The organism is Mycobacterium sp., assembly GCF_019247615.1.
Lineage (GTDB): Bacteria > Actinomycetota > Actinomycetes > Mycobacteriales > Mycobacteriaceae > Mycobacterium.
Genome location: NZ_JAFBAT010000111.1, coordinates 1 through 47182 on the forward strand (window position 1 = coordinate 1; position 47182 = coordinate 47182).

Genomic DNA, 47182 nt, shown 5'->3' on the forward strand with positions numbered 1-47182 from the left:
CAGCACGTCGCCCGTATGCCCGTTCAGGGGCTGACCCAGCGGCTTCGGGTGCGCCGAGTCGCTGAGGTTCCACAACAGCACCGTGTTATCGCCGCTGCCGGAGGCGAGCACGCGTCCATCGGGACTGAAGGCCACGCTGAGGATGGCGCTTTCATAGCCGGTCAAGGGTTGCCCTAGCTGCCGCGGCTGTGCAGGGTCGGTGAGACTCCACAACCGGATGGTGGCGTCCTCACTTCCGGAGGCCAGCGTGCGGCCGTCAGGACTGAATGCCACGGTCTCCACGCCACGGGTGTGGCTGTGCAGCGCTTGGCCCAGCTGTCGCGGGCGGGTCAAGTCGGCCAGATCCCACAACTGGATGGTGGCGTCGGCACTTCCGGAGGCCAGGGTGCGGCCGTCGGGGCTGAACGCCACGCTCTCCACCGCGCCGGTGTGGCTGCGCAACGGTTGGCCGAGCTGTCGCGGCTGCGCCGGGTCGGTGAGATCCCACAGGTGGATGGTGGCGTCGTCACTGCCGCAGGCCAGGATGTGGCCGTCGGGGCTGAACGCAAGGCTCTCCAAACTAGTCGTTTGGCTGTGCAGGGGTTGGCCGAGCTGTCGCGGGTGCGTTGGGTCGGTGAGATCCCACAGCTGGATGGTGGCGTCATCACTTCCGGAGGCCAAGGTATGCCCGTCAGGACTGAACGCCACGCTCTCTACGGCGCCGGTGTGCCCCCGGAGGGGCAGCACGGTGTCGAGGCTCCATAACCGGATGGTGCCATCGTGGCTGCCGGACGCCAGGGTGTGCCCATCGGGGCTGAACGCGACACTCCACACCGTTCCGCTGTGGCCCGTGAGGGGCTCGCCCAACGGCCCGGGGTGAACCGGGTCGGTGACGTCCCAGAGTCGCACGGTGTCATCGTGGCTGCCGGAGGCAAGCGTGTGCCCGTCGGCGCTGAACGCGACGGTTTCTACGCGGTCGGTGTGCCCCCGGAGGGTTTGGGCAGCGTGTGCCGGGTCGGTGAGATTCCATAGCCGGACGGTGCCGTCACCGCTGCCGGACGCCAGGACGTGGCCGTCTTGGCTGAACGCCAGACTTGCCACGCTGGCGCCGTGGCCCTGAAGCGGTGGGCCCAGCGGGCCGGGGCGCCCCGGGTCGGTGAGATTCCACAACCGGATGTTGCCGTCGCCGCTACCGGAGGCCAGGGTCTGACCGTCGGGGCTGAACGCCAAACTTGCCACGCCGGCGGCATGGCCCTGTAGGGATTGGCTGAGTCGGCCGGGGTGCGCCGGGTCTGCGACGTTCCACAGCCGCACGGTGTCATCGTCGCTCCCGCAGGCCAGGGTGTGTCCGTCGGGGCTGAACGCCACCGTTTGTATGCGGCCGGCGTCGCCTCGAAATGGTTCGCCCAGTGGGCCCGGGTGGGCCGGGTCGGTGAGATTCCACAATCGGATGGTGCCGTCGTCGCTGCCCGAGGCCAGGGTGCGACCGTCGGGGGCGAAGGCCACACTGGCCACACTGGCGCCGTGTCCCTGGAGGGGTTGGCCCAGTGGGCCAGGGTGGGCCGGGTCGGTGACGTTCCATAACTGGATGGTGCCGTCGGCGCTACCGGATGCCAACGTGTGGCCGTCGGGGCTCACCGCCACGGTGCCAACGGGCGCTTTGGTGGGGACGATGATGCGAGTGGTGTTCAGCGCTGCGGTGGCGGTGTAGAGAGGGCTGCGGCTGACGGCCGGGTCGGAACGCAACCGTTGCGCAGCCAGGGTCGCGGCGAGTGCGCGAATGTTGCTGTCGGCAATGGTTCCGGAAAACACCGCTGCGGCTTGGGCATCGAGTTCGGCGGCCAGTGCGGCGCGCGCCTGACGGGCAGCGCGGTTGGACATGACCACTGCCGTGACGGCAGCCACGACGGCGATGACGGCGATCACGCACGTAACGGCGAGCACGCCGCGCAGGACGCGAGACCGCTGTCGAAGTGCCGCGGCGCTTTCCTGAGCCTGCTCGCGCGCTTGAGCCTCCGCGGCGGCGAGTTTCTTGGCGGCCTCGAGTTCGGCTTCCTGGCGTTGCTTTTCGAGCTCGGCCCGCTCGTTTTCGCACTGTCGCGAGGCGAGCAGGTAGTCACGGGTGTGCTCGAGGCGCTCGCGGAATCCGGGTTTGACGGCCAGGTTCTCGGCGGCCGCCAGCCGGGGGCCCCGGAGCAGCCAGGCGTCATCACGCTGCTTTTTGTCCCACTCGGCGGCGCTGCGTTCGAGGGCGTCGGCGGCCTTGAGGTCTTCGCGCTCGTCTGCAAGCCAGCCCGCCAGCTCTTCCCATTGGCGCAGCAGGCTTTCCAATGCGACTTCGACGACGACGACTCCGTCGCGGACGTCTTTGATCAGCAACCTGCGGTCCACGAATCGCTCCAACAGCGGGCGACTGTCGTCGGGCAGATCGTCCCAGCGGGCCAGGCGGCGCATCGGCTGATCGTTGTCCGGATTGATGGTGGCCAGCCATGGGATGAACGCGGCCCGCAGTCGTTTCAGTTGCTCGGCCTGCTCGGTAGGTTTCGATGACAATAGCTCGCGGATCTCGGCTTGGACGACGCCGCCGATCCCACCCCGCTCGGCATAGGGCTTGACCGTGAGCCGCCCAGTCGACCCGTAGTCGCGGTAAAGCCATGCCAGGGTCAGTGACAGCAGCGGAAGGGTATCCGCGCCGCCGGTGGCGTCGGCCAGCAGGTCGCGCACAAGTCCCTCGTCGAAGTACAGCGGGCGCCCGCCGTCAGTCGAGCGCTGCGCCGGTCCGGTGATCACGCTGTAGAACTGGGTCGAATCCATCGGCCGAAGGTCGAACTGCTTGGTCTGCAGCCCGGCAAGCGGTCGCGCGGTCTGCATCAGCTCGTAGCGGTCGGTGCGGATGGTAGTCGCCACGATCAACGGGATCCTGTCCTGGCCGTTCGCGCCGAGCGCCAGATCCCGGATGAGCTCCAAGAACCCGGTGGCCTCCACGCCGGCGTCGCTGCTGAACAGTTCCTCGGCCTGATCCAGCGGCAAAACGATGGTTCGAGGCCCACTGTCGGTGGCCGCGTCTTGCAGTTCCCCGGTGGCCGCATCTCGGCATTCCACGAGCCAGGTCCGCAGCCTCGCGGCGTCACCGCGCGTGCATGCTTCCTTGATCTCACCCAACGGCGGCGCGGTCAGGCCGACTCGTTGCCGCGTGGTGCAAATCGCCTGTGCCAGACCGGAGGCGCCGGTGAGCGCCTTGAGGGCGGGGCGGACGATGTCCAGCACGAGATAGCTGCGTGCATCCCTCTGCAGGCGCGGCACGACGCCTGCGCGCAGGAAACACGACTTGCCGGCTCCCGACGCGCCCAGCACGACGAACAACGTCTCGTCGCCATCACGCATGCCGCGCAGGGCGTCCATCGCCCGCGCCAGTTCGGCGTCCCGACCGAAGAAGATGCCTGCGTCGATCGGCTGGAAGGGCTCCCATCCGAGGTAGGGCGGCCGGTCCGGCTGCGACGGCGGTGGCCATGGGAACGAGGCCGCCCCGATGCCGTCGCGTTGCACTCCCTCTAGTCCCGGGAGTGGGAACGTTCCCGGTGACGTCGCCACCACGATCCGTGGGGTCGATGGGGCGCCCTGGCTGTGGTCTTCGGTGCCGGCCGGCCGGCCGGGCAACGGTGTCGCCAGCGCGGCGTATGCCGCAACCGCCAGCTCACCGGCGCTCTTGTAGCGTTGGTCGGGCTCTTTCGCCATGCCGCGGGCAATCACATCGTCGAATCCGACCGGCACGGCGGATTGTTTCTCACTCGGCCGCGGCGGCGGCGCAGTAAGGTGCGCCGTCATTTGTAGTGCCACACGGTCACCGGAGAATGGCCATTCGCCGGTGAGGCATTCGTAGAGCAGACATGCCAGCGCATAGACATCGGCGCGGCCATCGACGACATCCGTCGTCAGGCGTTCGGGGGCCATGTAGGCCCACGTGCCGACGGTGCGGCTCTCAGCAGTCAACTTTGAGGCCGAGGGGTCCTGGGCGATACCGAAATCGATCAGGTAGACGAAGCCGTGATCGGTGATCAAGGCGTTGGATGGCTTGACGTCGCGGTGCACCAGGCCGTGGGCGTGGGCGGCGTCCAGGGCGGCTGCGATCTGTTCGATCACCCGGACGGCCCGCGCCGCAGCCATGGGACCGTCTCGCTTGAGCGCGGTTTCGACATCGACCCCGTTGATGACGGGCATCACCAGGTACAACTGGCCGTCGATTTCGCCCGTGTCGTGGATGGGGATGATGTGCGGTTCGTTCAACCGCGCAGTGATCAGAGCCTCCCGGCTGAATCGCTCGCGAAAACCCGGTTCGTCGACCCGATCAGCAGGCAACACTTTGATCGCCACGTCACGTCCCATCACGGTGTCGTGAGCCTTGTAGACGTGGCCCATTGAGCCCTGGCCGATCAGCTCGAACAATCGGTATCGACCGAACTCCCGCGGTTCCAAGTGGCTACGCTCCCAGCCTGTTTGCCCTGCGCACCACCGAACTCGTCTCCCCGTTGGCCGTCAATTTGTCGACAATGAAGCATCCCGCGTTTCATGCATATGTTGGGTGTGCCCCGGCTTCGTCGAGTCAGATTATTGTTTTTTGAGAAAAATTTGGTGGAGCTTGCCGAAAGCTCAAGCCATGGATTTGCGCGGTGATATCGACACGCCGGAGATCAACGGCGCGATTCGGTGATCCTCAGCCGATCAAGGGCGCTGATCGGCTAGCTGCGCGGCAGGTTCACTTGGACACCCATCCGTGTGCCCCGGCGCCGCCGTGACCGCCACCGGGACGCCGTTGAGCGCCGCTGTCCCGCAACGTTCGTCGACCAATCCGCGATCGGTGAGGTCGTTGGCGCTGACCCCCGGCGTCCTGGTGGCGACCGACAGCTGCACACCGGGGTACTGATGTCCCCACCCGTGCGGCAACGACACCACGCCGGGCATCATGTCGTCGCTTGCGACGACCTCCACGTCCACCGAGCCCGCGCGCGCACTGACCCGCACCCGGCTGCCATCCGCCAGGCCCCGCTGCGCCAGGTCGGCCGGATTCATCAACAGCTGGTGACGCGGCTTTCCTTTGACGAGTCGCTGGCTGTTGTGCATCCAGGAGTTGTTGCTCCGCAGGTGCCGACGCCCGACGAGGACGAGACCGTCGGCGCGGTTGGCAATCGCCTGTTCCAGGCGCGGCAGATCGTCGACGAGCAGCTTCGGGATCAGGTCGATCCGCTTGTTCTTGGTCGCCAACGCGCCGGGAAGCGACGGTTGAAGGGGACCGAGGTCCAGACCGTGCGGAGAACGCCTTAGCTTCTTCAACGAGATGCGGTGTCGCCCCGTTCGCAACAGGACGTCGACGAGCTGGGTCGGGGTGAGTAGCAACGAGGCCACTTTCGCGGCCGCGGCCAGACGTTTGCGTGGCGGTCCACCACCAAGGGCGGTCTTGCGGGCGTAGCGAATTCCCAGTCCGCGGAAGATCTCCCAGTCGTGCCGCGCGTCGCGCGAGCGTGGAAACACGGCAGGGTTGAACCGCGCCGTGTTGTGCACCGCGACGAAATGGAACACGAGGTCGTAATGGTCTCGCTCCAGTGCGACCGTGGGCGGCAGGATGACGTCCGCGTGCCGAGTGGTCTCGTTGATGTAAATGTCCACGGACACCATGAAGTCCAGCTTGGCGAGCGCGCGGTCCACGGTGGCCCCATCCGGGGTGGACAGGACCGGGTTGCCGGCCACCGTGACCAGGGCCCGGATCTGCCCGTCGCCCTCGGTCTCGATCTCCTCGGCCAGCACCGAGACGGGAAGTTCCCCCGCGAATTCCGGCAGTCCGCGCACGCGGCTACGCCACGCGTCGTAATGCCCGGCGCTGAGTCCTTTTGTCACGTCGGCCGCGGGCGTCGTGAACATCGCGCCGCCGGCCCGGTCCAGGTTGCCGGTGAGGATGTTGAGCAATTGAATCGCCCACTGGGCCAGGGCCCCGAACTGCTGGGTGGAGACGCCGGTGCGACCGTACGCAACGGCGGCGCGCGCGCCGGCGAATTCGCGCGCGATCCGGCGGATCGTTTCGGCCGGCACACCGGACGCCGCGGCCGCGTGTTCCGGCGTGAATTCTCCTATCAGAGAACGCAATTGATCGACGTTGTCGACGTAATCGGCGGGACGCGCGAGACCCTCGGTCAACAGCACGTTCACCATCGCCAGCAGCACGGCGGCGTCGGTGCCCGGGCGAATGAAGTGATGTTCGTCGGCGATGCGCGCTGTTTCGTTGCGGCGCGGGTCGAATAGCACGAGCTTGCCGCCGCGGGCCTGCAAGTCCTTGACGCGACCGGCGAAGCCCGGCGCCGTCATGATGCTGCCGTTGGACGCCATCGGATTGGCGCCGAACATGAGGAAGTATTGGGTGCGGTCGATGTCGGGGATGGGGAAGCGGAACTGATGGCCGAACAGTTGCCAGTTGACGAACTGGTGTGGCAGCTGGTCCACCGACGTGGCCGAGAACCGATTACGGGTATTCAGGAGGTCCGCGAAGGGTAAGGCGTGGGTGACTCCTCCCAGACTGTGCACGGTCGGGTTGCCGATGTAGACACCGACGGCGTCACGTCCGTGGCGCTTGCGAATGCCGGCCAGCCGATCCGTCACGAACTCGAAGGCCTCGTCCCACTCCATCTCCCGCCAGCCGTCGGCGGTTCGGCGCACGGGGCGGCGGAGACGGTCGGGGTCGGTGTAGATGTCTTGCAGCGCCACGGCTTTCGGGCAGATGTGGCCGTGCGAAAGCGGATCGTCGGGATCGGGCTTGATCGCAAGGACCTCGCGGTCTTGGACGGTGACCTGAATTCCGCAAAGTGCTTCACACAAAGTGCAGGCGCTTGATACGGTGCGCGCTTCCGTCATCGTCAAAGGCTATACCCGGGAGGCGCCGCAGTGAAATGGGTCACCATCGGCCCACATTGGGCAGACTTTCAATCGATCACGCGTTCCACCCAACATGCGGTACGCGAGGACGATCAACGGACACCATGGCAACCACTATGTGGAGGCCGCCGCCTTCTGGGTCCTCGCCGGCATCATCGTGGCCATGGCCTTCGGGGACTTTCTGGCCGTCTTGGCCATAGCATTCGCCGTCGCGGCGGCGATCTCATGGAGCTACCGCGCACTCGAGCGCCGTTGGGAGCGAAAAGATGCGGGGATTGCCCCTGTCCGCCGTCTTCGCCCCGCATTGGATGGGCGTGCTGACCAGGAACCCGCTCCGGCGCACGTGTCATGGCGCGGCCCGAAAGTTGCTTAAGCCCTAACGCCGACTTGTTCCTGGCTTGCCGAGTGTGCGGCCAGCCGCGCACTCACCGCCGACTGTGCAGCGGTCCGCTTGCTCGCGGGGCGAAGCACGAAGTCGCCGAAGGTCTTTCAGATATCAGCAAGGGTCGCCGTCGGGCGTGTAGTACGGCACCCCTTCGACCGTGTAGCACGGCACTTGGCCGGGCCAGTACGGGTCGGTCGCCGCCGCTATGGCGGCACCCGTCGCCACACGCCCGGCAACGTCGCTGCATCCGCCGACAGCGATGTGGCGACCGTCCGCGCCGGCGCACACATCGGCATGCGCCATCGGCGCCACGACCACCGGGCCTACCGCCATCGCCACAGCGGCCACGGCCGCTCCAATTGCTTTCTTCATCGCTCAGCCTGCCTTCCGCCACTTTGCGGTTCTCGCGCTTGTGTTCGTACGGTCAACGTAGTCCTGAGCAGTGACTGACGTGGGACTTTCGTCTGCAACCTCGGCCAGTTCCCCTTATCCATGTCGATTAGGCAAGCCTTAGTTTAATATCCACGGGTCGGGTTTGGCGAAGCGCTGTCGTCGCATGAAGGAGTTGGTCGAAGGTGACCGATACAACCGCACGCGTGGCGGACCAGTCCGAGGAGTCCCCCGAATCGGTATCACGCCGCGGCCGGTTCCTGCGGTGGGGACTGCTGGCGGTGTGGGGCCCCGGTCTGGTGGTGATGCTGGCCGACACCGACGCCGGATCGCTCATCACCGCGTCGCAGTCCGGTGCTCAGTGGGGCTATCGCATGGTCCTGCCGCAGCTGATCTTGATGCCAATCCTCTACGTCGTGCAGGAAATGACGGTTCGGCTGGGCATCGTCACCGGAAAGGGCCACGGCGCGCTGATCAGGGAGCGGTTCGGGCGTTTCTGGGCGTGGATCTCCGCATTTACGTTGTTCGCGTCGGCGATCGGCGCGTTGCTGACGGAGTTCGCTGGCGTCGCCGGGGTCGGGGAGCTCTTCGGTGTCTCGCGCTGGGTCAGCATCCCGATCGCGACCGCGGCACTGTTGGGTTTGGCGTTGACCGGAAGTTACCGGCGCGTCGAGCGCATCGGCCTGGCCGTCGGCGCGGCCGAACTGGCGTTTCTGGTGGCCATGGTGATGTCGCGCCCCGACCCGCACGCCTTCATCGACGGCCTGAAGTCGATGCCGCTGGGCAATTCGTCGTACCTGCTGCTCGTCGCGGCCAACGTCGGCGCGGTCATCATGCCCTGGATGGTGTTCTATCAGCAGGGCGCGGTGGTCGATAAGCACCTGTCGGTGGCCACGATCCGCCAGGCTCGCCACGATACCGCCACGGGCGCGGTGCTGACCCAGTTGATCATGATCGCCGTGGTCGTCACCACGGCGTCGACGGTCGGGGCGCACAACGGCGAGAAGACCTTGAACACCGTCGGCGAGATTGCCGGTGCGCTGACACCGTATCTGGGCCGCGTCGGCGGCACCGTCTTGTTTGGACTCGGGATGCTCGGGGCGGCGCTGGTCGCCGCGATCGTCGCGTCGCTCGCCGGAGCGTGGGGACTCTCCGAGGTCTTCGGGTGGCGACATACCCTCAACCAGCGGCCCAACCGCGCCACCGCCAAGTTCTACATCACCTACGGACTCGCCCACGTCATCGGCGCCGCGCTGGTCCTGCTCAGCGTCGACCTGGTGAACCTTGCCGTGGACGTCGAGGTGATGAACGCGTTGCTGCTGCCCATCGTGTTGGGCCTGCTGCTGGCGCTGGAAGCCCGGGCGCTGCCCGAGCAATGGCGCATGCGCGGACTGCGCAAACACGTCGCCCGTGTCCTGTGTCTGGTCGTCATGGGTTTCGGGCTGTACATGGTGCCGCAGGCGCTCGGGTGGACCTGAACGAACATCACCCGCGGTTGTGCGCCGGGTAGGCGTGAACCAGCGCGCTGTTGAGTCTGGGCACGGCGTGAGTGAGTTCGTGCTCCGCGTCGTGTGCAATGCGGTGGGCGTCCTCGAGGCTGGTGTCCGGGTCGATGTCGAGTTCGGCGTCGGCGTGCAGGCGATGGCCGATCCACCGCATCCGGATGCTGCGGACATTGCGGACGCCGGGCCGGGCGGCCAGCGATGCTTCGGCGGTGTCGACCAGCACGGGGTCCACGGCGTCCATCAGTCGGCGGAAGATGTCGCGCACGGCGCCGCGCAGCACCGCCAGGATCGCGACCGTGATGATCAGGCCGACGATCGGGTCGGCCAACGGGTAGCCGAGGGCGACGCCGCCCGCCCCGAAAAGCACTGCCAGCGAGGTGAATCCGTCGGTGCGCGCGTGTAGGCCGTCGGCGATCAGCGCGGCCGAACCGATGCGGCGGCCGGTCCGAATCCGGTAGATCGCGACGACCTCGTTGCCGACGAAGCCGATCAGGCCCGCGGCGGCGACCCAGCCGATGTGCTCGATGCTGACCGGGTGGATCAGCCGCCGGATGGCTTCATAGCCGGCGACGATGGCCGAAAGCGTGATCATGCCGATGACGAACAAGCCGGCGAGGTCTTCGGCGCGGCCGTAGCCGTAGGTGTACCGCCGGGTGGCCGCACGGCGGCCCAACGCGAACGCGATCCACAGCGGGACAGCGGTCAGTGCGTCTGAGAAGTTGTGGATGGTGTCGGCGGCCAAGGCAATCGATCCGGAGACGAGGGCGATGACAACCTGCACCGCTGCGGTCGCCCCCAGGCCGACGAGGCCGATTTTCACCGCGCGGATGCCGACCGCGCTGGTTTCCAGTGCGGCGTCCACGCTATCGGAAGCGTCGTGGCTGTGCGGGGTGAAAATCTGCGCGATGACACCGCGAATTCCCTTGGGGTGCTGGTGAATATGGCCATGAGCATGCCCGTGGTTGTGGTGCTGTTCGGGGTGCTGGTGGTGGGTCGTCTGGCTCATCGCTGCCCCGTCTTTGGCGGCCGGTTCCGATTGCTCGACAGCACCGGGACATCGGCGTCGGCGTGGTGAGCCGGGACGCCGGGACCGGCGTGTTCGGCGTTGCACACGGCGTCCACGACCAGTCGCTGGACATGCTCGTTTTCCAGGCTGTAGAAGATGGTGGTTCCGGCGCGGCGGGTTCGGACCAGCCGCGCCATCCGCAGCTTCGCGAGGTGCTGCGACACCGATGGTGCGGGTTTGCCGATGCGGTCGGCCAATTGGTTGACCGACAGTTCACCGTCGATGAGTGTCCATAGCAGCCGCACCCGGGTGGGGTCGGCCAGCATACGAAAGACCTCGACCACCAGCCCCACCTGATCATCGTCAATCGAGTATGCCTGCCTACCTGCATCCATACTTAGATAGTAGAAGACCGGCGCCATCCGGACCACTCCTGAGCAGGCGACCGATGATCCGAACGAGCTGCTTCCGCGGTACAGAGGTGTACTGGTGCGGTTGACGCGGCTGGCGAGCACCGATTTGACGAACCAACGAGAAAGTCAATCAAAACCAGGGACCCGGGAAATGGCCGTCCCGGTCTTGGACCATCACGATTTCCCTGCACTCGCCGTTCAACGCCGCGGCGTTCTCCCCGCGGCACACCAGCGTCCAGCCCGTGATCCGCGCGAAGGGCCGCACGGACCAGCTCGTCGAGATCGGATCGGTAGCCGGTAGGGCGAGTACGGCAAACGTCTTGCCGACGTTGGTGATGTACAGGTGGTCCTCGAAGAACGCCAATTTGGAGATCGACATCTTCGTCGCGTCGTCGCGGGACTTCAATAAATCCCACTTTTGCGTCCGAAGGTTCAACACCCCGAACCCGAACTGTGAGTTCTCCGAGTTGCGACCGTCGATGAACAGCTTGCCGTCCGAGAGGGTGGCCGAAAGACTGCCGCCGGAAATCTTGTCCGAGTCGCCGATCTTGATGACGGCCTTCGCGTTCAGGTCGTAGAACGTGGTTGACACCACGGTGGGGTTGGACGGATCCGAGCGCGTGATCTTCACCAATTTGTCGGAACCGTCGGACAATTCGGCATCGACGCTCGATATGTCGTTGTCCTGATAGATCGATTCCCCGTTCGGGCGGCGCAGCTCCGCGCCCGACGTCTTGGCGATATCCGTATTCCGTTGAAATGCAAGGACGTCCTGCCAGACGCGGGCCGGCTGCGGGTCGCTCCACATGATCGACAGATCGGAACTGGAAAGCATGACGGTCCGGGGCGCCGACGTGGGGCTACGCCCGTCGGTGAAAGCGTTGACCCATGCCACGCCCGATGTCGTTGCGGCGAGCCCCCATTCGTTCGGCGCGGTCAGCTTCAGGTCAGGGGTCGGTGGTTGCAGCTCCTTGGTCACCAGCGGCTGGCTCGTCTTGAAATCGAAAACATATCCGGCGGTCCTGGTGACTTCCGGTTGCGGCCCTTGCGCCGGTCGGACGGTTGTGACCACGTAGACGACTTTTATGTCGTCGCCACTGCCGGTCAGCGCACAGATGCCACCCGTCAGGTTTTCCCCGGCAGGGACAGCCGGGATGCCTGGCACCCCGTATTGCCCGGTTTTCGTGTCGAACACCTTGGGCCGGATGTCCTCCAGCGCGGTCTTGCGGAGTGTGAATTTGTCCGGGCAACCGAAGTAGGCGGTGCCGCCGTAGCTCTTCCAGTCCTTCTCCAAGGGGCCCGTTACCGGGAGCGGCGGGGGAGCCGAACTGGCGGTGGTCGTCGCGGTAGACGTCGAGGTGGTGGGTGTGGCCGCGGGCGGAGCAACGGTTTCCGAACAGGAGGCGACGGCCAGGCAGACGACCGACGCCATCAGGGCAGCCCTGTGCTTGGGCGCAGTTCGCTCCCGGCTCCCACCCATCGAAAATCCCCCCGTTATGTGCGCTAATCGACGAGGGTAGGGCCGCCTCGAAACGACCGCGACTTGGGCAGCTCAAGTGGTACACCAATGCCATGAGCCGCCTTGCCGAAGAAACGCGCTGGATGGACGCCACCGATCAGGCGGAGCTGGTGGCCAAGGGCGACGTCACGCCGAGCGAACTCCTGGAGGCGGCGATCGAGCGGATCGGGCAATCGAACCAGTCGTTGAACGCCGTGGTCATCGAGTGGTTCGAGCATGCCCGTTGGGTGGCCGCCGGCCCGGATCTGCCCGCGGGCCCGTTTCGCGGCGTACCGTTCCTGCTCAAGGACCTGTACACCAGTTACGCCGGTCAGACCTTGTCGAACGGGAACGTCGCGTTGAAGAACGCGCGCAAGATCGATACCGCCGACACGACGCTGGTGGCCAGATTCAAGGCAGCCGGGTTGGTGATCGCCGGTCGGACGAACAGCCCCGAGATGGGCAGCTTGCCGACCACGCAGCCGCTGGCCTGGGGTGCCACCCGCAATCCCTGGGCGCTGGATCGGACGCCGGGTGGGTCAAGCGGCGGCGCCGCCGCCGCGGTGGCCGCCGGCATGGTCCCGTTCGCCAACGCCTCGGACGGCGGCGGCAGCATTCGCATTCCCGCGTCGTGCTGCGGCCTGGTGGGGCTCAAGCCCAGTCAGGGGCGCATCACCGTCGGCCCGAGGCGCGCCGAGGTCGGCTTGGGCGTCGAACTGTGCGTCAGCCGCACGCTGCGTGACACGGTGAGGTTGCTCGACGCGGTGCGCGGTCCCGGCGTCGGCGACAGCGTGATCGCCCCGGCCCCGCGGCGGGCCTACATCGAGGAAATCGGCGCCGACCCGGGTCACCTGCGTATCGGGCTGCTCGACGTCCACCCGCGCGGCGGCTTCCTGCACGAGGACTGCGTCACGGCGGTGCGGGCCGCGGCCTCGATGCTCGAGGGGCTGGGACACCTCGTGGAACCGGTGTGGCCGGCGTGCCTCGCCGACACCACGCTGGTCGAGAAGTTCATGACACTGTGGGCGACCCAGCTGGGGCTGGCGGCGCGCGAATTCGGTGAGACGCTCGGCCGCGAGCTGACCGCCGACGACATCGAGCCGGTCAACTGGGTGCACGTCGAGCGCGCCCGGCGGTTGACCGCCGTCGACTACGCGGCGGCGCAAGCGGCGGGTTGGGCGTTTCGGCGCGCGCTGCAGCAGTGGTGGGCCGACGGATGGGATCTGTTGCTCACGCCGACGGTGGCCGAACCACCATTGCCGCTAACTGAATTCGAGAACGATCCCCAGCATCCGACGGCGCCGATGCGCCGCGCCGGTGAGTTCGCGGCATTCACGCCGCCGTTCAACATCAGCGGCCAGCCGGCGATCAACCTGCCTCTGCACCATAATGCCCAGGGGCTGCCGATCGGCGTTCAGCTCGTCGCGGCGTATGGGCGCGAGGACGTGCTCATACGCGTTGCGGCGCAACTGGAATCGGCCCACCCCTGGTCATCCGATCACCCGCCAATCCCTTGACGCCACCCGGCGGACAACGCCGGCGCAAAAGTTTCGTAAGGATTCAGCGAAAATTCGGCAAGCGTCGGGGGGCAGGCTGGTCGACATGGACACCGTCCACACCCTGAAGCGGGTTGTCGCCAGCGCCCCGACAACATCGTCGATGGACCGCCGCCACCGCCGCCACCTCCCGTCTTCCGTACACGGGAGGACGGCCAGCGCACGGATCATCTGTGTGTTTGCGCCCTAGGAGCACGAAATGTCTTATCTCCCAACGAGAATCTCTTATCTCCCGACGAGAATCATTGTGATATTCGAAGCGGTCCTGTTGGCCGGCGCTCTGCTGGCAGCCGGTCCAGTGCGGGCCGAGGTCTTATCGCCGCCCGCGCCGACCCACGACTACCCGCTGCGGCCGCCCCCCGCTCCGCTGGGCGACCCGATGGCGGAGGCGGACGAGCTGCAGCGCCAGATCGCCGACCTGGACGCCAGCTGGGACAGTCTCAGCCCGGCGCAGCGAAACCAGCGGATCGCCGGGCTGCAGCAGCTGGCCACCAACGTCGATTTGGCCAGTCGCAACCTGCCTCAGGATCAGAAGGCCCGGGTGGACGCCATCCTGTTGCCATCGCTTGGCCATCTAGCTGTTCTTCTCGGGAAGTCGCAGGGGCCCAATCAGCCGTGCTACTTCCCCTCCTGTCTGCCCGGGCTCTAGGAAGCGCACCATCGCAGCATGCTGCTGGTTCCAGCGTGGGTGTGGCGCGGCGGCCCGGCTACCGGACCGTCTGCACGCGTCCCGGTCGGTATCGTCATGGCCGCCTTGGTGTTGACGACGCCCGAGCTCTCACCGCACCGCCGCACTGGGCAACCGCGGGCCGTCACGCGCGCCGAGGTTGGTGGCCGCGGTGACGACCGCACGTTCAATCTGCCGAAGCGCGTGCACCGCGGTCAGCAATCTGCGGGTGTCGGGCCCGGATTCGTCCTCGCCGTCCCGATGCCGGGCCAGGCACTCGACCATGTCGAGCTCGTCGGTCGTCGAGTTGACGATCACCCCGTCGGCGCCGTCGATCACGGCGATCAGCGCGTCCACGTTGCCTCGAGTCTGCGCTGCCGCCGACGCGAACGCATCCGCCAGCTGTTCGCTCCCGCCCGGATCCCGGTACTGCTCGCTGCTGCGTGCCAGGCTGCGCCCATACCGATCGCAGGCCCCGAATATTCGTAACGCACGCCGAATGCTTCGCCGGCCGGCGAGGCCGGCGACCCCGGCCAACTGCGGCTTGGCGCTCGTCCGGAATTGCTGCAGCGCTCGGTCGAGCTGGCGCGCCTGCTCCGTGGGACTGCGGGTCTCGTGCTCATCGAACATCGCCGCGGCAGAGACCTCGATCAGCACGGACAAGGCGGTCAAAAAGGCACGGCTGTCTTCCCTGATGGCGATTCGGGTGTGCGTCGGCAGCACCAGGATGGCAACGGCGACCCCGATGACGGCACCGATCGCGGTCTCCTCGATGCGTAGCATCAACACGCCGAGGGAGAACTGACCGATAAGGCCGTACAGCAGCGCCAGCATCGCGGTGATCCAGAAGGTCATCAGGCTGTAGGTGACCGTCATGAAATAGAAGGCGCAGAAAAGACACACGAAGATGGCGACCAGCGACGCGGCGGTGTCGCCGGCGACCAGCGTCGCCACCAGCATGCCGCAGGGCACGCCGAGCAGGGTGCCCAGCAGCCGTTGCCACCCTTTGGTCAGAGTCTCGCCCCAGGAATTGGTGCCGGCAAAGATCACGAACGCCGCGATCACGGCCCAATACCAGCGGGCCGGTGACACCAACTCACCGGCCACGATGGCCAGCGACGCCGCGACGGACACCTGGATGGCCTGCCGGGTGGTCGGCCGCAGGCCTTGCCGCTGATCCTCGCCGGCGTCACCGTCCACGCGCGTTCCGGGTGAAGCGCGCTCGCCACTGGCCAGGTCGGCGGCCTTCCCGGCGGCGGCGCCCTCAACGATCGCCCGAACTTCCGCGGTCGCCGTCGAGGCGTTGACGATCGCCAGGGCAAGGCGGCGAACGGCGGTGGTGCCGTCGGCGGTGGCCGCTGACTCCGTGGCCGGGCGGTCGAGAATCCGTCGGGCCCGGCTCGCCACCCGCTCGAGCACGCCGGCCCGCGGCAGCCGGATCGCCCGCGCGAGCTCGGTCAGCGCCGCAACGAGTTCGGCGCGGGTGTCGGCCGGTATCTCGCCGTCGAGGGCCGCCGCTCGTCGACCCGCCGTCCCGACCCATTCGATGGCGAGTTCGGCGTCGAACAGCCATGGGGCCAGGTGTTCGCTGGTCACCCCGGGCCACAGCACGGCTGGGTCCGCTTTGTCTTCGATCTGGCCTTGCACCATGAGGGCGGCCTCGTTGAGCCGGATGGTGCGTGCTCGCATTCGGCGACGCCGGCGTTCGTCGAGGTGACCCGTGCGGACCGCTTCGGCCGTGGTGTCCACCACGATGGCCATGCGTGCCCGCAGCGCCCGAATGGTTGCGCGCAGCACGCGTTCGGGCCGGTCGGGCAGCAGGTAGCTGCTGATCACCAGGGTGCACACCGTCCCCACGACAACCGCCAGGATCAGCCAGGGCAACTCCGAAGCGGTGGCTCGCAGATACAAGGTGAAGAAATAGGCCATGAACGCGACCATGCCCAGCGCCCGGCCGCGGGTCCCGAATCGGCGGGCGTAAGCCGCGGCGAAAGCGATCATCACGAAGGCGACCTCGCTGGCCACCGTGTGCTTTGACAGCAGGGCGGCGGTGGTGATGGCCAGGGCGGCGGGCACGGGCAGCAGCCCCATGGTGATCCGTTGCCGTTTTGGGTCGGGCTCGTCGACGGAGCGGGACGCGACCATCGCGATGACCACACCGAGCAACGCGACCGTCAGGGGCTGCCGCGTCGCTCTGGTCACCACATACATGATCAGCAGGGAACAACCAAGCGCGGCCGTCGTCCGGGTCGCCATGCGCAGCCGAAGCAGTCCGGGATCGGACCCAATCCACCAGTTGCGCACTCTTTCGTAGAGATCAGTTATCGCGGACGTCCTTTCGCCGGCTCGACACAGATGGTTACCCGAACTGCGCCGCAGCGACCAAGCTAGTCTTCGACAGCGTGACAGCGCCGACGCGGGTGAAGCTGGCCGACGGCCGTGACCTGCTCTTCTTCGCGTTGCCGGGGCATTGTCCGGCACCGGTCGAAGATCGCAGGCCGCTGCCGGCGCGCGACCCGCACGCCTCACAGCTGCGGTACGACCAGTCGACGGGGCAGTGGGTCATCATCGCGGCGCTGCGCCAAGACCGCACCTACAAGCCGCCCGCCGGCCTGTGCCCGCTGTGTCCCGGTCCGACCGGAGTGACCAGCGAGGTGCCCGCCCCCGACTACGACGTCGTCGTTTTCGAAAACCGGTTCCCCAGCCTGTCCGGCGCAGATCGTCGAATACCGGCGGCGGCGCTCGCGTCCGCAGGTGACGGCTTCGTGTCGGCGCCCGGGCACGGCCGCACCGAGGTGATCTGCTTTTCCAGCGAACACACCGGCTCGTTCGCTCAGTTGCGGCCCGCGCAGGCCCGGCTCGTCATCGAGGCGTGGCGCCACCGCACCGCCGACCTGCTGGCCGCACCGGGCATCGAGCAGGTGTTCTGCTTCGAAAACCGCGGAGAGGAAATCGGGGTGACGTTGACGCACCCGCACGGTCAGATCTACGGCTACCCGTATCTGACGCCACGGACCGCCGCCATGCTGGGGCAGGCCCGGGAACATCGAATCCGCTACGGCGGCAACCTCTTTGCCGACCTATTGGCGCGCGAGGTCGCCGACGGCAGCCGCGTCATCGCGCGCAGCGACCTGTTCACCGCCTTCGTGCCGTTCGCGGCGCGCTGGCCCGTCGAGGTGCACATCTACCCGAACAGGTTCGTGCACAATCTCACCGAGCTGAACGCGGAAGAGCTGCACGGATTTGCCGAGATTTACCTGGACGTGCTGCGACGGTTCGACCGGATGTATTCCGCTGCGCTGCCCTACATTTCGGCGCTGCACCAGTTCGCCGCCACCGACGCCCAGGCCGACGGTTACTTCCACGTCGAGTTGCTTTCGATCCGGCGCAGCGCCACCAAGCTCAAGTATCTGGCGGCCTCGGAATCGGCGATGGACGCATTCATCAGCGACGTCACACCCGAAAGCGTCGCCCGGCGACTGCGGGAACTCGGATGACCGTACGGTACGCCGCGCCGGGGCGGATCAACCTGATCGGGGAGCACACCGACTACAACCTGGGCTTCGCGCTGCCGATCGCATTGCCGCAGCGCACCATGGTGACCTTCGCGCCCGACCGCTCAGATGCGATCACCGCGTACAGCAACCGTGCGCAGGGCGTGGTGCGGTTTCCGCTCGCGACGGTTCCCGGACAGGTGACCGGCTGGGCCGCCTACCTCGCCGGGGTGGTGTGGTCCCTGCGTCAAACCGGTCAACCGATACCGGGCGGCACCATGTCGATCACCAGCGACGTGGAGATGGGGTCGGGGCTGTCGTCGTCGGCGGCGTTGGAATGCGCGGTGCTGGGCGCGATCGCGACGGCCGCCGGAATGCGCATCGACGCGAAGGAGCAGGCGCGGATGGCCCAGCGGGCCGAAAACGAGTACGTCGGGGCCCCAACGGGTTTGCTCGACCAGCTGGCATCGTTGTTCGGGGAACCCTCGACGGCGCTGCTGATCGACTTTCGGGATCTCAGCGTCGTGCCTGTGGGGTTCGACCCCGACGCCTCCGGTGTCGCGCTGCTGCTGATCGACTCCCGCGCCAGGCACCAGCACGTCGGCGGCGAGTACGCCGTCCGCCGCAAATCGTGTGAACGCGCCGCCGCCGATTTGCAAGGGTCATCGCTGCGTGAAATCTGGGATCGCGGGCGCGCGGACTTGGACGCAGTCCAAAGCACCATCGATGCCCGCCGCGCGCGCCACGTTCTGACGGAGAACGGCCGGGTGCTGGATTTCGTTGCAGCGATTCGTGATTCGAACTTCGTCGAGGCCGGCCAGATCTTCACCCACTCACACGTCTCTATGCGCGACGACTTCCAAATCACTACCGAGCACATCGATCTGATCGCCGACACCGCGGTCCGCGCGGGCGCGTTCGGCGCCCGGATGACCGGCGGCGGCTTCGGTGGTTGTGTGATCGCGTTGGTGCCCGACGGCCGGGCCGACGCCGTGGCCGAAGAGGTGCGGCGGACGGTCCTGGCCGCGGGCCATCCGCGGCCGATCATCACCCGGACCCGTGCGGCCGAGGGCGCCGGCCCCGCGTGACTGAGCTTCGCCGCCGGTCGGCTCCCGGTGCTCATGTGGCGCAGGTGACCTCAGGCCGCAGTGAACTTCACCGCGCCCAGGTGCATCCGGTCAACCGCCTCTTTGAACTCCTCCCGCGTCGGTATCCGCTGGTCGCGAAACTTCAATCCCATCATGCGTTGGGCGCGCGCGACGCCATACGACTCGGCGCAGCGATGGTACAGGTCGGAGACAATTTCGCGGTCGCCGATGAGCTCGCCGCGCATGGCGGTGGTCTTGCCGTCGTAGACAACCTGGGCCGGCGCGCCGTTGCGGAAGTTCTGCTTCCACGGGGCGCTGGCCAGCGCATAGAGCTCCTGATCGATGACGTGGGCACTCACCGGAATCGTGTACTCCCGGCCTGTCTTTCGCCCGGTGAAGCGAAGCACCATGAGCTGTTTGCGCGCCGGACCGGCGAGCGGGGTGCGCAGCAGGAAGCCCAACGCCGGATTGACGAAACGCAGCAGCGCCGACGGCGGATGGCCGGCGTCGATCGCGTACGGCTGTGCTGTCATGAAACCACCGTAAGCCAATCAGGGTCGCCGGTGCAGCGATTGCGCAACCGCGCCGTGGGGCGGTGCATTCCCCGCGGCCCGGTGCGCCTGCTTGTCGCGGATCAGGGCGTGATCTTGGTTTGGTCGTCGATGACGTTCGCGGCGTCCATCAAGACGCCTTGATCGCTCTGCAGCGAGTCGGCGTTGAGCTGAAGCACGAACACCGCACCCTGGCTGGGAATCACGACCGTCTTCTGCGCGACGGCCCGAGTTTGGCCGTCCTTCAGGTAGGTGCCGCTCAGCTGCCAGGCCTGAAAGCCGCTGAGCGTCGAGGCCCGGCCGTTACCCGAGCCCTGGTAGCCGGGAAGACCCAAGATCTCGTTGGGGGCGTACTGGATGATCTTGGCCTGGTCGACGTTGCCGGTGAGTTTCGAAAGAAGCGCCGAGATGGTGGGTGGGTCTGCGGGATTCGCCGGCTGCGAGAAAATGATGCCGCCGTAAGACGTATTGGCGTTCTGGTTGATCTGCCAGCCCGCCGGCACCGGCAGGTCGACGTTGGGACCGGGATCGCCGTGACGGACGGGAGTCTCACTGATTCCGCTGTCGCGGATGTAGTCGGCGATCGTCGGACCGCCCTGCGCGCCCGGCGTCGGGCCGGCCGCGGAAGTCTTGGTCGAGGTCGATGTTGAGGTTGACGTGGAGGTCGAGGTCGAGGTCGAGCTCGACGTTTTGTTCGAGCCGCAACCTACCAGCGCAAAAACGAGCGTCAAGGTAACAGTTGCTGCTGTCAAGTGTTTCATCAATCAAATCTCCCGAGGATTGGGCCGGTACCAGCACCAGCCACGCGGGAATGAGACTAACCGACGTCGCGATCGACGTTGCTGGCGAACCGTTCAACTTCTCGGTCGAAATGCCGCGCGAACAGACGTCCATCCAGTAAGAGACAGCTATGCGGGCACGGCGGTCCTTCATCGCAATTATCGCGATCATCTCGCTCGTGGGCGTGTTCATCACTTTCGTCGCAGCGGCTCCGCCGAGTGCCTACGACGGTGAGCCGGAGTTGGTCGCCAATCCTGTCGACCACGTCGACACGCTCATCGGGACCGGGACGGGCGGCGAGACGGTGGGGGAGATCAACAACTTCCCCGGCCCCTCCGTGCCGTTCGGGATGGTGCAGTACTCACCGGACACCGTCGGCAACTACGCCGGCTACAACTTCGACAACCCACGCTCCACGGGGTTCAGCATGACCCACGCGTCGGTGGGCTGCGCCGCGTTCGGCGACATCTCGATGCTGCCCACCACCACCGCAGTCGGATCGCAGCCGTGGAACGCCTGGGAACGGATCGCCCACGACGACTCAGAGCAGGGTTTGCCAGGCTACTACACCGTGCGGTTCCCCGGCACGGGCGTCACCGCCGAACTCACGGCCACCACCCGTACCGGTGTCGGCCGGTTCCGCTATCCGCACAACGGCCGGCCCGCGCTGTTCCAGGTACGCTCCGGTGCGTCCCTCGCGGGCAATTCCCGCGCCACCATCCAGATCGACGAGGGCGGCGCCACCATCACCGGCTGGGCGACCAGCGGCGAATTCTGCGGCAAAAACAACACGTACACCGTGTATTTCGCGATGAAATTCAGCCAGCCGTTCACCTCTTACGGCACCTGGGACGGCCATTCGGTCTATCCCGGTGCGCCACGCGCGGCCTCGCCATACAGCGGAGGTTACGTTGAGTTCCCCGCCGGGTCGGTGCTCGAGGTGCGGACGGCGATCTCCTACGTGGGCATCGACGGAGCGCGCGCGAACCTGGCGGCCGAGGGTCAGAAGAGCTTCGACGACGTGCGCGCCGCGGCCGCGTCGCAGTGGAACGCGGCGCTGTCGTGCATCGCGGTGGCCGGGAGGAACGTCGCCAACCTCGATACCTTCTATACCTCCCTGTACCGATCTCTGTTGCACCCCAACACCTTCAACGACGCCGACGGCCGCTACATCGGATTCGACTGCTTCATCCACACGGTGGCGACCGGGCGCACCCAATACACCAACTTCTCCGATTGGGACACCTACCGGGGCCTCTCGGCGCTACAGGGACTGCTCTTTCCCAGGCAGGCCAGCGACATGGCTCAATCGCTCGTCAACGACGCGGAGCAAAGTGGGTCGTTTCCCCGTTGGGCCCTTGCCAATTCGGCCACCGGCGAAATGACCGGGGACAGTGTGGTGCCGTTGATCGTGAACCTCTACACGTTCGGCGCCAAGGATTTCGACGTCAACACGGCACTGCGCTACATGCTGCATGCCGCGACCACCGGTGGTGCCGGGCTGGGCGACTACGTCGAGCGCCCGGGCATCAGCACATATCTGGCGCTCGGCTACGCACCCGAAACGGCGCAGTTCGGCGACGGCGCCTCGATCACGCTCGAGTGGTCCGTCGACGACTTCGCCATCTCCCGATTCGCGGAATCACTCGGCGACACCGCCACGGCCGCCGAATTCCAGCGCCGGGCGCAATACTGGCAGAACCTGTTCAATCCGACGACCCGCTACATCTCGCCCCGCGACGCCATGGGCTTCTTCCAGCCCGGCCCGGGGTTCGTGGATTCCCCTGTGGGCTTCGGCCAGGAAGGATTCGATGAGGGCAACGCCGAGCAGTACGTCTGGTGGGTACCGCACAACGTCGCCGGATTGGTGACCGCGCTGGGCGGCCGCACCGCCGTCGCCGGCCGGCTCGACCGGTTCACCGAAAAGCTGAACGTGGGCCCCAAAGAACCGCATCTGTGGGCGGGGAACGAGCCGGGCTTCGGGGTGCCATGGCTGTACAACTACATCGGTCAACCGTGGAAGACCCAGCTCACCGTCGACCGGGTGCGGGGCCTCTTCGGTCCCACACCCGACGGCGAACCAGGCAACGACGACCTGGGCGCGATGTCCAGCTGGTACGTCTGGGCCGCCCTGGGCTTGTACCCGAGCACCCCGGGCGCGCCAATTCTCGCAGTGAACACGCCGCTGTTCGATCGGATTGTCATCGCCCTTCCCGGAGGCAAATCCCTCCGGATGTCCGCTCCCGGCGCATCGGGTCCGCACCACCTCAGGTACATCGGCGGCTTGAGCGTCGACGGCCGGCCCACCGATCACACGTGGGCCCCCGAGTCGATCGTCGACACCGGTGGTGAGCTCAAATTCTCGCTCGCCGCCTACCCGAACAAGGCGTGGGGCACGGCCGAGTCCTCCGCCCCGCCGTCTTTCGGCGCGGGCAGTTCGGCGGTGACCGTCAACGTCACCCGACCCGTCGTCACGATCGCGCCGGGCCGCGCCGGGACCGTGACGGTCGACGCGCAACGGATGATCGACGGCGCCGGCGGATATGGCATCACCGGCGCAGCCACCGAGGCCGGAATCAGTGCTGCACCGGCGTCCGGCCAGTTCCACTCGGACGGGTCGGTCAGCGCCGAGGTGTCGATCACGGTGGCGCCGACGGTGCCCGAGGAATACTACGTCGTGTTCCTCACCACCGCGGTCGGCGAAAGTGTAAGGAGATCAGCCATTTTGGTCGTCGTAGAAGCTGACGAGTGACCGATAGCTGTGGGTCGCCTGAGCTCGCAAGGATTCTTGCGAGGCGTCGTCAGATCATGTCGTTCTCCGTCAGCCACCGCATCACCTGCCACCCGGCGAATACGGGGAGCCAACAGGTGAGCACGCGATACAGCAGGACCGACGGCACCGCAACGCCCGCCGGCACACCGAAGGCGGCCAGGCCGCCGATCAGTGCGGCCTCGACGGCGCCGACACCGCCGGGCGTCGGCGCGGCGGATGCCAGTGTTCCGCCGACCATCGTCACCACCGTGCAGGTGACGAACGACGCGCCGCCGCCGAAGGCTTGGACGCTGGCCCACAGCGCCGCCGCCGCGCCCAGGGTCGTCACGGAGCAACCCAGGATGATCAGCCCCAGCCGTTTGGGTTCGCGGGCGACCTCGACGAGGTCGCCGGCCAGTTCCTTTAGCCTGGGACTCAGGTCCGTCGCCAGCCAGCGCCGCAGCCGCGGCACCAACAGAAACGCACCGATCATTCCCAACGCCACGCCCGCGATCAGGTACAGCACCGTGGATTTCGGCACGAAGTGCTTGAGGTCCATCGATGCGCCCGCGACGGTGCTGAACAAGATCAGCAACAGAACGTGCATGATCACCTGAACGGCTTGTTGCAGTGCCACCGCAGTGGTGGCCCGCACCGCCGAAAGGCCGCCACCCTTTTGCAGATAGCGTGTGCTGAGCGCCAGGCCACCGATTCCAGCCGGCGTGGTCGTTGCGGCAAAGGTGTTGGCCACCTGCGCAATTGACAGCTTCCAGAAGCTCACCGATTCGTCGGCGCTGGCCCACAGAGCCGTGGCCGCGCCCACGTAGGTGAGCGCAGATATCACCAAGCCCAGCAGCGCCCACCACCAGTTGGCCCTGCTCACTGCGGAAACGAATGTCGGCACGGTGCTGATGAACGGATATGCGACGTAGACCAGCGCAACCAGCAGCACCAGCTGAATGACCTGCCTGCGGGTGAACCTGGTGATGGTTTCGGTTTTGATCTGATCCGCCCCGGTCTGGCGTTGCACCTCCGCGCGAGTCTCGGAGATGACGGCACCGGCATCGGATATCGACTGCCGGATCCGTTTGGGCACGGCCGCTTTCGTGAGCCGGCGCGAAGCCGTCAACACGGTGTCTTTGCCGAATACCTCGATCGCCGCGCCCACCGCGGACTCCGCGTCATACAACGCCGACGTCGTCACCAGAAGCTGAGCGATGTCCGATTGCAGTTGGATGTTGGTGGCGCCGTACTCGGCGCTGCCGAACCCGCCGAAGAGCACCGTGCCGTCTAGGATCGTGATCTCGTTGCTGCGCAGATCGCCGTGGGAGATCTGGTGGTCGTTGAGGACTCGCAGCGATTCCCATACCCGGGCAACCGGCAGCGTCAATGCGCATCGGTCAAGCGGCGCACCGCGAACGGGCTTGTGCGCGTATAACATCCATCCCCGGTCAAGGAGAGCGACAGCAATCGGCGCCGTGTTGCCGACGCCGACGTCACCGACGGCAATGGCCATCAGTGCGCGGTGCTCGACGGCCCGGCGCATCGACGCCACCAGGGGTCCGGTCTCGCTGCCGCGCAGCCGAAGCTTGCGCCAGAGTTGCAGCAACGCGCCGCCGCTGCGCTGATGCGGTCCGTACAGCTCGACCACAGCCTCGTCGGAGGGCGCATCGGAATCCGCGCACCGGGCCGAAAGAACGAGCGGCCCCGGTCCGGCCGGCCGGACCACTTGCAGCGCGGAAACCAGGCATCCCCGCTTGGCCAGCGCGCGCACCGCGCCGTCGAGCGGCACTTCGAGCGCGGGCGTGCCGACGACCAGGACCACGAGCGCGCCGACGAACCAGCCCACCGCCAGACCGAGCAGGGAGCGCGCGGGAACTATCGCACTGACGAAAAGGTGGATCGGCACGAAGGCCAGCAGCAGCGCCCACCACCAATGTCGCCAGCGCGCGGGAAGCCAGGGGCCCGACACGGTCAGCACCGACGCAAGCATCGCGATCCACCGCGGGTCGTCCAGGATCTGGGCCAACACGGTCTGTGGCCGGTCGGAAAGGTCGAAATGCCATTGGGGCGCCGAGATGCCGTTGCCGCCGATGGACAGCGGAAGAACCGCGAGGATCCCGGCGGCCGCATACGCGCCGAGCAGCTTCCACTGCCGGGCGATGATCAGACCGATGAGGATCGCGAAGGGCAGCGCCAGGATGGCGATGCCGTATACCAGGTAGACGAGATCCGACTGGGTGGGGGTCAGCACGCCGACGATCTCCGATATCGATCGCTCGAGCGCCACCCACTGTGGGCGGGTGATCAGTGAACCGGCGATGACGATCGCGAAGAAGATCGCGCTGGCCGCGAGCCGGATGATGTCGTTGGTCCGCCGGGTTATCGGTTGCAGCAAGTTGCCCGACACGCTGATTTCGCGCCCGTCAACTCGCATGGCTCGATCCTCTGCGATCCTGCGGAGCGGGCCGCGCCGTTGGCGGCCCGTCGACAACTTAACCGGATACCTCGCCGCAAGCGCGCACCGCTGGCTTTCACTCGCCGCGCGTAGGCTCGGCTAGGTATCAAGTAGGTAGTTGAGCTATCGAACGGGGAGGACGACGCGTGGCCAGAACGGACGACGACACCTGGGAGATTACCGAGAGCGTGGGCGCGACGGCATTGGGCGTCGCGGCTGCCCGGGCGGCGGAAACGGAGAGTGAAAATCCGCTGATCAGCGATCCTTTCGCGCGGATGTTCCTGGATGCGGCCGGCGACGGCATGTGGAACTGGTTCTCGGCCACCGACCTTCCGGCCGAGGTCATCGAGGCCGAACCCGACCTGTTGCCCCGGATGCAGGGAATGGTCGACTACATGGCCGCGCGGACGTCCTTCTTCGACCAGTTCTTCCTGGACGCGACCCGGGCCGGCGTGCACCAGGTGGTGATCTTGGCCGCCGGGCTGGACTCGCGGGCCTGGCGGCTGCCCTGGCCCGGTGGGACGACGGTGTACGAACTCGACCAGCCCCGGGTGCTGGAGTTCAAGTCGGCCACGCTGCGCGAAAACGGCGCCGAGCCGGCCTGCAACCTGGTGCATGTTCCCGTTGACCTGCGCCACGATTGGCCCGCCGCGCTGCGGCAGGCCGGTTTTGACGGCTCGGCGCCCGTCGCGTGGTCCGCCGAAGGGCTGCTGCCGTTCCTCCCCGCGGCCGCACACGAGCTGCTGTTCGAGCGCGTCCAGGCACTGAGCGTGGCGGGCAGCCGGATCGCGGTGGAGGCGCCCGGCCCGGACTTTCTCAACGAGGCCGCCATCGCCAAGCGCCGCGCGACGATGCAGCGGGTGCGCGACTTGATGGCCAAACTGCAGCCACAGCGCGAGATCCCCGACGTACAAGACCTTTGGTATTTCGACGAGCGTGAGGATGTCGGCGACTGGTTGCGTCGCCACGGGTGGGACGTAACGGTCACGGAGGCGGTGGACCTGATGGCCCGCTACGACCGCAGGCCCCCGCAGGGCATCGACGACGACGCCCCGCGCACCTTGTTCGTGGCGGCCGAGCGGGCGGGGGAGTGAGCCAAAGATGAGCAGCGCCAGAACCGACAACGACACCTGGGCGATCACCGAGAGCGTGGGTGCGACGGCGTTGGGCGTGGCCGCGGCCCGGGCGGCCGAAACCCGCAGCGAGCATCCATTGATCAAAGACCCGTTCGCGCAGGTTTTTCTGGACGCCGTCGGCGACGGCGTGTGGAACTGGCATTCCGCCCCGCAACTGCCCGCCGAGCTGATCGAGGCCGTACCCGAGTTGCCGCTGCAGATGCAGTCGATGGTCAGCTATATGGCTTCGCGCACAGCATTTTTCGACCAGTTCTTCAACGATGCCGTTCGTGCAGGCATCCGCCAGGCGGTGATTTTGGCGGCCGGCTTGGACGCGCGCTCGTGGCGGCTGCCCTGGCCGGACGGCACGACGGTGTATGAGCTCGACCAGCCCAAGGTGCTGGAGTTCAAATTGTCGACATTGGCCGAGCACGGGGCGCAGCCTGCGTGCAACCGGGTCGCCGTCGCGGTGGACCTGCGCCAGGACTGGCCGAAGGCCTTGCGGGAGGCCGGTTTTGACCCCTCGGCACCCAGCGCCTGGTCAGCCGAGGGTTTGATGCCGTACCTGCCGGCCACGGCGCAAGACTTGCTGTTCGACCGCATTCAAGCGCTTACCGTCGCGGGGAGCCGGGTCGCCGTGGAGGCTCTCGGGCCGAGGTTCCTCGACGCGGAGTTTCGCGCGAAGCGCCGTGAACGGATGGATCGGATCCGTACGTTGATGGCCGAAGTGGATCCGAAGCGTGAGATTCCCAGGACCGACGAGCTGTGGTACTTCGAGGAGCGCGAAGACGTCGGTGAGTGGTTCCGTCGCCACGGCTGGGACGTGGAGGTGACGCCGACGGACGAGCTGATGGCCGGCTATGGCCGTAGCGCGCCCAAGGAGGTCGAGGACCGGGTGCCCGCGAATTTGTTCGTGGCCGCGCACCGGAGGGGGTCCTAGTGTCAGGACGATCGGGACCACCACACTGATCCGCATGCAGATCCCGTTCGCCGACGCGGTGCTCAGCCGCCTGGGCCGCCGTGAGGCCGGTCTGGAACTCATCGAGGAGATCGAGGACGAGGCGCTCGATGACGTCGATGCGGCCGACCTGCCCGAAGCCGGGCCGGCCCTGCTGCTGCAGCGGATGGAAAACCGGCTCGTCCGCCACCAGCTTTCCGCCCCGGATGTGCTGGGGCCCGACGAGCTGCGCAGGCTGCGCTACATCCTCAACTTCGCCAGACTCGCCGACTTCGAACCGGGCGCGGCGGGTCCGGGGGGCACGCGCGGTCGCGGAGACGTCTCGGTGGGCGCCGAAATCGCGCCTTGGCGCTCGAGAGTGGTCGACACGTTGTACGGACCGCTGCGCGAGGAGCCCGATCCCACCACGGCCTTGCGAGCCGCGCGAGAGGCGCTCAGTGCTCTGGCCGCCGACCAGGACGACCAACGGCGAGTCCTGATCGAGCGCCACGGGAATGACTTCTCCCCAGCGGAATTGGACGCTGAGGTGGGCTACAAGAAGCTCGTCACGATTCTCGGCGGCGGCGGTGGCGCGGGCTTTGTCTACATCGGCGGCATGCAGCGGCTGCTCGAGGCCGGCCAGCTGCCCGACTACATGATCGGCTCGTCCTTCGGGTCGATCCTGGGCAGCCTGGTGGCCCGCACCCTGCCCGTGCCGATCGAGGAATACCTCGCCTGGGCGGAGACCGTGTCCTACCGCGCGATCCTGGGACCCGAACGGCTGCGCCGCCGCCACGGCCTGGCCGGCATGTTCGCGCTGCGCTTCGACCAGTTCGCCCACGCCATGCTCAGCCGTGCCGACGGCCGGCGGATGCGAATGTCGGACTTGGCAATTCCGCTCGACATCGTGGTCGCGGGGGTACGTAAGCAGCCGTACTCGGCGCTGCCCTCGAGGTTTCGCCGTCCCGGGTTGGCGGCGTTGCCGTTGCGGTCGGTTCCCTTTCGCCCCATCGGGATCGGCCCCGTGGTCGGCGCCCGGATGTGGCAGGTGGCGGCCTTCATCGACTTGCGCGTCGTCAAGCCCATCATTCTCGGCGACGACAACCCCGCCCGCGACTTCGACGTCGTCGACGCGGCATCGTTCTCCGCGGCCATTCCCGGTGTGCTGCACCACGAAACCAGGCACCCGCGGATGATCCCGATCCTCGACGAGCTGTTCGAGGAAAAGGACATCGCGGCTCTCGTGGACGGCGGTGCCGCCAGCAACGTCCCCATCGAACTGGCATGGAAGCGCGTCCGCGATGGCAGGCTGGGCACCCGCAATGCGTGCTACCTGGCCTTCGATTGCTTTCACCCGCAATGGGATCCGCGCCACCTCTGGCTGGTGCCGATCACGCAGGCCGTCCAGCTGCAGATGGTGCGGAATTTGCCCTACGCCGATCACCTCGTCCGGTTCGAGCCGACTCTGTCGCCGGCGAACCTGGCGCCCTCTGCCGCGGCGATCGAACGCGCGAGCAGATGGGGGCGCAACAGTGTCGAGCGGGCGATCCCGGTGACGACGGCGCTCTTGGAGCCTACCTGGTGGGAGGGGGACGGTCCCCCCGTCGCCAAGCCAAAACCACGGGCGAAGTCGGTGGCGTCGCCCATGAGCTCGGTCATGGCGGCTATTCATGTTCCGACGAGCCGGTTGTCCCGGTGGCGAAACCGTCACCTGACGTGACGCCTTCATTGGGATTCGAGCGTCAACTTTCTTGCTGACGTAGGGTCGCATGGCGTGAGGACCGATGACGACAGCTGGGAGATCACGGAGAGCGTGGGAGCCACGGCGTTGGGTGTCGCCGCCGCACGCGCCGCGGAAACCGAGAGCGAGCATCCACTGATCAGCGATCCCTTCGCGCGGGTCTTTCTGGACACCGCCGGAGACGGTGAGTGGAACTGGTACTCCGCTCCCGAGCTGCCCGCCGAGGTGGTCGAAGCCGAACCCGCGCTGCCCCTACGCATGAAGTCGATGGTCAGCTATTTCGCCTCGCGGACAAAGTATTTCGACACGCTGTTCCTTGACGCCGCCGACGCGGGCATCCGGCAGATGGTGATTCTGGCGGCCGGCTTGGACGCGCGGTCGTGGCGGCTGGAGTGGCCCCTCGGCGTGACGGTTTTCGAGCTCGACCAGCCCAGGGTGCTGGACTTCAAGGCCTCGACGTTGCACCAGCACGGGGCCGAACCGGCGTGCCATCGGGTCGGTGTCCCGGTGGACCTGCGCCAGGACTGGCCGAAGGCTTTGCTGCAGGCGGGTTTTGATGCGTCGGTGCCGAGCGCGTGGTCGGTCGAGGGCCTGCTGATGTATCTGCCGGCGGCGGCCCAGCAGACGCTGTTCGAACGCATTCAGGGACTCACCGCCTCCGGCAGCCGGGTCGGCATCGAGGCGCTGTCACCGGACTTCGCCGACCCGCACGCCTCCGCACGGCGCCGAGAGCGCTCGGACCGCGTTCGGGCGTTGATAGCCAAGGCGGACCCCCGACGCGAGTTCCCGCGAACCGAGGAGCTGTGGTACTTCGAGGAGCGCGAGGACGTCGGCGATTGGTGGCACCGCCACGGCTGGGAGGTGGCCGTGACTCCGGCGGACGAGCTGATGACCGCCTACGGCCGCAAACTTCCGCCGCAGCTCGAGGACGGTGTTCCGCCATACCTGTTCGTCTCCGCGCGGCGGGAATCGGCGGTGCCCTCGAGCTGATTCAGCCATTCGGACCGAGGCGGACCATGCGCGTCGTGGAGCTCTCGTCGAGCTCCACCAGGTCAGAACGCGACCGCAGGAAGTCGCTGAAAGACTTGAATCCCAGCGACTTTTCGCTGAACGACGGGTCCATGCGCTTCATCTGCGCCTTGACGACGGAGTTGTGCAGCCAGTCGACGTCATCCTTCTCCAGGCCCATGCGCAGTGCGCGCTTCAGTAGATCGGTTGCCGCGGCCTGCGGATCGGGCGAAGGCGATCCCTCGGCGTCCGCGGCCTGGGCGGGGGCTCGTTTCTTGGGTGCGCCCTTGTCGGGTGCCGGTTCGGGCACCGGCACCCCGGGCAGCGCGTCGTAGACGACGAATTCGTCGCATGCGGCCGCCAGTGCTCGGCTCGACGAGCCGGCCACCCCGACGCCGACCACGTAACGGCCGAGCCGCTTACAGCGCTGCGCCAGCGGAATGTAGTCCGAGTCGCCGGCCACGATCACCACATGTGTCAGATCGGGCAGGCGGAACATGTCCTCGACGGCGTCGACGGCCAGCCGGATGTCGGCGGCGTTCTTGCCGTAGGCCGCCGCCGGGAACAGCTGCACCAGATCCACCGCGCGGCCGACCAGCTGCGCGCGGTAGCCGGTGTTGACGTCGGCCGACCAGTCCGCGTATGCGCGGGTGAGCACCAACGTCCCGAACGACGACGCGTAATCGATGATGGCGCCGACGTCGACGGTGGCCCGCGTCAACTGATGCTTGTCCAGGCCCTTGGCCCTGTCCTTCTGAAACGCGTTGCGCCCGTGCACCTGGTCGTAGCGGGAGATCACAATGTTGTCGAAGTCGAGGTAGACCGCCACGCGGCCGGCACCGGGATCCGTCATGAGCCCAGTCTTAACCATCCGCCGCGGAGCAACGCCGGAATGCGGGGAAACCGCCGGCCCAGCACGTCAGCAGTCGCGCCGAGACCCGGCCATGAGGCGCCTCCCCTTTTCCCCTAGCGCCACCGCTGGCACTGGTCATCGCCGGGGCCGGCATCGACTCCATCCACCGGCTGCTGGCACCCCAGCGGTGGCGCTGGCTCTGGAACCGATGGTGCCGAAGCGGCGGCCCGGCAAGCACACCGGAGGGGGTCAGCCCGTGGTGTCCAGCGTGGTCGCGCGGGCCTGAAGCTCCTTTAGCGCTGCCTGCGCTAACTCGTCGAAGGGTTGGCGGTTGTCCGGGGCCACCCAGCGCGCGATCGCGGTGCCGAACGCCAGCATGCCCATCTCGGCGGCCAGCTGCGCGGTGGTGTCGTCGGCTCCGCGGGCGCGCAACGCGTCGGCCAGCACAGCGGCCAGCCGGGCGCGCTTGAGCAGCTCGCGTTCCTGTAACTCGCTGTTGGCGGCGATCACCGCGTGGCGTTGCGGTGCCAGATCGCGGCGCTCCGGCGTGAAGGCGACAGCGACCGACGCCAGGGCGGCCGCCAGGCAGTCGAGGGTGCTGGCCGACGGCGGCGCGGCCCGGATGGCCTCGCCGAACAACGCGGCCAGGATGTCCTGCCCACCGAACAGCACCTCACGCTTGTCGGCGAAATGCCGGAAGAACGTGCTCTTCGTCAGCCCGGCGCGGTCGGCGATCTCGGCGACGGTGGTGGCGTCGAACCCGTGCTCGAGGAACAGTGCCAGCGCGGCGCGCTCCAGGCGCTCCCGCGCGTTGGGTTCCCACCGGGCCATCACAACATCTTAGGTGATGCGACCAAGTCCCATCGCGTGTAGAGTGATGGGACTTGGTCTTATCAAAACACTAATCTGTCAAGGAGTCGCCATGCGTGTTCTCGTCACCGGTGCGTCCGGTCACCTCGGTTCGGCGATCGTCCCCGAACTCCTCGCCGCCGGACACCAGGTCGTCGGGCTGGCCCGATCCGCCACCGCCGCGGCGGCCGTGACCGCCCTCGGCGCCAGCGTGCAGTGCGGCGACCTTGACGATCTCGACGGGCTCAGCCAGGCGGCCGCCGACTCCGACGGCGTCATCCATCTCGCGTTCAAGCACGACCAGATGTTCTCCGGCGACGTTGCCGCCGCGGTCGCCGCCGACCTGGCCGCCGTCCGGGCGCTGGGGGACGCCCTGACAGGAACCGGCAAACCGTTCGTCGGGACCTCCGCGACGTTGGCCCTGGCCGGCCTGGGCCGCGAGGGCACCGAGGAAGACGTGATCGCCGACGGACCCCGGATCGACGCCGAGAACACCGTGATCGGCTTCGCGGACCACGGTGTGCGGTCGTCGGTCGTGCGGGTCCCGCCCATCACCCACAGCGCGCTGGATCGTCACGGCTTCGCGCGCGCGCTCATCGAGATCGCCAAGCAGACCGGTGTGGCGGGGTACGCCGGGGACGGCACCAACCGGTGGCCGGCCGGTCACACGTTGGACGTGGCTCACCTGTACCGGCTGGCCCTGGAGAGCGCGCCGGCTGGCACCCGCTGGCACGCCGTCGGCGACCGCGGGATCCCGATGCGCGACATCGCCGCAAGCATCGGCGACCACCTGGGAATACCCAGTGCACCCATCCCCGACAATCGCCTCTACGAGCACTTCGGCTTCCTGGCGATGCTGGTCACCCTGGACAACCCGACCTCCAACGCGGCCACCCGGCGCAGCCTCGGGTGGGAGCCCACCCACCCCGGCCTGCTCGCCGACTTCGACATCGCCGACTACTTCGCCCCGGCCCCACAACCGAACTAGCCGCCCCGCCCCACCATCTGAAAGGACGTTCCCGCAATGGAATTAGGACTGCATTTCGTCGACTACCGGGCGGCCGGCATCGCCCAGCTCGGGCCGACCCTCGCCCAAGTGGCCAGGACCGCCGAGCAGGCCGGCATGACGATGTTCACGCTGGCCGACCACTATCTTGGGCTCGGGCCCGATGCGCAAGACCCGTTCCTGGAGTGCTACACCTCGCTGGGATTTCTGGCCGGCCAGACCGACAGGATCACCCTGGGCACCATGGTCACCGGGGTGAGCTATCACAATCCCGGGCAGCTGGCCAAGACCGTCAGCACGCTGGACGTGCTGTCTGGGGGGCGTGCCCTGCTCGGCATCGGGTCGGCCTGGTACGAGCGCGGACATGTCGCGCTGGGAATTCCGTTCCCGACCGTGGGTGAGCGGTTCGAGATGCTGGAAGAGACGCTGCAGATCTGCCTGCAGATGTGGAGCGACAACGACGGCCCCTATCAGGGCGAGCACTACCAGCTGGGCGAGACCATCTGTGCGCCGCAACCGATTCGGCGTCCCCCGATCCTCATCCCCGGTGGCGGAGAACGCAAGACGCTGCGGCTGGTCGCGCAATACGCCGACGTGTGGACCGCCACCGCTGAGACGGTCGAGGAGTTCGAGCACAAGCTCGATGTCCTGAACCGCCACTGCGAGGCCGTGGGCCGAAACCCAGCCGAGATTCGCAAGACCGTGGGTCTGTTCTTCCGTGACCCCTTCGACAACCTCGACGACTATCTGAAAACGATGCAACGCCTGGCCGAACTGGGTGCCTCGATGGTCAATGTCGGCGCGATGCCCGGCAATCCGGACCCGATCGGGTTCATCGGCCGGCTCGGCGACGAACTTGTACCAAGGTTGGCCGCCATCGGCTGACGGAACTTCATGACGGTCTTGTGACCGCCTGGCCCGGAATGAATCCAGCCAGTCGCCTGCAGCGTTGCACCTACCGTGCGGCCAATAGGCCCACACGAGGACACATGTCTAGCTGAACCGAAACTAATCGCTGGCTTCGCGGACTACGCTCCAGACCAGATCGGCAAGCACACCGGTCACATGAGTTGAGGGGTGCATCGAACCCGGGATGCTTCGGTTTGCCGGCCAGCGGCACCCGGCGTTGGCGCCACCGGTCAGTGATCCCTGGCAGCGACCGGCGTCGGGCTCTGCCACGCGGCCGATTGCCTCAGGTGCTCAGCGGTGCTGTCGCAAGCGCCGGCTCAACCCGGTCGCTCGGATCGCCCGACGGCCAAGTGCGGCGCGCACCGAAGCCTCCGAACCGACCACCCGCACCTTGGTCTTGGCGCGGGTGACCGCGGTATAAAAAAGCTCTCGGGTCAGCAACCGCGAATCCTGAAGGGGCATAAGGATCGTCACCTCGTCGGCCTGGCTGCCTTGGCTCTTGTGAATCGTCATCGCGTGCATGGTCTCCACGTCGGAGAGGCGGGCCGTCGCGAAATCCAGCGTTCCGGTAGCGCCTGCGATGACGGCCCGCAAACCGTCCTGAGAGGCGATGACGACGCCGGTGTCGCCGTTGAAGACCTTGAGCCCGTAGTCGTTGGCAGTCACCAGCAATGGGCGACCCGCGTACCACGCCGACGACATGGGCTGACCCGTCTCCTCCGAGAGCCAGCGCTCGACCTGCCGGTTCCAGTGCGACACCCCGTAGGGTCCCCGCCGGTGTGCGCACAACAGCCGGTGCTCGTCGAGCGTGTTCACGGCCACCGCTGCGGCGCCGAGCACCGCCGCCTCCCGCACCCGCAGGGCGTGCCGAACCAGCACCGGTCGCAGCCGTTCCGCCGGACCGTCGGCATCGATCCACTCGATGTGCTCGCCGCCGCCGCGCAGCAACTGCACCACTTGGTCGGCGTCACCGACTCGGATGGCGGCGGCCAGCGCGCCGATCGATTCACCGAAGCGGTGCGGTGTGCGCAGGGCGGCCACGCGCACGTCGTGCCGTGCCGCCAGCCCCTCCACCAAGTCCGCCAACACGGCCCCGGCCTCCACCGAGGCCAGCTGGTCGGCATCACCCACCAGAATCAGCCGCGTGTCAGGTCGCACCGCTTCCAGCAGTCGGGCCATCATCGTCAGCGACACCATCGATGTCTCATCGACGACGATCACGTCATGCGGCAACCGATTGCCCCGATGGTGCTTGAACCGCACGGACGTATCCGGCCGCGACCCCAGCAGCCGGTGCAGCGTCGTCGCCTGCAAACCCGCCAGCCGGGTCTTGTCGGCCGGATCGAGGTGTTGCACCTCCGCGGCCACGGCCTCGGCCAGGCGCGCGGCGGCCTTCCCGGTCGGTGCGGCGAGCGCGATTCGCAGTCGCGGGGCGCGGGTCAGCTCCGCCTGCTCGGCCAGCACCGCCAGCAGCCGCGCGACCGTAGTGGTCTTGCCGGTCCCGGGCCCACCGGTGAGCACCGTAACCGCCTGCGACAGCGCGATTTCCGCGGCCGCGCGCTGCTCGTCATACCCCGGTGGGAAGAGCCGCTCCAACGCGGGGGCTGTGCCCAGTTCTCCGGACACCGACAGCGCCAACAGATCCGAACACACCTGGGCTTCATCGAGCCAGTACCGATCCAGATAGAGCAGATCGCCGAACAATCGCAGCACCGGAGGTGTTCCGAGCAACCGACTCATCCGCACGGCGGCCCGCCAGTCCTCAGCTTCGGGCCAGGGGAGGTCGGCCACCCCCGCCTGCGCGGCGAGCGTCCGCAGGTCGACGCACACCGAACCAGCGCGCAGCGCGCGCACCAGCATGGCGACGGCCAGCGTCACCCGCTCGTCGGTTTCACCGCAGAGGTGCGTAAGGCGCTGTGCGACATGAACGTCCGCGGCCTCGAGCACCCCGGCATCGCTGAATGCCCGCAGGATTCCCGATGCTCCGATCGCCGTAACCGTCAAGCGACCGCCCTCCCGACGTCCAGCAGCTCCGACAATGAGGTCACCAGGGACGCGGGGGGCCGCCAGCTGAATACTCCCGACGGGTGCCCGTCGATCACCGGGGTCTGCGGGCCGCACATGCCGCGCAAGAACAGGTACAGCACGCCGCCGAGGTGTCGGGCGGGATCATAGTCCGGCACCCGCCAACGTAGAAAGCGGTGCAGCACAACACTGTACAGCAGCGCCTGCAGCGGATAGTCCGAGTGCAGCATCGCCTCGACCAGCCGCGGCCGGTCGTAGTCGGTGGCCGTCGGCGGTCGCTCGGGATCGCCGAGCCAGTTGGTTTTGTAATCCACCACCAGATACCGGTGCCCGGGACCATCGGGCACGCGCAACACGACGTCCACCGACCCGGTGAGGTATCCGCGCAGCGACTCGCCACCCAGCGCGCCGCCTGTCAACCGATCCGCGTACGCCACCAGCGGGTCACCGACCGGCAGCTGCGCGCGCACCAAGGTTCCGACATCGGACAGCCGAATCTCGGGCGCGCGCACGCGCACGTCGCCACCGGCGAGTGGCAGCTCAAAGTCTAACTCTCGCAATCGATCTCGCAAACCGATCTGGCGTAACGTGCGGCCGCCGGCCAGCGGACCCAACGGGGTGTCGTGCATCGGCACCAGCGCGGCGGCCAGCACCTCGGGGGGCACGTCAACGGGCCACCACGCCGAGTGCTTACGGATGTGCAACTCCAACTCGGCGGCCAGGTCGGCGGCCAGCGGGTCGGCCGTCTCCAGCACGGCGTGCACCAGCGTGCCGAACTTCGCGCCCGTCGGCAGATCCGCCATCGGGGAGGGCATGTCCGGCCCGGATGCGGCCGCGGTCAATGGGATATCGCCGAGCTCGTCGTCCAACTCGGTGATCTCGGGCTCGCTGCCCACGCCGGCGGCCCCGGAGATCTCCGCCATCCGGATGAGCGCGGAATAGGAGGTGCGTCGCCACCCGGTGTCGATGCCGCGGTGGAAGTGGCGGCTATCGACCTCGGGGGGCAGCGGCTGGGGCGGGACCGGCGGCGACGCGGTAACCACCGACTCCTCGATCACCGGGCCGCCCGCGGCCTCCCACTCCCGCAATCGGGCGAGCGCGTCCTCGTCGGAGATCTTGGCGGGCTCGCATCGGTCGGGCACCACAGGCTGATTGGGCCGACGGCCACGCAGCAGCCGCGACAGGCCGCCGTTGGGTTCGTCATACGCGGGCGACCACCACGCCACCACCTGCGACTGCGCGCGGGTCAGCGCGACGTAGGTCAGCCTGCAGTCGTCGCTGGCGTCTTCCTGGCGGCCAAGCGTTTCGATGGCCCGGAAATCCGGGCTGTCCTTTCCGCCGATGTGCAGGCAGCGCGTGTCGCCGTCGTGAAACAGCACCACATCGCGATCCGGGACGTTGCGGTTGAACGCGAACGGGAGATACACGATCGGGTACTGCAGGCCCTTGCTCACATACACCGTCATGACCTGTACGGCGGCCGCGTCACTGTCCAGCCGCCGACTGTGTTCCGTTGCGCCGCTTCGCTCCTCGCCTTGGCGACGCAGCCAGTCGCGCAGTGCGGGCAGGGTGTAGTGCTCGCGGTGGGCGACCTCTTGCAGCAACTGCGCGATGTGCGCCAGGTCGGTCATCTGACGCTCGCCACCGCGCCACGACAAGACCCGATCAGCCATTCCCTGCAATTGTGCGGCCTCGAAAATGGCCGCGACGCCGCGCTCGCGGGCGTGGCCGGCCCACTCGCGCAACGTCTCGGCGACGCGGTCGGTCAGCGCGTCGCCACCGACCGCCAGCGATTCGGCGGTCTCGCCGAAGAACATCGTCGCCGCCGCCGCCCGCACCATGCCGGGACGATGCGGTTGGTCGAAGGCCTCCAGCAGGCACAGCCAGTCCGCGGCGGCATCGGAAGTGAAGACGTCGGAGTCCCCGGTGTAGACGGCCGGAATGCCCGCGTCGCACAGCGCTGCGAAGCAGGCGCGGGCGTCCTTGTGTTTCTCCACGATCACCGCGATGTCGCGGGCCTGCACCGGCCGGCCGTCGAACGTCGCGCCGCTCGCCAGCAGTGCGCCGATGTCGGCGGCGAGGTCGGCGCCGATGTGCGCTCGCAGCTGGTCGATGGGCAGGTTTGCAAGGCCGCTGCGCCCCAGCACCGTTCGTCGCACCACCCGTAACCGAAACGGATGGTTGCGCGGCGCGCCGGCGAGCCGGTGGCCCCGGTGATACGCCTCGACGTCGTCCACCACGATCGCCGGATCACCGAGCTGTGCGCCACGCAGCACTGCCTGCAGCCGATCGACGAGGGCGGAATCGCTGCGCCAGTTAATCCCCAGCGTCTTCTGGTCGCCGGCCGTCTCGGCCGCCCGCAGGTAGGTCACGATGTCACCGCCCCGGAAGGCATAGATGGCCTGCTTGGGATCGCCGATGAGTACGACGGTGGAGCGTCCGCTGAACGCGCGGTCGATAACTTGCCACTGCACCGGGTCGGTGTCCTGGAACTCGTCGACCATGACGATCGGCCAGCGTTGCCGCATGCGGACCCGGGCCGGCGAATCGGGGGTGGCCAGCGCTTCGGCCAGCCGGATCAGCAGATCGTCGTAGTCGAGGACACCGAGGCGCCGCTTGCGGGTATTCAGCTCTGCCAGAATCTCTTTCGCGAAGCCGATGCAGACGGCGGCCCGCGAGCCGGGCTGCGGATCGCACGGCCGCAGCTGGGTCGACGGGTTGTTGGCGACCTCGCGCGCCAGCCGCAGCGCATCGCGGTACTGCAGCAACGGGTCCGCACGCTCGCGGCCGAAGTGGGCAAGATACAGATCGTCGACGATCTCGCCCACCAGTTCGTCCAAACCCTCGAGCAAGGTGACCCCCGCGGCGGTGTCGCCGGCCACGCCCAGCGACTTCAGCACCAGCTGACAGAACTGGTGGGTGGTGGCGATCGTCGCCGCATCGAAACCGGCCAGCGCATCCCGCAGGCGTCGCCTGCGATCGGCGCGTTGATCGTCGGTCCCCGCCAACAGGTACGCCACCAATTCGTTGTCTTCGGCGGCGGCGGGATCGTCGAAAGCGACTGCGGCGTCGACGATCTGACGACGGACCCGTTCCCGCAGTTCCTGGCTGGCCGCCCGGCCGAACGTGATGAGCAGCATCTGGTCCAGCGTCGCGACGCCCTCGGCGACATAGCGGGTCACCAGGCCGGCCAGCGCGAACGTCTTACCCGTCCCAGCGCTGGCCTCCAGCACCGTCGTGGACCGGTCCGCGGGCAGCGGACCGAGCAGCTCGAAGCGCTTCCTCACGGCGTATCCCGCTGGGCGCGCAGCATCGGCAGCCAGAGCCTGGCGGCGTACGCGCCGAGCCGGTTGTCCTCGCCCTCGCACTCCTCGCCGGGTCGCACGGGCTGCATGAGGTCCGTCAGCCGCGCGCCCCTGCCCCACGCGCGAACGTGGGCGGGTTCCTGATCCTCCGCCGGGTACCGGTCGGACTTCCAGCGGAACTGGGCCTCACGAACGGGGTCGTCGCCGCAATGCCGGGCCACCGCCCATGCATAGGACGTCTTGACGGGCAACGGAATCGGCTCCCGGCGCCCGGCGTCGTAGATCGCCAGCAGGTCACGCAGCATGTCGACGGGGGCGCCGGGCGGCCGTCCCAGCTCGGCCACGCGGGGCGTGGTACCCCGCTTGGGTCGGCCGATGCAGAACGCCGACCAGTCGCGGTCGGGGTGCTGAATCAGCAACGCCAGCAACGGGATCCAGGCCTCCAGCAGGTGCCTGCCGTCCAGCTTGGAATACGTCACGGACACCAGCCGGTCGCCGTACACCGGGGACACCGTGCCGGTGAGCCGTCGCGTGGAACCTCGGCCGACGTTCTGGATATCTTGGATATCTATGTCGTACGCCCGGGCGTTCGCCCCCCGTCGCTGCATCGCCGCCGACGCCAACAGGGCGGCCTGATCGCGGATCTCGGTTGCCTTGCGCCACCCCAGCTGGCCCGGCGGCAGTGTGCCGCGCCGCCACTCGGCCTGCCGGGCGTCATCCGGGGTCATCCCGCGCAGGATGTCGCCCAGCATCCGGTCGCCCACCGTCCACTCCTCCAGGGCGTTGATGTCGACGGGCATGGCGTCTTGCACACCGTCGACGTCGCGCGGCAACGTGAATTCCAGCGCCCGGAAGAAGCCCTTCACCGGGTCTTTGAAGAAGTCGACGAGGTCGGCGAGGATCACGTCGTCGGCGCGCCGGGCCGGCAATGGCCCGGAGACGAACTTCGGCCGCGCGCACCGCCGGCCGCCGGCCACCCGCGCGGCCCGCAGCACGGTCGGGTCGAAAGTGAACGGCACCTTCGGGACCAGCTTCCCGGGGATGACGTTGCGAATGTCGAACGGCTGCAACGGATGCGCGACGACGATGCGGTCACGAATCTTGTCGGCAGTGGTCATGTCGAGGGTGTCCAGCAGCTCGGCCAGCGGCACCGCGGGCGGTCGCGGTTGGCCGGAATACTCGTTTGCCCCGGTGTAGGTGATCACCAGCTTCTCGGTGGCCGCACCGATAGCGTCGAGCAGCAATTGCCGGTCCTCGGAACGGATGTCGCGCTCACCGGTCATCGGGTCGCGAGCGAGCACGTCGTCACCGTCGACGACGCCAAGGCGCGGGAAGACGCCGTCGTCCAGGCCGACCAGACACACCACCCGGTGCGGCACCGAGCGCATCGGCACCATGGTGCACACCGTGAGGGTGCCGGTGCGAAAGTTGGCCCGCGTCGGACGGCCGGCAAGGTGCCGGTCGAGCAGCGCGCGAATGTCGGGCAGTCGCAACACGGTGTCGGCCCGGCAACCGGCGTCGGCCATCACCGTTGCGAATTCACGCTGCAGCTGGCTGGTCTGCCAGAGGTCGGAGTCGTCGGTGGCCGCCAGCAAGGTGATGCCCTCGGCGAGGGCGGCCAGCCACTCGCTTAGGGGCCGCGCACCGGTGAGCGAATCGACCACATGGCGCAGCCGGTCGACGAATTCGGCGAACCGGCCCGCCAATTGGACGCGGTTACTGCTGACATCGTCGAGTGGAAGGGTCGAGTCGATCCAGGCGTGCGAGTCGTCGGACATCGCGACGCCAGCCAGCACCCGGTCGATTCCGAAACGCCAAGTGTTGTGGACGAAGTCGACGTGATACGGCCGTCGATGCTCCTGGTCGAAACCCCAGCGGATGTTGGCCTGGCGGACCCAGCGGGTGATGGCCTCCAGATCGTCGTCGGTGAAACCGAAGCAGGCGCGCACCGGCGCGGCCTCGGCGAAGTTGAGCACCTCGCTGGCCGTCACCCGGCCGCCGGTCAGCGCCAACAGCTGGGAGGCCACGCCGAGCAGCGGATTGGTCTGGATCGGCGAGCGGTCGGCCAGCCGAACCCGCAATCGGTGAGCGGGATGCGCGCCGCGCACCACGTCGCCGAGCCCGAAGTCGGCGACAATCAGCGGGGCATATGTCTCGATGTCCGGACACATGACCAGCACGTCGCGCGGCTCGAGCGTCGGGTCGTCGTGCAGGAGGCCGAGGAGCACCTCCCGCAGCACGTCGACCTGACGGGCCGGGCCGTGGCAGTTGTGTACCTGAACGGAGCGGTCGTCAACCGCGAGCGTCCGCCCTTGCGGCCGAACGGCATTCGCGGCGATATCCGACTGCAGCCAGCCGAGCAGCGTGTCGGGGCGCTCCGGCCAGCGAAGGTACTCGTCGGTCGCTGGACCCGTCGGCAGGGCGCGCTGGAGCTCGCGCAGGTCTCGCCCGAGGGTGGCAAGCAGCGGATGGTCGACTTCGCGGTGGCTGACGTCGTCACGACGGGGGATCGGGCCGTGGGCGCCGGCCAGCGCGCGCCACAGCTCGTCGCTGGGATGAGGCAGCCACAGGTGCAGGTCGTGATGGGTTGCCAGCGCCTCGAGCAGCTCGACGTCGGTGCACGCCAGGCGGGTATGCCCGAAAAGAGACAGCCGCGTCGGCAGCTCGCTCGGCGCCTCCCGCAGCCGCAGGACGGTCTGCCGGTGCCGGACGTGCGGGGGTTCGGCCTCGACTCGCGCTGACAGCGCCCGCCACAGTTCGGGCTGCCAGAGCAGGTCTTCGTCGAGGTCACCCGGGTTGCCGTCGAGCCAGTCGATGAGCAATTGCGGACGCTGCCGGGCGTAGGCGGCGAACAGCCCGGCGAGTCGTCGCGCTACCGCATACCGTCGCCCACGCCGCAGCTCGGCCTCCTCGCTGGTGTCGAAGTGACCCAGATGCGTTGCGAGCGCGCGGCACCACGGTTCGTCGAGCGAGCAGTCGATGACGTCCAGCAGGGGCCATGTCATGGCCTCCGGTGACCACGGGTCGTCGTCGACCGTGCCGGAAATCTCAGCAAGGAGCGAAGCCGGGCTGCGGAAGGCCACCGCGGCGCACACCCCGTCACCGCCGCCGGGCTTGCTGCCCAGCACGTGTGAAAGTCGCTGGCTTAGCCAGCGTTCGACGCCGCGGGCCGGGACCAGCACCAGCTCCTCGGCGAAGGGGTCAGGCAAGGGATCTGCCAGTAGCGCGCCAAGGCCGTCGGCAAGTAGGTCGGTTCGCTCGGCACGATGAAGATGAAGCGCCATCGCCCGCCACCATAGAACCTCACCCCGACGACGCGGGCGGTTCGCGCGGAGAAAACGCTCAACGGCCCGACGGCATCTGTTGGTGTCGATGTAACGGGTGATTACTCCGACGTGGCGGATGCTGTTGGCTGTGAGTACCGCGATGGTCGCGCCGACCGCGGTCACCGAGCAGCGCGACGGCCAGACGATCGAAGTGACATTTGCCGGGCGGTTCCCCTTCGGCATCTACCGCTGGGCCTATCTGCCGTTCGACGTTCCGGAGGGCGTGCGGCAAATCCGGGTCGCCGTCTCTCACGAGCACTTCGCGGTGGGCGGGGTCGCGCGAAACGTCTTGGATCTCGGTGTCTTTGGCCCAGCAGGTCACGACCTGGGTAACGCGGCAGGGTTCAGGGGCTGGTCGGGCGGAGCGCGCGACGGCTTCGTGATCTCCGGCGCCTACGCCACCCCGGGATACCTGGCTGGCCCCATCGACCCCGGCGTGTGGGCCGTGGCCCTCGGCCCGGTGGTACTGAGCCCTTGGGGCATGGCTTGGCGGGTGCACGTCACCCTGGAACGTGGAACGCCCACAGCTGGGGTTGATCCGCAAGCCGAGCCACCCGCCGCCCCGGCGCCCCGGCCGGTGACGCTTGCGGGCGCCTCGATCCGCGGTGCCCGCTGGTACCGCGGGGACCTGCACGTGCACACCGTTCACTCCGACGGAGAGCGTGATCCGGGGGAGCTGGTAGCGGACGCGCGCGCCGCCGGGCTGGATTTCGTCGTCTCCACCGACCACAACACGAACGCCGCCAACCGCGTGTGGCCGATGTGCGGCACCGGACCGCTCCTGGTGATTCCGGGGGAGGAGGTGACCACCCGGCACGGGCATTGGCTGGCCATCGGGCTGCCTGAACGCGCCTGGGTCGACTGGCGGTATGGGCCGCGCGACCGGGCATTCCCGCGATTCGCCGCCGAGGTCCGCGCAGCCGGCGGCCTGGTGGTGGCCGCCCATCCCGCCGTGCCGCTACCCGGATCCGCGTGGGAATTCGGCTTCGCCGACGTGGAGGCGCTCGAGGTGTGGAACGGCCGATGGAACGTGGACGACGAAGTTTCCCTTCGCCTTTGGCAACGGCTGCTGCGACAGGGTCGGCGAGTCGTGGCGGTCGGGGGTAGCGATTCCCACGGCAAACACCAGCGGGTCGGCTCGCCGCAGACGGCCGTCCACGCGCACGAACTCACGGTGCCCGCGATCGTCGACGGGCTGCGCCGCGGCCGTTCCTACATTGTGCGATCGGTAGATGTCGCGTGCGAGTTGACCGCGGCCTGCCCCAGCGGCGGCGCCTCCCACATGGCCGGACCCGGGCAGACACTGCGGGTGCCGCCCGGAACCGCTGTGTCGGTCACCGCCGTCATCAGCGGCGCTGCGGGCGCGAGCGCCGCCCTGATCACCGCGGCGGGCCGCGTGGGCCGGGCGACGGTGAGGTCGGCGCGTGACCGCGTGCAGTGGGAGCTCGACCCGACGTTGTGCTCCATGGCGCGCTTCGCCCGTCTGGAGGTGCGAGCGCCGCGGCAGGGGATCCCCGGCGCCATGGTCGCGTTGACGAATCCCGTCTGGCTAGCCTGACAAGATGGAAACCTGGGACGCGATCCGTGCTCGCCGCAATGTCAGGCAGTACCGGCCGGATCCGATTCCCGAAGACGACCTGAACCGTATCGCCGAGGCGGGCTGGCGGGCACCGTCGGCGAAAAACCGCCAGCCGTGGGACTTCGTCATCGTCACCGACCGTTCCCAGCTGCAGGAGTTGTCCACCGTGTGGCGCGGCGCCGGTCACATCGCGTCGGCGCCGGCTGCGATCGCACTGGTCGTGCCCGTACCGCCGGATGACCGCAGGCTGGTCACGGACACCTACGACATCGGTCAGGCCACGATGGCGATGATGATCGCGGCCACCGACCTGGGGATCGGCACCGGTCATTCGTCGGTGGGGGATCAGGATAAGGCGCGCGCCATCCTGGCGGTGCCAGACGACCACCAGGTGGCTTTCCTGCTCGGCATTGGCTATCCGGCTGATCGTCCGCTGACCCCTATCCGCAGACCTAACCGGCGGCCGTTCACCGAAGTCGTCCACCGCGGGCGGTGGTGACATGACGAGGAACGCAGTCACCGAGCAGATCGTCCTGGCGCGCCTGGCGAAGGGGCTGACGTGGCAGGAGTTGGCCGACGCTATCGGGAGGCCGGTGGTGTGGACGACGTCGGCGTTGCTCGGCCAGCACCCGATCCCCGCCGAGCTCGGGAAAGTCCTCGTCGAGCTGCTCGGCCTCGACGAGTCGGCGGTGCCCGTGCTGGCGGCCGCGCCCATGCGTGGCGGCCTGCCCACCGCAATACCGACCGACCCGACCATCTACCGCTTCTACGAGGCCCTTCAGGTGTACGGCACGGCCATCAAGGAGCTGATCCACGAGCAGTTCGGTGACGGCATCATGAGCGCCATCAACTTCAGCGTCGACGTGCAGAAGAAGCCACACGCTTCCGGCGACCGCGTCGTGGTGACATTCGACGGGAAATTCCTTCCTTATCAGTGGGTGTCCTCCGAGCAGTGAGGCTCGACCGTCAAGCTTCGCCAGCGTGGGCTCTATGGACGAATCCCAGGGGCGGTTTCGTACTTACGGCTCACGCTCGGCGCAAAACTTCAATGAAGTGACGGTAAGCCGGGCAACGTGGCACACTTGCGACCGAGGAGGCGATGGGAACGCGGTGGCCGGGTGCTTTACCGGCCACCGCGTTCGCCGCTTCAGCTCGTCGCGTTCCGAGTACCGGCCTCGGGGCCGAGCCCGTCGGCCAGGCGGTTACCGCCCAAACTCGGCTTCTATGCCGTCGATTCCGGCGCGGATCGCCGCCAGCGCGTCGGCGCGCGCCCGCAACTTGGTGGCGGCGTGTGCGTGCCGGTGCAGGTTGGCGAATTCGCGCGCGGCCTCCTCGGCGCGTGTGACGACCATTTCCGGCAACACGATCTCGTCGACAAAGCCTGCGGCGAGCGCGGTTTCACCGAAGAAGGTCTTGGCCAGCCCGGCGGCCTGTTGGTAGGCCGACTGCGTCAGCCGGAGTTTCATGATCTCGAGCGCCGCGTACGGGATGGTCATGCCGATCGCGACTTCGTTGGCCTGGATGTTGTAGGCATGAGCGGCCACTCGGTGGTCGCCGGAGGACAGCAGGAACGCACCCATCGCGATGGCGTGGCCAGTGCAGGCCATCACCACCGGCCTGGGATGGGACAAGAGCCGGTACGCCAGCTCGAAGCCGCCTCTGAGCATGTCGATCGCGGGCTGCGCGTCGCCGCTGCTGAGTCCGGACGTCAGGATCTTCAGGTCGAATCCGCCACTGAACACCCGCTCGTTGCCGGTGATGACCAGGGCCCCGACGTCATCGCGGTCGGCCTGGTCGATCGCCTCGTTGAGGGCTTGCTGCATCGTCGGGCCCAGCGCATTGACCTTGCCGTCGTCCATCCTCACCACCGCGATGGAATCCTTGTGGCTGTAGATGACCGGGCCGCTCATGGGTGCTCCTTCGATAGGACAGCGGAGTCGATTGAATCAGATCGCCGCCAAGCCACGAGGCGGGCCCGCACTAGCCCGCGGTCACACGCGCTGACTGTGGTGCTTACCCGGCCGGTCGAGCGCCGAATCGCCGCTCAATTGCTCAGCCGCCCATCAGGGTTCGCCATTGATCAAGGTCGGAAACGCGGTAGACGTAATTCGACCGCTTGACCTCCGATAGCGATGCGCTCGGCTCGGCCGAATACCAGTGCCCCGGAAAGACGGTCGGGTTACCGGGCAGCGCGGCGAGCCGCTGCAGACTGCGGAACATCTCGTCGGAGTCGCCGCCGGGAAAGTCGGTGCGCCCGCAGCCTTCCAGGAACAGCGTGTCACCCGCGACCAGCCGCCCGTCGAGTAGGAAGCACTGGCTGCCGGGCGTGTGTCCCGGGGTATGCAGCAGCTCGATCTCGATATCCCCGACGCCGACCTTGTCGTGGCTGGCATGCGTGGTCAGGTCGCCGAGGCCGATGCCCGTGACCCGCGAAACCCAGGGGGCCTCATGGCTGTTGACGTGCACCGGTACTGGCGCCCTGGCCAGCAGCTCTGCCAAACCGTTCAGCGCGAACCCCATCATCTCCCCGCCCACGTGGTCGGGGTGGTGATGGGTGACCAGCACTCCGGACAGGTGCATGCCGTCGGCCTCGAGAGCGTCGAGCAGATCGTCGGCGGCATACGCGGGGTCGACCACCAGGCAATCTCCGGTCTGGCGGTCGCCGATCAGATAGGCGAAATTGCGCATCTGCGTCGCGACCATGTCGCCGGCGGCGAAATCGCGTCCCGACAGCAGTTGACGGAAGTACAGGCGGTCCAAATCCGACACGGGACAAGAGTATGACTCATCCCGCACCCAGCCCGGCACTTTGCCTGGGCACGGCCCGCGACCGTCGGTTCGGTTCTCGGCACTGGGTATTGTTTGTCCATGCTCAAGAAGATCGAGGTCGTGGTCGACGACGAGCTGGTCCAGGAAGCGATACGTCGCTACAAGCTGGCTGACACGCGCGAAGCCATCCACCTCGCCTTGCGGAGCCTGCTGGGCGACGACGGCGGAGACGATCAAGAAGAGTACGACGAGTTCAGCGACCTCAGCGCCTGGGAACCTCGCCGTAATCGCGACAGCGGGTAATCGTCCGGCGCACTCGT

33 protein-coding genes are annotated in these 47182 nt (G+C 67.6%); 16 read left to right on the forward strand and 17 right to left on the reverse strand.

Annotated features, from left to right (window positions below):
* The 3 genes from JO059_RS07435 to JO059_RS07445 all read right to left on the reverse strand — a co-directional run.
* Window positions 1–4452 (reverse strand): protein kinase (locus JO059_RS07435; RefSeq protein ID WP_293315448.1); only part of this gene is annotated, 4452 nt, incomplete at its 3' end.
* A gap of 246 nt (window positions 4453–4698) precedes the next feature.
* Window positions 4699–6876 (reverse strand): molybdopterin oxidoreductase family protein, encoded by a 2178-nt coding sequence (locus tag JO059_RS07440; RefSeq protein WP_293315449.1) that lies wholly within the window; start codon window positions 6874–6876, stop codon window positions 4699–4701.
* A gap of 517 nt (window positions 6877–7393) precedes the next feature.
* On the reverse strand, window positions 7394–7654 hold the full coding sequence (locus tag JO059_RS07445; RefSeq protein ID WP_293315450.1) for a hypothetical protein: 261 nt from the start codon (window positions 7652–7654) through the stop codon (window positions 7394–7396).
* Window positions 7655–7857: 203 nt separating this feature from the next.
* On the opposite strand from JO059_RS07445, the gene JO059_RS07450 reads away from it, so the two are divergent.
* A complete protein-coding gene (locus JO059_RS07450) occupies window positions 7858–9150 on the forward strand; it encodes a divalent metal cation transporter (RefSeq protein WP_293315451.1) in 1293 nt (430 codons plus the stop codon).
* Between the two features lie 7 nt (window positions 9151–9157).
* On the opposite strand, the gene JO059_RS07455 is transcribed toward JO059_RS07450, so the two are convergent.
* The 3 genes from JO059_RS07455 to JO059_RS07465 all read right to left on the reverse strand — a co-directional run bounded on the left by JO059_RS07455 (window position 9158) and on the right by JO059_RS07465 (window position 12028).
* Entirely contained in the window at window positions 9158–10183 is a 1026-nt protein-coding gene (locus JO059_RS07455) for a cation diffusion facilitator family transporter (RefSeq protein ID WP_293315452.1), read from the reverse strand.
* Entirely contained in the window at window positions 10180–10578 is a 399-nt protein-coding gene (locus JO059_RS07460; protein ID WP_293315453.1) for a metalloregulator ArsR/SmtB family transcription factor, read from the reverse strand. The genes JO059_RS07455 and JO059_RS07460 overlap by 4 nt, the downstream gene beginning before the upstream one ends.
* A 148-nt stretch (window positions 10579–10726) precedes the next feature.
* Window positions 10727–12028 carry a hypothetical protein gene (locus JO059_RS07465; protein ID WP_293315454.1) on the reverse strand — a complete coding sequence of 434 codons (1302 nt, stop codon included), beginning with the start codon at window positions 12026–12028 and terminating at the stop codon, window positions 10727–10729.
* A gap of 140 nt (window positions 12029–12168) precedes the next feature.
* Between JO059_RS07465 and JO059_RS07470 the strand changes: the two genes are divergently transcribed.
* Both JO059_RS07470 and JO059_RS07475 read left to right on the forward strand, forming a co-directional pair.
* Window positions 12169–13611, forward strand: coding sequence for an amidase (locus JO059_RS07470; RefSeq protein WP_293315455.1), 1443 nt, complete (start codon window positions 12169–12171; stop codon window positions 13609–13611).
* Window positions 13612–13897: 286 nt separating this feature from the next.
* Complete coding sequence (locus tag JO059_RS07475) at window positions 13898–14299, forward strand: hypothetical protein (protein WP_293315456.1); 402 nt, start codon at window positions 13898–13900, stop codon at window positions 14297–14299.
* Between the two features lie 129 nt (window positions 14300–14428).
* On the opposite strand, the gene JO059_RS07480 is transcribed toward JO059_RS07475, so the two are convergent.
* Window positions 14429–16573 (reverse strand): FUSC family protein, encoded by a 2145-nt coding sequence (locus JO059_RS07480; protein ID WP_293315480.1) that lies wholly within the window; start codon window positions 16571–16573, stop codon window positions 14429–14431.
* Window positions 16574–16719: 146 nt separating this feature from the next.
* On the opposite strand from JO059_RS07480, the gene galT reads away from it, so the two are divergent.
* Entirely contained in the window at window positions 16720–17814 is a 1095-nt protein-coding gene (gene galT, locus JO059_RS07485; RefSeq protein ID WP_293315457.1) for a galactose-1-phosphate uridylyltransferase, read from the forward strand.
* Window positions 17811–18899: a galactokinase gene (locus JO059_RS07490; RefSeq protein WP_293315458.1), complete on the forward strand. Its 1089-nt coding sequence runs from the start codon at window positions 17811–17813 to the stop codon at window positions 18897–18899. Before galT ends, JO059_RS07490 begins: the two co-directional genes overlap by 4 nt.
* Window positions 18900–18949: 50 nt before the next feature.
* Here JO059_RS07490 and JO059_RS07495 read toward each other — a convergent pair whose 3' ends face one another.
* Entirely contained in the window at window positions 18950–19432 is a 483-nt protein-coding gene (locus JO059_RS07495; protein WP_293315459.1) for a hypothetical protein, read from the reverse strand.
* Between the two features lie 101 nt (window positions 19433–19533).
* Window positions 19534–20211 (reverse strand): LpqN/LpqT family lipoprotein, encoded by a 678-nt coding sequence (locus JO059_RS07500; protein ID WP_293315460.1) that lies wholly within the window; start codon window positions 20209–20211, stop codon window positions 19534–19536.
* 149 nt (window positions 20212–20360) lie between these two features.
* Between JO059_RS07500 and JO059_RS07505 the strand changes: the two genes are divergently transcribed.
* The gene (locus tag JO059_RS07505; RefSeq protein ID WP_293315461.1) at window positions 20361–22982 is read left to right on the forward strand and encodes a GH92 family glycosyl hydrolase; all 2622 of its coding nucleotides are present in this window, start codon (window positions 20361–20363) and stop codon (window positions 22980–22982) included.
* A 49-nt stretch (window positions 22983–23031) separates the two neighbouring features.
* Here JO059_RS07505 and JO059_RS07510 read toward each other — a convergent pair whose 3' ends face one another.
* Window positions 23032–25419, reverse strand: coding sequence for a lysylphosphatidylglycerol synthase transmembrane domain-containing protein (locus JO059_RS07510; protein WP_293315462.1), 2388 nt, complete (start codon window positions 25417–25419; stop codon window positions 23032–23034).
* Window positions 25420–25586: 167 nt separating this feature from the next.
* On the opposite strand from JO059_RS07510, the gene JO059_RS07515 reads away from it, so the two are divergent.
* From JO059_RS07515 to JO059_RS07530, 4 genes are read left to right on the forward strand one after another with little or no spacing between them, the layout of a single operon-like run.
* The gene (locus JO059_RS07515; protein WP_293315463.1) at window positions 25587–26534 is read left to right on the forward strand and encodes a class I SAM-dependent methyltransferase; all 948 of its coding nucleotides are present in this window, start codon (window positions 25587–25589) and stop codon (window positions 26532–26534) included.
* A gap of 7 nt (window positions 26535–26541) precedes the next feature.
* Window positions 26542–27495 (forward strand): class I SAM-dependent methyltransferase, encoded by a 954-nt coding sequence (locus JO059_RS07520; RefSeq protein WP_293315464.1) that lies wholly within the window; start codon window positions 26542–26544, stop codon window positions 27493–27495.
* A 34-nt stretch (window positions 27496–27529) separates the two neighbouring features.
* Window positions 27530–29212, forward strand: a complete 1683-nt coding sequence (locus JO059_RS07525) for a patatin-like phospholipase family protein (RefSeq protein WP_293315465.1) — start codon at window positions 27530–27532, stop codon at window positions 29210–29212.
* A 54-nt stretch (window positions 29213–29266) separates the two neighbouring features.
* A complete protein-coding gene (locus JO059_RS07530) occupies window positions 29267–30223 on the forward strand; it encodes a class I SAM-dependent methyltransferase (protein ID WP_293315466.1) in 957 nt (318 codons plus the stop codon).
* Window position 30224: 1 nt separating this feature from the next.
* Here the strand turns inward: JO059_RS07530 and JO059_RS07535 are convergent, their stop codons facing one another.
* Both JO059_RS07535 and JO059_RS07540 read right to left on the reverse strand, forming a co-directional pair.
* Window positions 30225–31094, reverse strand: a complete 870-nt coding sequence (locus JO059_RS07535) for an NYN domain-containing protein (protein WP_293315467.1) — start codon at window positions 31092–31094, stop codon at window positions 30225–30227.
* A gap of 249 nt (window positions 31095–31343) precedes the next feature.
* Window positions 31344–31925 carry a TetR family transcriptional regulator gene (locus JO059_RS07540; protein ID WP_293315468.1) on the reverse strand — a complete coding sequence of 194 codons (582 nt, stop codon included), beginning with the start codon at window positions 31923–31925 and terminating at the stop codon, window positions 31344–31346.
* Window positions 31926–32016: 91 nt separating this feature from the next.
* Between JO059_RS07540 and JO059_RS07545 the strand changes: the two genes are divergently transcribed.
* Window positions 32017–32931 (forward strand): SDR family oxidoreductase, encoded by a 915-nt coding sequence (locus tag JO059_RS07545; RefSeq protein WP_293315469.1) that lies wholly within the window; start codon window positions 32017–32019, stop codon window positions 32929–32931.
* Window positions 32932–32967: 36 nt separating this feature from the next.
* Window positions 32968–33834 carry an LLM class F420-dependent oxidoreductase gene (locus JO059_RS07550; protein WP_293315470.1) on the forward strand — a complete coding sequence of 289 codons (867 nt, stop codon included), beginning with the start codon at window positions 32968–32970 and terminating at the stop codon, window positions 33832–33834.
* 315 nt (window positions 33835–34149) lie between these two features.
* On the opposite strand, the gene recD is transcribed toward JO059_RS07550, so the two are convergent.
* From recD to recC, 3 genes are read right to left on the reverse strand one after another with little or no spacing between them, the layout of a single operon-like run.
* On the reverse strand, window positions 34150–35862 hold the full coding sequence (recD, locus tag JO059_RS07555) for an exodeoxyribonuclease V subunit alpha (RefSeq protein ID WP_293315471.1): 1713 nt from the start codon (window positions 35860–35862) through the stop codon (window positions 34150–34152).
* A complete protein-coding gene (gene recB / locus JO059_RS07560) occupies window positions 35859–39170 on the reverse strand; it encodes an exodeoxyribonuclease V subunit beta (protein ID WP_293315472.1) in 3312 nt (1103 codons plus the stop codon). The genes recD and recB overlap by 4 nt, the downstream gene beginning before the upstream one ends.
* On the reverse strand, window positions 39167–42472 hold the full coding sequence (gene recC / locus JO059_RS07565; protein ID WP_293315473.1) for an exodeoxyribonuclease V subunit gamma: 3306 nt from the start codon (window positions 42470–42472) through the stop codon (window positions 39167–39169). The genes recB and recC overlap by 4 nt, the downstream gene beginning before the upstream one ends.
* Before the next feature lie 130 nt (window positions 42473–42602).
* Between recC and JO059_RS07570 the strand changes: the two genes are divergently transcribed.
* The 3 genes from JO059_RS07570 to cynS are packed head-to-tail and all read left to right on the forward strand — an operon-like array spanning window position 42603 to window position 45049.
* The gene (locus JO059_RS07570) at window positions 42603–44072 is read left to right on the forward strand and encodes a CehA/McbA family metallohydrolase (protein WP_293315474.1); all 1470 of its coding nucleotides are present in this window, start codon (window positions 42603–42605) and stop codon (window positions 44070–44072) included.
* 4 nt (window positions 44073–44076) lie between these two features.
* The gene (locus JO059_RS07575; protein WP_293315475.1) at window positions 44077–44592 is read left to right on the forward strand and encodes a nitroreductase family protein; all 516 of its coding nucleotides are present in this window, start codon (window positions 44077–44079) and stop codon (window positions 44590–44592) included.
* A 1-nt stretch (window position 44593) separates the two neighbouring features.
* Window positions 44594–45049 (forward strand): cyanase, encoded by a 456-nt coding sequence (gene cynS / locus JO059_RS07580; protein WP_293315476.1) that lies wholly within the window; start codon window positions 44594–44596, stop codon window positions 45047–45049.
* Window positions 45050–45295: 246 nt separating this feature from the next.
* Here the strand turns inward: cynS and JO059_RS07585 are convergent, their stop codons facing one another.
* Together JO059_RS07585 and JO059_RS07590 are read right to left on the reverse strand one after the other, a co-directional pair.
* Entirely contained in the window at window positions 45296–46003 is a 708-nt protein-coding gene (locus tag JO059_RS07585) for a crotonase/enoyl-CoA hydratase family protein (RefSeq protein WP_293315477.1), read from the reverse strand.
* Between the two features lie 142 nt (window positions 46004–46145).
* Window positions 46146–46862, reverse strand: coding sequence for an MBL fold metallo-hydrolase (locus JO059_RS07590; protein WP_293315478.1), 717 nt, complete (start codon window positions 46860–46862; stop codon window positions 46146–46148).
* A gap of 99 nt (window positions 46863–46961) precedes the next feature.
* Between JO059_RS07590 and JO059_RS07595 the strand changes: the two genes are divergently transcribed.
* Complete coding sequence (locus tag JO059_RS07595) at window positions 46962–47165, forward strand: type II toxin-antitoxin system VapB family antitoxin (protein ID WP_293315479.1); 204 nt, start codon at window positions 46962–46964, stop codon at window positions 47163–47165.
* The last annotated feature ends 17 nt before the right edge of the window (window positions 47166–47182 follow it).

Excerpts from the sequence above, each read along its gene's own strand:
- JO059_RS07525 (WP_293315465.1), top strand. The coding sequence starts at position 27,530 with ATGCAGATCCCGTTCGCCGACGCGGTGCTCAGCCGCCTGGGCCGCCGT.
- JO059_RS07470 (WP_293315455.1), top strand. The coding sequence starts at position 12,169 with ATGAGCCGCCTTGCCGAAGAAACGCGCTGGATGGACGCCACCGATCAG.
- JO059_RS07445 (WP_293315450.1), bottom strand. The coding sequence starts at position 7,654 with ATGAAGAAAGCAATTGGAGCGGCCGTGGCCGCTGTGGCGATGGCGGTA.
- JO059_RS07575 (WP_293315475.1), top strand. The coding sequence starts at position 44,077 with ATGGAAACCTGGGACGCGATCCGTGCTCGCCGCAATGTCAGGCAGTAC.
- JO059_RS07545 (WP_293315469.1), top strand. The coding sequence starts at position 32,017 with ATGCGTGTTCTCGTCACCGGTGCGTCCGGTCACCTCGGTTCGGCGATC.
- JO059_RS07505 (WP_293315461.1), top strand. The coding sequence starts at position 20,361 with ATGCGGGCACGGCGGTCCTTCATCGCAATTATCGCGATCATCTCGCTC.
- JO059_RS07480 (WP_293315480.1), bottom strand. The coding sequence starts at position 16,573 with ATGGCGACCCGGACGACGGCCGCGCTTGGTTGTTCCCTGCTGATCATG.
- JO059_RS07585 (WP_293315477.1), bottom strand. The coding sequence starts at position 46,003 with ATGAGCGGCCCGGTCATCTACAGCCACAAGGATTCCATCGCGGTGGTG.
- cynS (WP_293315476.1), top strand. The coding sequence starts at position 44,594 with ATGACGAGGAACGCAGTCACCGAGCAGATCGTCCTGGCGCGCCTGGCG.
- JO059_RS07490 (WP_293315458.1), top strand. The coding sequence starts at position 17,811 with ATGACCGTACGGTACGCCGCGCCGGGGCGGATCAACCTGATCGGGGAG.
- JO059_RS07595 (WP_293315479.1), top strand. The coding sequence starts at position 46,962 with ATGCTCAAGAAGATCGAGGTCGTGGTCGACGACGAGCTGGTCCAGGAA.
- recC (WP_293315473.1), bottom strand. The coding sequence starts at position 42,472 with ATGGCGCTTCATCTTCATCGTGCCGAGCGAACCGACCTACTTGCCGAC.
- JO059_RS07495 (WP_293315459.1), bottom strand. The coding sequence starts at position 19,432 with ATGACAGCACAGCCGTACGCGATCGACGCCGGCCATCCGCCGTCGGCG.
- JO059_RS07440 (WP_293315449.1), bottom strand. The coding sequence starts at position 6,876 with ATGACGGAAGCGCGCACCGTATCAAGCGCCTGCACTTTGTGTGAAGCA.
- JO059_RS07510 (WP_293315462.1), bottom strand. The coding sequence starts at position 25,419 with ATGCGAGTTGACGGGCGCGAAATCAGCGTGTCGGGCAACTTGCTGCAA.
- JO059_RS07465 (WP_293315454.1), bottom strand. The coding sequence starts at position 12,028 with ATGGCGTCGGTCGTCTGCCTGGCCGTCGCCTCCTGTTCGGAAACCGTT.
- JO059_RS07460 (WP_293315453.1), bottom strand. The coding sequence starts at position 10,578 with ATGGATGCAGGTAGGCAGGCATACTCGATTGACGATGATCAGGTGGGG.
- JO059_RS07550 (WP_293315470.1), top strand. The coding sequence starts at position 32,968 with ATGGAATTAGGACTGCATTTCGTCGACTACCGGGCGGCCGGCATCGCC.
- JO059_RS07455 (WP_293315452.1), bottom strand. The coding sequence starts at position 10,183 with ATGAGCCAGACGACCCACCACCAGCACCCCGAACAGCACCACAACCAC.
- JO059_RS07535 (WP_293315467.1), bottom strand. The coding sequence starts at position 31,094 with ATGACGGATCCCGGTGCCGGCCGCGTGGCGGTCTACCTCGACTTCGAC.
- JO059_RS07500 (WP_293315460.1), bottom strand. The coding sequence starts at position 20,211 with ATGAAACACTTGACAGCAGCAACTGTTACCTTGACGCTCGTTTTTGCG.
- JO059_RS07540 (WP_293315468.1), bottom strand. The coding sequence starts at position 31,925 with ATGGCCCGGTGGGAACCCAACGCGCGGGAGCGCCTGGAGCGCGCCGCG.
- JO059_RS07520 (WP_293315464.1), top strand. The coding sequence starts at position 26,542 with ATGAGCAGCGCCAGAACCGACAACGACACCTGGGCGATCACCGAGAGC.